Origin of the sequence: Endozoicomonas sp. ISHI1, assembly GCF_024606225.1 — a bacterium.
In the GTDB taxonomy this organism is placed as follows: domain Bacteria; phylum Pseudomonadota; class Gammaproteobacteria; order Pseudomonadales; family Endozoicomonadaceae; genus Endozoicomonas_A.
This window is the reverse complement of the sequence record NZ_JAGRPU010000010.1, coordinates 115344-158186: the sequence shown is the minus strand read 5'-3', so window position 1 is coordinate 158186 and position 42843 is coordinate 115344. Positions and strand designations below refer to the sequence as shown.

The following is a 42843-nucleotide window of genomic DNA, read 5'->3' as shown; positions in this document are numbered from 1 at the left end:
CAAAAGTTTTTGAAAGCTTCTTGTTGATCCCTGAGTGTTTGTTGCAGGATTACGCTGGAAACATCAGCCAGAAATGGAAACTCTTTCTTAAGCGAAACCAGCCGTTTTTCTGCCTCAGAGTGTGGAACGGATTGCCCTTCTTTATAGTAGGCATCAGTGCGAAAACGAAGCGTATTGTTATAGACAAACCGAGCACAGCCAAACGATTGTGCAAGAAGTATTTCCTGCTCAGGTGTCGGATAGAATCGGTATTTATAGGTTCGCTTAGTCATATTTACATTTTACAATAAAAGCTGTAAATATAGCAAGTGTCTTGCATAAGCAGTCTTTCAGACTGCGAGCTATCCATCCCCGCACCAGAAGTACGGGGCTTTCCGCTCAATTTGGTAAATCAGTCTGAACTTAGAACCTGAATTCCACACCAGCCTGCAAGTAGTGCCCCAGAGCATTTTCAGACCAAGTGCCTGCATAACCAACATTCATATTTAGCTGCCCGCTCAGCTGTGTCGCAATGCCCAGAGAGTAATAGGTAGCATTCTCATCATAACCTTTTAAACTGTGTTTCGAATTCATGTACTCAATATCATCGGGCTCGTAATCATTGTGCTGCCAACCCAGTGAGGCTTTCAGTTCGACAGGCTGATTCATTAGGAAACTGTCGTATGTCAGACTAACTCCCATTCTGGACACCCAGCCTTTGTTGGTGCTCTTTCCCACCATACCCGAAGCCCAGCTATATTTATCCCGGTCCTGACTGGCATAAAGAAACTGAACTTCCGGCGTTAACGTCAGACCCACTGTTACGCTGTCGAGACTGATATCGTAACCGCCGCGAAAATAGGCATCCCACTCCTCGCTTTTGAAGTCCGAGTTGTAGCGCGGCACTTTACTGTCAACAGTATTCCAGTTATAAGTCAGCAGACCTTCAGCGTGAAAGCCATCCTTGCTCCAGGCAACCGTTGGCCCCAGCCTCCAGGTGCCTGTATCCAACTCGCCATTATGATCCTTAAGATCAGCGTCCAGCTTTTGCCAGGCACCATAAACACCCAATAGCCAGTGTTCAGAGACCGGCCTGAGTAGCCCCAGCTGAATGCCGTAGCCTCCGGACTTGAAGCCAGCCATGTTGTCGATCTCATCCTGATCATAAAAATGACCATAAAGCCCCACCAGTCCGAACCAGTCACCACTGACAAAAGCGGCAGCCCTCTCTGACACTGATAGCATAAAAACTTCATTATTTTCATCCTGCTCCAGATAATCGACTCTTGCAGAAGCATTACCATTCTCGGCTTTTAACAGTGTTGCGGAGGTTTGCTCAAGCAGATTCCCCTCAACCCCACTTATGGCAGCGGCTGGTATCCGGCCCTTAAGAATACTTCGCGTCAGCCCGGTAAAATGACCATATGCACTAAAGGTCGATTCAATCATCATCTTGTTGGCGATTGAGGGGTGATCGAGAGCAAGAGGAATGGAAGAAGTTACAGGATCAGCGAGTGCGATATTGTCCAGTCTTTGTACCGGAATCAGCCTTCCTTCTTTAATCGGCTGATCCACATTTTTAGCTTTAAAGTAATATTGACCATCCTTCCCCAGTTGATAAACCTTGTCAGTATCTATGATGGCTTTTGCATCCATCGTTCTTGAATAGGTGATGGTGGCACTGTTGCCACTTTCGTCACTGGTTACCGAAGATTGAACTCCGGTTTGAGCCAGGACGGGAATAAGCCACCCTCCGGCAGCACCGCCGAGCGCAACCAGCCTGACGGTATGAGAAAGATTGGACCTGACGTTCACAATTACTCCCGATCTTAATGTGCCAAAGTGAATAAATTCTTCCAGATCAGAAAGTAGTCCATCGCGGCAGGTTATCCAGTTTTTCTATAAAACGAGCCACTATCATTCCATGGTCGTATTTGCATTCTGACTGAATGAACCTCGCTCCCAGACTCCAGAGACTGACGGTACGAGTCAAATCAACAGCAGCATACAAAGCAGCAGCTTAGTTATAGACAGGCTTCTATTTATCAGGGGAAGTTCAACTGCATTCTCCCCCCCCCTTGCTGCAAGTCTTATATTTTTCAATATTCTGCAAAATAATAAAAAAGTGCTACATTTCAGGGTCAATTTTCCGAAAAACTAAACTTTCAGCATATGAAAAATCACAGAGCAATTACAACCACTCGAGTTATTTTTATTATTTCCGTTTTGTATTCATATAATGTCAATGCATCACTCTATAATGCGATCAGTAGTCTGATTTCGCTTTTTGATGAGATACACTTAAAACAATTTCAGTTAAATGAACAAAGAGTATCTGTTTTTTCTAATTTAGAGTTTAACGACAGTGTCATATTGTTAAGGATATATCACGCATCATTGCTTGCCAGACGGCAGCAAGGTACAGCTTCTTCGAAAGAGGTCTATATAAAAAGAATGGAAAGCCAATTCTTACGCTGTCTGCATGGAGATTCTGATCGGCTTATGGTGCAAGGCTTAGCCACTCATCTGATGTCTGCTTCCGGAGGGATAATTTCCCTTTCATCTCATATGGGTAGAGATGTACATGGATTTCTACAATCTGAAGATTTTTGTAAAACAGACAATCTAAAAGACGAAGAAATCTACGCAAAGGCAAAAGAGCATTTATCAACAATCTACGAGTCATTGAAAAATGACAACGCTTTTTTAACAGCGTGTGCTAATTTTGGCTTAGAAAGTGACTACAAAACAACCATTGAATTAATAAGTACAGCATTACAGTAATGCATGTTGAGCAGAGTAAATATGCCAGATGCATGTGGAGTCCGAGACTATGACCGTAACTGAATGACTACAGATCATGACAAACGAAGTAGACTCTCTTGCCAATTTCTATTCGTTCCGGTTGCCAAGGAGTGATTATTTTCTCTTAATGGAGGGGCGCCTGTTTTGTTGAGGCTGCAATATTACCTCCCGGGCGGGTTTAGAAGATAAGCAGAAATCATGGAGTTTATAGAATAGATTAAGCAGGGAAATGAGAGCCACGACTGGTGTTTACTGTTAGCTTGTAAACATAATTTAGTTATCAGTTGACTCTCATGTCATTTTTTATAATCGAGCTAACGTTAATTACACTGCCCGAAAACAGCGCACCTCGTGTACTCAGCGAGCAAGTTGGGCAAGCTGGTCGTTTCAACTGGCGTTTCAGCTGACATTTCAGGTGGTATTTCATCAGCTGACATTTCAGGCGGTATTTCATCAGCTGGCATTTCAGATGGCGTTATTTCATCTACCGGATTGACTTCGTATAACCAGATTTTGCCCTCAACCCCGGCTACCGCCAACAATTCACCATCGGGACTAAAGCTAACGCTATTTATAGCCGTTTTTGGTTCTTTGATAGACTTCATTTCAGACCACCCCGATTCACCTTTCGATAAAATGCTGACAGTTTCAGAAACAGAATCATCAAAACCAATCCCACCTGCAACCAATAGAGATCCATCATTATTGAATGCCATACTGGTTATGCCAATAAGATCAGTTTGGACAAAATCTTTATTGATAAAGTTGTAGCCGAAGCAGGGAAAGTATTTTTCACACATCATTCTGGGGTCACTATTTTGAAAAAAGACTCCAGCACGCCGGGTTGAGAATGCCAACAGAGAACGGTCTGAACTTAAATCCAAACCTTTAGCATAGTAACCTTTTCTAAATCTGAAAGAGTACACAATGTCATGGAGATTAAATGAATCATTTGAATGTAGAACATAGGCACCAGATGGAGTCCTGACCAGCAATGTGTTATCGGACAGAAACCTCAAATTAACCGGCAGAATATTATAAATCGTACCCACGTGCTGAAAATCACGCTTTACATTGTACACCTTTACATCGTGGTTATCCTCAACCGCAAATAAAGTACCGTCAGGGCTGAATGCAAAAGTAGGATAGGTGTGGTTATTATCACGAAGTTCATGCTTAAGAATAAAATTGTTCTTCGCGTCATAGAACCTGACTCCCTTGTCGTTCGTTGATACCGCCAACAGTGAGCCATCAGGGCTAAACACGGCATTGACTTTGTCTACAGATTGACCCGACGGAATTCGAATTGATTTATAAGTTAATATATCCTTCTGTAGTATTTGTACATGAGGGATTGTCACATTACGATCGTCCTTGCATGTTACTCCAGCTGCCAACATGGAAGAATCATGATTCCATGAAGTTGAATGGACGTTACATCTGACGTCAGGACTCATAAATTGTCCTCTAAGCTCGGCAAGAGGCTTAGCATTTACTTCGAGTGTCAGCTCAAAGTCCACTTTTTTTTGCGACGCCTGTACAGATTCGTCAGCTTTAAGCCCGGTAAGAACAGCGCAGGACAGTCCAGCTAACACTGAACACTTCAGCATTTTTTTCCAGTAAGTTTTCATAAGAAAGTTTCTCCATTAAGTTTTTTGAAAAAATAGTCCATTCAATTGGTATTTTTATGATTCGACTTTGCAACTGTAGATAAGTTCCCTCTCTTTTCAAATATTCTTATTAAAAAATGGAGGGGCACCTCTTAATTCTGTCAACATAGCTAGCTACCAGGCTTCAGCCCTGGAGGGAGTCATCATCAGGGAGTCGTTCGCACCTATTGTTTGAAGCCACCAGTGAGTAATCGAATTCCGTACCAGCTTAAAACTTTTCCTATTGAAAGTAGCAGCACATTATTAACAATATGAGCGGTCAAAGGTGCAATCATCCCATTTTCACAATAGATATAGCCAAAATAAAAACCAGAAACAGTCGCAATAAAAGCTTGGGCAATTTGAGGATTCACATTCCTTAGATGCAATAAACCAAATACGATTGAGGATATAGTAATTGCATAAAATTGAGACTTGCCATTTATTTCATCACTATCATATTCAAGTTTTCCAAGTAAATATTTTACATGAGACTCTATAGCGGTGAGGCCAATAAAACGATAAATAAATTCTTCTTCTGCTGCTGCAATAATTGATTTCGAATAACGCTTAACTATGGCACTTCTATAGAATCTCAATGCTTCCTCTTTTGAAATTGAAAAGGCTGACTGCATAGTAGGTGAGTTTACATGGTATGGGCTAGCTATATATTTACTAAACAAAAGTAAAAATGGAGTGATAATCAGTACGCCAACAGCAGGTATATAAAACCCATAACAGAGCCCTACTTTAAAATCATTTTTAATTTCCTCCAAAAATGGAGACATATTATCAAGAAAAGTTGTTTTGATTGATACCTGTTCAATCGGACAGAAACCATGAGTCTCGCCCATAGAAGATCCGTTAATATTGGTTATGTTTGAAGCATTTAGATAATGACATACTTCTTCACCACTCAATATAACTCTATCATCTGAATAAAGCCTACTCACAAATAAATTTAGATATATCAAGGCTAAAAAGAAGATTAAGGATAACTTCATAATGCTACTTTTGGTGAGTAAAACTCAGTCAATGTAGCACAGCATAAACAAACTGAATGAGGTATCTACTCTACTGGAGCGGGGGAAGCTCAGAAGCGGCTATCCTGATAGCGTTCAGGGCTTCATTCGTACAGGAATTCTTTTGCTTCCCCAGTCACCGGGCTGCTCTTCAAAAACACCGGCTACCTTTTCACCACATTGATGGCAGCAACCCGATGCCAGGTTCCAGATCCCCAGCTGATACCAGTCTCGCTGAATCAATAATTGCCCGCAGTTATGGCACCAGGTACTCCCCCCATGACTGTCGTGTACATTTCCGGTATAGGCATAACGAATGCCTTTTCCGATAGCAATGTTTCTTGCCCTGGCAAGAGTACCAGCGGGCGTGTGTGTATGCTCCATCATTTTCCAGTCAGGGTGAAAGGCGGTGAAATGAATAGGCACATCAACGCCCAGTTGTTCAACGACCCACTCACACAGACTGTTAAGCTCGGGATCAGAATCATTCTCTCCGGGAATTAGCAGGGTGGTGATTTCAAACCATACCTCTGTTTCATGCTTGAGATATTTCAGAGTTTCCAATACGGGCTGTAAAGATCCACCACAAATTTTTTTATAAAAAGACTCAGTGAATGCTTTCAGGTCAATATTGGCCGCATCCATGCATTGAAAGAAGGTTTCTCTGGGGGCTTCGCAAATATAACCGGCACTGACGGCTACCGGGCAAATACCTTGCTCATGACAAGCCAGCGCAACATCTATGGCATATTCCATAAAAATCACCGGGTCATTGTAGGTAAAAGCCAGGCTTCTGCAGCCCTTTTCCAACGCAGCCAGAGCCAGCTGCTCAGGCATAGCCTGATCAGCCAGGGTGTCCATTTCCCTCGACTTGCTCATATCCCAGTTCTGGCAGAACTTGCAGGCAAGATTACAGCCTGCTGTGCCAAATGATAAAACCGGAGTACCCGGTAAAAAGTGGTTCAGTGGTTTCTTTTCTATCGGATCAATACAGAAACCGCTGGAGCGCCCATAACTGGTCAAAACAATCTGATCCTGATGCCGGGCTCTGACAAAACAAAGCCCTTGCTGACCTTCCCTCAGCTTGCAAGCTCTGGGACAAACATCACACTGAATTCGACCATCCTCAAGACAGTGCCAGTATTCGGTGGGAAAATTGCCAGGCGGAAAATCGTCAGATGGAGACTGACCGAGCCCATTTATCATGACAGTGCCTCACTCGGTTCGCTGACTATAATTATAGAGCCGCTCATCCGTGGGGAAAGCTCAATGAACATTCGACAACCTGCAGTGTCTGGTGTTTTCTATCCCGACGAACCGGAACTCCTGAAAACCGTTGTCACTAATCTGATGTCGGAAGCCACTGAGAGAGAACTGTCGCCTAAAGTCCTGATCGTACCCCACGCCGGTTACATCTACTCAGGAGCTATTGCTGCATCAGGCTATAAACAGCTGGAAACCTATCGCAGCAAAATCAAAAGAGTGGCATTGCTGGGTCCTTCTCACCAGGTTGCGTTTGAGGGGATAGCCCTTCCGAACTGCGAGGCATACTCGACTCCCATAGGCGATATTCCATTGGATACCGATGCCATCAAAAGCCTGAGTCAATTCAATCAGATACACACTCTGGATGCAGCTCATGCCAATGAGCACAGTCTGGAAGTGCAGTGCCCCTTTCTTCAAAGTACTCTGGACAGTTTCAAGCTGATTCCCCTGGTCGTGGGTGATGCTTCCCCCTATGCCGTTGCTGAAGTTATAGACTTTCTCTGGGGCGGCGATGAAACCCTGATCGTCATCAGCTCAGACCTCAGTCACTACCTCAGCTATGAAGAAGCCAACCAGCGTGACAGTCTGACGACCAGAGCCATAGAACAAATGAGCGGTTGTTTGACGGGAGGTCAGGCCTGCGGCAGCCATCCTCTCAATGGTATGCTGAAAATAGCCCAGCGCAGGGGCATGGAAGTCGTGACTCTCGATGTCCGAAACTCCGGTGATACGGCGGGTGATAAAAAACGGGTCGTGGGATACGGAGCCTACGTTATCCAGTAAAGATAACTTGAGTCGATACTACCCGCTGTACGCTTATTTATTGTTTAACAGGCTGACCACAACAAGAAAGGATCAAGCCGGATGGATCTGAATCTCACAGAACTGGACAAAAAAAATCTGTTACGTCTGGCCAGACAAACTATCGCCAGGATCTGTGTTGAGGGTGAAGCGCCCAAGCTTGATTTAACTCAGTTTCCAGCAAAATTACAGGCCCATCTCGCCTCATTTGTGACACTTCAGAAATTCGGAGAACTAAGAGGTTGTATTGGCTCACTGACTCCCCGGAAACCTTTGATAGTAGATATCGCACACAATGCTTTTGCCAGTGCTTTCAGAGATCAGCGTTTCTTTCCTGTGACCGAAAATGAGCTGGCAGACCTGCGTATTGAAATATCCATCCTGACCCCCATGACAGTTATGAGGATTGAGACTGAAGAAGATCTTCTGGAGCAGTTACGTCCGGGTATTGATGGCCTGTTGATTCAGGGGGATCACCACAAAGCCACTTTTCTGCCACAGGTATGGGAACAACTGACCGAACCTGACGAGTTTCTCCTTCACCTCAAACACAAAGCCGGACTTCAGTCTCATGAGTGGCCCGAAGATATGAGGTGTTTTTCTTATCAATGTCTGAAATTCAAAGAAGATTAAGAGGTAAGAGACTGAACATCAGCAGAGTCAAGCGAAAATGGCGTGAGGTTAATAGAAGCGCTCCCTACCCCTATCCGAAGAAATGTCAGCACTGCTCTTCGATGACCACCAGCGAATTGGCTTCCATTTCAATCCAGCCTCGGGTGAGCAAAACTTCCTTGGCAAAGGGGGATGCTGAGCTGGTATCCAAAAGTCGGTTCCAGTACTTCTCGGGGTCAATCTGGGGCAAAGTCACTTTTCTGGACTGCTCTTCATTATTTATCAGGATGTAGAGACTTTTCTCATCCTGATGAGTGACCACTGAAGCCATCTTGATACAGAGACAACCCCCACCCAATTCTCCAAGCTGGGCCTCCGTCAGCCTAATGCCATCCGGGGAATACCAGGTCGTGGCTTTGCGTCCACCGGCACCGCCCAGCAGGGTGTGGGTCTTTCGAAATGCTATCAGTTGCTGAACAAATAACTGCAAAACTGCATCATCAGCTTCAATGTCCTGCATCCAGCCCCAGTCCTGCCAGGATAGAGGTGAGTCCTGACAATAGGCATTGTTATTACCCTGCTGACTGTTACCGAACTCATCACCGGCCATCAACATGGGCGTCCCACGGGACAGCATCAGTGTTGCCAGCATGTTCTTTCGAGCCCTCTGCCTTCTGGCTCTGATATCACGATCTTCCGTTTCACCTTCTACGCCATAATTCCGCGAGAAGTTGTGCTGATCGCCATCCCGATTATCCTCACCATTGGCATGATTACGACGCTCTTCATAAGAGCAGAGGTCATTGAGGGTAAAGCCATCGTGGCTGCAAAGATAATTAATACTGGCTAACGGGCGACGTTTACCAAATACATCTTCAGAACCGGTTATTCGCCAGCCCATCTCTGCCAGCCGTCCCTCATCGCCACGCCAATAGGCTCGTGTACCATCCCTGAAACGATCATTCCATTCCTGCCATTCCTGTGGGAAACCGGACAATCGATAACCCTCAGGTCCAATATCCCAGGGTTCTGCAATTAACTTGGTGCGGGAAACAACCGGGTCTTGATGTACAGCTCCGAAAAAGGCACTGTCAAACCGGTACTCTCGATGCTGTCTGGCAAGCGCAGGAGCCAGGTCAAAGCGGAAACCATCAATCTGATATTCCTGTGCCCACAAGCGCAAGGCGTCCATGGTCAACTTCAGGGTCTGGGGACTGTCAAAATTCAGAGTATTACCACAGCCCGTATAGTTGACGGCAGATAGACGACCACTATGATCATCCATCAGGTAGTAATCACTCTCTGCCAGACCTCGCATACTCAAACTCGGGCCACCATGCCCTGATTCACAGGTATGGTTATAGACCACATCCATGATGACCTCAATTCCTGCCCTGTGCAGCTCACGAACCATGGTTTTCATTTCAGTGACCGGATCTTTGATCGCCAATGAAGGTTCCGGTGCCATCATACAGAGAGGGTTATATCCCCAGTAATTTCTGAGCCCCATCCCCTCAAGGCGTTCTTCATTGACCTGAGAGGTCACCGGAAGCAACTCAACGGCTGTGACTCCCAACCTGTTGAGGTAATCAATTACAGGGGGGTGGCATAGCCCAAGATAAGTACCTCTCAACGCTTCCGGCACATCCGGATGCTGCTGTGTAAATCCTTTAACATGCAGTTCATAAACGACACTGTCTGCCTTGGAAATAACGGGTTTTTTAACAGACTGCCAATCGAAAGTATGTTCTCTCACAACACTTCTTGGCATAAAGGCGGCGCTGTCCTGCTCACTCTTAAGCCACTGTTCAGCACTGTCCTCTGTTGAAAAGCGCTTTACCTTGTAAGCATTGTTTTCAGAAGGTGCATGCCATTGATAGTCAAATAACGCCTCAGACCACTGAACCGCTCCCCGCAGTTCGCGGGTATAGGGGTCCATCAATAGCTTATGACTGTTAAAACGTGGGGATATAGAAGGCGACCAGGCACCCTCGGCACGGAAGCCGTAAAGCTGACCGGCCTCAATACCTTTCACGAGAAGATGCCAGACTCCCTGATCAGAAGGCGACATTGCCAGTCTTTCTTCTTCATCACTCTGGTTGAACAGGCAAAGGTAGAGTTGACGAGCATCAGGAGCATAGACGGCAAAGTTGACCCCTGTAGCTTCACTGCCCGTTGTTGGCAGGAAATCATCATTCACCAGTGTCGCCCCCTGCAAACCGGGACATCCCGCAGAAACAGAAATACCAGTGATCACAATCGTTTTTGTTGCTCACATTTTTGTTCGTTAAAAATCATGGTTCAGCCAATGGGTATAGCGTCAGAATCCGGAGCCAAAAACAGGGTCGACAGAGGAGGAAGTGTGACCAATAGCGAGTGATCATAACCATGCGTGTGATAATGCTCGGTATAAAGCACCTTGCTGTTAACGACACCACTGCCACCATAACACTGCTCATCCGAATTCAGTATTTCTTTCCAGACGCCTTCAATAGGCACTCCAATCCTGTAATCTTTCCTTATTTCCGGTGTCATATTGGCCAGAACCATAACCGGAGCACCTGAAAAGCTCTTTCGAATAAATGCAAAGACACTCTGCCGCTGGTCATCAGCCACCACCCAGGCAAAACCATTATGGTCATAATCCGACTTATACAGCGCAGGGTAAGACTTGTACAGGTGATTTAACGTTTTAACAAGCTGCCTGAGCCCCTGGCTGTAATCATTTTTATTGAGCAACCCCCAATCCAACTGACCATCATGATCCCACTCCCTGATGCTGCCGATTTCAGATCCCATAAACAGCAACTTCTTACCGGGATGCCCGAACATAAAGCCCAGATAGGCACGCAAGTTTGCATACTTTCGCCACTCATCTCCGGGCATTTTTCCCAACAGACTGCCCTTGCCATGCACCACTTCATCATGAGAGAGCGCCAGAATAAAATGTTCGCTGTAGTGATAGGTCATACTCTGCATCATCTCCCAATGATGATGGCTTCGATGAACCGGGTCCCGGGCCATATAGCCCAGAGTGTCGTGCATCCATCCCATATTCCATTTGTAGCCAAAGCCCAGCCCTCCATCATAGGTGGGCATGGAAACCTTGGGCCAACTGGTCGATTCTTCGGCAATCGATACCTGGTCCGGGTAGTGCAGATAAAGTGTTTCGTTCAATTCCTTCAGGAATTTTACCGCTTCAATGTGCTCGTTTCCGCCCATGCAATTGGGCTCCCACTCCCCTTCACTCCTGGAATAGTCGAGATAGAGCATGGAAGCCACTGCATCTACCCGCACTCCATCCAGATGAAAACGGTCCAGCCAGTACATGGCATTGCTGATCAGAAAATCTTTTACCTCTGGCTTGCCATAGTCATAAATATGAGATTGCCAGTCAGGATGCCAGCCTCTTTTGGGATCAGCATATTCATAAAGGGCTGTGCCATCAAAATGACCCAGGCCATGGGGATCGGAAGGAAAATGGGCAGGAACCCAGTCAAGAATGACGCCAATACCGGACTGATGGCAGGCATCAATAAACGCTTTGAAGTCATCCGGAGTACCAAAGCGGCTGGTAGGTGCAAACAGCCCTACCGGTTGATAGCCCCACGATCCTGTGAATGGATGTTCCATAAGGGGCATCAGTTCAATATGAGTAAAACCCATCTCGACAACATAAGGAATCAACTGTTCAGCCAGGGTTTTGTAACTGAGGCTTCTACCCTGTTCTTGTCGCCAGGAGCCCAAGTGTACTTCATAGATGCTGACCGGCCTGTCCAGACAGGAGTGATGCTTCCAGTGACGATCTTCCCACTCATAAGTCAGGTGATCGTAAATAATAGAAGCATTGCCGGGAGGCTGCTCGGCGTAGTAGCCATAGGGATCGGCCTTGTGAGGCAGTAAATCCCCATGCTGGCTGCGAATTTCATATTTGTAGAGATCACCCGCCTTCACGTTCGGGACGAACAAACGCCAGATCCCATCTTCCGAGCTGGCCATAGGATGAACTCTGCCATCCCAGCCATTAAAACTGCCAACCAGACTGACGCTTCTCGCATTCGGCGCGTAGACCCTGAAGATCACCCCTTCTATGGAAATTTTCTCCTCAGGGTGCAACGAAACCAGATGCGCCCCCATATACCGATAGTTTCGATAAGGTTCACGGTGAACATGACTCAGGGTATATGACTGAAACTGGTAAGGATCCATTAATGTATACGACTGATGATCTTTATTGGTAATCGCCAGCTGATACAGAAAAACAGAACAGCATTCTGGCAACACCAACTCAAATACTCCCGGGGCGATTTGAACCATCTCACCCACCGCTTCACCGGAGGTAAAGGCGATAACACTGACAGCACTGGCATCAGGTCTCCAGACCCTCAGCAACAGGCCACCCCTTTCAGGACGTTCATGAAATCCCAGAACGTTAAACGGCGCGGCACAGCCGCTATCAAGCATGTGATTGATCATCGGTTCGACAGAATTAGGCATACAAGGAAGGCTTCTATTTACTCAGTTTGAGGAAGTATAGGAGCCCTCTCGAAAATCGACAGGCTACTGAAAGAAATCCTCTAAAGCAGAGAATTGCTATAAGAATTGACTCACTGCTTATAGCCTTTAAGCCATGTTCCAAATGGTTTTACTGTAATCCTGAATAGACCGATCTGATGAGAATTTACCCATTGAAGCCGAGTTGATGATCGCCTTTTTCCACCAGAGTTCCGGCTTTTTCCAGGTTTCAACAATGCGATCGTGGGCATCACTGTAAGCCTGATAATCCGCCAATGTCAGGAAGTAGTCTCCCCTGTCCAGCAGGGCTTCAACCAGAGGCCGGAAGGCATCCGGCTCTTCGGGAGACAGATCACCGGAATCCAGCCAGTCAATGACACTGCGCAGTTCGTCAGAACTGTTGTAGATATCCCTCGGGTTATAGCCTCGATGGCGAAGCTCTGACACCTCCTCAACCGTCAGGCCGAAAATAAAAATATTCTCGTCGCCTACTTCTTCGGCAATCTCGACATTGGCTCCATCAAGCGTCCCCACTGTCAGGGCACCATTGAGGGCAAACTTCATGTTACCCGTACCGGACGCCTCAAATCCGGCCGTAGAGATCTGCTCGGAAACATCTGCAGCAGGGATAATTTTTTCCGCCAGACTGACTCGATAATTTGGCAGGAAAACCACCTTCAGCTTATCTTTGATACGTCGATCATTATTCACTCGTTCAGCCACCCGGTTGATAGCATGAATAATCGTTTTGGCCACCTCGTAGCCAGGTGCTGCCTTGGCACCAAAGATAAAGACCCGCGGGGGTACGTTCAGATCCGGGTTGTCCAGAAGTCGACGATAAAGTGCCATGATGTGAAGCAGATTCATTTGCTGACGCTTGTATTCGTGGAGACGCTTGATCTGCACGTCAAAAATGGCATCAGGACTGACGTCAACCACACAAAGCTCCCTGATGACTGCCGCCAGGTGCTTTTTATTGTCATGCTTGATGACAGCAAAACGCTTCTGGAATGCCAGATCACCGGCATGCACCTTCAAAGCATCGAGCTTGTAAAGGTCTTTTCGCCAGTCACCCTCAATGGTTTCATCAATCAGAGCTGCCAATGCCGGATTGCAATAGTCAAGCCAGCGTCTTGGGGTAACACCGTTGGTCACATTGACGATTTTATCAGGCCACATTTGATGGAATTCAGGGAACAGTTTTTCCTGAACTAATCTTGAGTGCAGAGCTGCCACACCATTGACTTTATGGCTACCGACGACCGACAGAAACGCCATACGAACCATCTGATCATCCTCCGGACGATCAGGCTCCTCGATAATAGACAGGCGACGTTTCATAGCGTCATCACCAGGCCAGACCACCTCTACTTCAGAATGCAGGAAGTGGTAGTTGATCATGTGAATGATCTGCATGTGGCGCGGCAACACTCTGGTAATAAGACTCTGAGGCCACTTTTCCAGGGCTTCTGGCAACAGCGTATGATTAGTGTAGGTAAACACCTCGCGAGTGATTTCCAGCGCTCGGTTGAAGGCAAAATCTTCTTCATCCATAAGCATGCGCATGAACTCAGCCACAGCGATGGCAGGGTGGGTATCATTCAGCTGAATGGCTACCTTGTCGGCAATATGGTTCAGGTTTTCGCTATTCTCACGCTTGTAGCGATGGATCAGATCGGCCATGGAACAGGCGACAAAGAAGTATTGCTGAATCAGGCGCAACTCTTTACCCGCAGGATGATTATCGTTGGGATAGAGTACTTGGCTGATGTTTTCGGCACTGATTTCCTGTGAGCGGGAATCCTGATAACGGCCAGCATCAAAACTGTTAAGATCAAAACCATGAGCTGCACGACTTTCCCATAAACGAAGAGTGTTAACAGTCTCTGTGCCATAACCAGTGACAGGTATATCCCAGGGCATACCTAAAATTTCCTGAGTATTTTCCCAGACCGATTTACCCGCATGTTCTCCTACCGTGCCGTAGAGTTTGACGTGCTGCTTGCGCTTGGCTCTCTCAATGCCCCAGGGGAAACTCTCCTCACGCCAAACATCGGGGGTTTCTACCTGTTTGCCGCCGACAAAACTCTGACGAAAGAGACCAAATCGATAGTTGATGCCATACCCCATGGCCGGCATATTAAGCGTGGTCATGGAATCTAAAAAGCAGGCAGCCAGTCTTCCTAAACCGCCATTGCCCAGTGAAGGGTCAGACTCATACTCAAGAATATCAACCAGAGGCATTCCCAGGCTGGCCATGGCTTCTTCTGTCTGCCTGAAGATTCCCAGGTTATGGAGGTTGTTGCCGAGCAAACGGCCAATCAGAAATTCCAGCGACAGATAGTAAATACGTCGGGCTCTGCCTTCTCGCTCTTTCTTGCGCGTTGTGCGGATTCGCTGCAGATTCATCTCACGGACGACCAGACTCAAAGCCTCCCAATACTCTGCAGGCCCGGATTCATCAAACTCAACACCCAGTGATTGATGAAGGTGCCCGACCACCCGCCGGGCAATCTCTTCACTGTCCACAACGGGCATTACATCATTTTGCCCAGCCTTGTTTGCGCTCATGTTTTTCCACCTGCATTATTCACCATGAATAACTTTCAGCCCTTGAGAGGCGATCCATTATTTACGATTTACGCCGCTCGTGGTTCTCTGGCACCGGCAGCCGCAACAGGTGCCTGCCATTCGAAGGTTTAACCTGATAAGCACAACCAGTGTTGTATTCCGGGAGTCTGGCATTTCCACCCATGGTCGTTAACTTAACCAAACGTGATGGCATGGCCTGTGGGTAATTATAATTCTGATTTCCGCTCATTCCGGTTTAGTTGTAAATTATTCTTGGTCAGTCCCACGATAAAAAGTCATTGCGTGCTGTAAAACTTACACGACAAAAATCATTTAATAGAACACCAGTTGTTCGCAGTGGGCTTCTCACGGAAAAAATCAAACCGGTGCCAAACGCAGGCCGTGCAGATTTCAGAAAGTTTGCTTCAGATATGACTTTAGTGGAGAAAAAGGACGACTGAAATGAAAGCACTCTCTGGCCTGCTGCTGATCCTGCAAGCGGTTCAGCATGGTAGTTATGGGGTAAATTATTTTTATCCTCACTTCCTGCTGTGAGTGTCAACCAGATGTCTTTGTGCCCTTCCTGATTGTCTACTATCCTCAACGCTCGCACAACGAACTATAAAATCCAGTGGTTTTCCTTTCGGCAACCACTGATTTTAGGGACAGTTGCAAGTATATATCAGAAATGAGGTATTTCTGTGCGATTTGGCATTGATGTGGGTGGCACCAAAACAGAGATTGTGGTGCTTTCCAATAGCGGTGAAATGATTCATCGAGAGCGACAATCCACCCCGGACAATTATCCTGATTTTCTCGATAGCATTCAGGCCTTAATCCATGTCACTGAAGGACGCTATGGACAGACCAGCAATATCGGTCTCTGCCTGCCAGGCGCTGTCAGTCCTGATACTGGCCGTATGAAAAATGCCAACACCCTGTACCTGAACAATCAAACGGTTGCTGAAGATCTTGAGCAGCGACTGGGCAGAGCCGTCAGACTGGCCAACGATGCCGACGCCTTTGCCTTGTCAGAAGCGACCGATGGAGCGGCAGCAGGTGCCAGAAGCTGTTTCGGCGTCATTATCGGGACAGGCTGCGGTGGCGGACTGGTGTATAACGGCCAGCTTATTCAGGGGCCCAATGCCATTGCCGGGGAGTGGGGACACAATCCTCTGCCCTATTATCAGGAAAGCACCGATGGCCCGGACCAACACTGTTACTGTGGCCGCAAGAACTGTATCGAAACCTTTGCATCCGGCACAGGAATGGCCAAACGTTTCCGTGAAGCTCATGGCTTCAGCGCCCGGGAAATTCCTGATGCAAAATCGGTTATGGCAAGAGTTCAAAATGCCGACCCGAAGGCTATTGAGCATTTCAATCATTATGTTGATGCACTAGCCCGTGCACTGGCCGGTGTCATCAACGTTTTTGATCCGGAAGTCATTGTCCTCGGTGGAGGCATGTCGAATATCCAGTCACTGTATCCCGGACTTTCGAACGCTGTCGCACAGTACGTTTTCTCTGATCAGCTGAATACCCGGATCGCGCCCGCCAAACACGGTGATTCATCCGGTGTCAGGGGAGCGGCCTGGCTTTAAATGGTTAACATCTTCAGACAGTGAGGCCTTAGTGGAACTTTTTACCAACCAGTGACTCCAAGAAAGTAAGGTTCTAACCACACGGAAGTGGAAATAATAAGCTCTTAAAGGAGTATCAACATGAATGTTGCCATCGGAGCGGGGACATCTCCAAGCCTCTGCTCTCCACCAAAATCAGACACTTCGACGGCAACAGCCTCCGGGCGATGGGTAGTCTGCGAATCGACCAGCAGGCTGCTGCCCCGGCATTCCGGGGAATATGAACGACAGGCGCTACTTCGGGCAGCCGAGAGTGGGAACCTGGCGATTCGGCGAATTCAATTGACTAAAGAAAAAAATTACTTTTCTGGTGAGGGCGCACCAAGACCTTTTACCCTCGTCATGCAGGGGTTTCCCACTGAAGGCTTGCCAGAACGCTTTGGTGAAGTGACAGTGGGCATTATCAATCCACGTTGCCTCTATACCTACAAACGTGATGCCAACACCCGGAATGTTCTGCGTGGTGTAAACCCTGATGAACTGGAGGTAAAACTACTGCCTGATCGCGGATCTCTCCGGAGAAAATGCATGGAGAAGGCTGAGCGAGCCTTCTGGTCGGTTTATCCTCCCTTCACCTCAGGACATCTGGGTAAAGACGGGCTGTTCAGTCTACCGAAACGTAAATTCTGGGCTGACGCGTGCACCCTGCCATTCCCGGAGCTGGTGACCCTCAACTATGGCGTAGCAGATATCAAATGTTTTTATGTTGAGCATGACCCTTCAAACAAAATTGCCAATATCTTGCTGGCAAAGCGTTATTGTGAACTGGAATTGGATCTTAAACCATTGCCTCTGGTTGTTTATTGCAAGCGCACAGGATCTGTAGAGGTCTGTTTTGATGATGAGCTTGACAGTAATGATCTGGCCTCGAATGAGGATGCTCTGGATGATTTTGTGCTGTCGCATGACCTATCAAATGACACTTTCAGGGCCATGTTGAATCTGCTGCCAATGCTCACACAAGCAGAGGTGTTGAGGTCGAAATTATTAACCGTCTCACCCGATGTTAAACGCAAACGGCAACAGGCCATCGATCTGGTGAGTAATCCCGACTCGTACAGCTACGAGAAGCTTCTGGAATTAAAACAAAATGGCTTACCTGTTCAACAGCATTTTTTCCATGAAGAATTTGAAGACTCCTTACTCGGAATGTTGCTGGCTTCCGAAATGCTCAGAAACGAAAATCCAAAGCACGAGCAAACCCGGAAACAGGATGAGGAAGCCTGCCGCTTATGTGAGCTGCTTCTACAGAGCGGGGCAAGGCTGGAGAGGCCTTATTTACCCTTCGCCATGATGGATAATCCCTTGAATCCGGTCATGCCGCCGAGCATGATGAATTATCTGGTGGCTGCTTTTGCCCCATTTGATTTTCTGACTCTGGAACATCTCAGGAGAATACCTTTAACCGGCTGCCCGGGAAACGTCGTTGAATTTGACCGAATCTGCCGGGAATACACTCCACAGCAGCGGCAGAGTTTTCTGGAGGAGCTGATACATAATGATGTGTGTGGTCTTAATCCTCCAACTCTCGAAACCCTCCAGCCCCTGTTACTGGCCCTGTTCCATTACGAGATTTCTATGGACCAACGTTTTCTGAATCGTCTTAAAGTCTATCTGGAGTCGCAATACCACGATGGTAAGAAGATTATTGGTGACTTATCTCTGAATGATTATATCCAATGGCTTGACAACCTGTTTAAGCAACGAAAAGAGCATCCTTTCTACCAGAATTGGCCCGAACATGTCCGAAAAGCCCATGTGCAAATCGCTGAGCTGAAACAATCTCTTGATCTGCCGGACGATGCCAGCTCGTTAACGACACCATCAGCGGCCGAGACACCAGCGGCATTACAATTTATGGTGGACGCCTTCAGCAAACCACCCGTCATGCCAGAAAATGCCGGCGATAATGAAAAAACCATCCTGAAGGTCTTGCAGCATTATTACCGCCGTCCGGGACCGGAAAGGGTAATCCAAAGCCTGGGCAAAGAAACCTTGCCAACCGTGTGGAAACCACTGCACAGCTGCAGTCATGTCCTGCGAGCCAGGAATAATGGTCACTGGTATATGGAATTGCTGGAGAAATTTCAGCAGTGTTCCCTGAGCCCGAGAGAAAAACAACTCCTGTCCCTGGCAATTATCTACCATGACGCAGCTGCCGAAGATGTTGTCAAATCAGTGGAAGAATCAAGGTCAGCTGATTATTTCAAACGGGATCTGACCGGGCACTACCCTGAACCGCTGCTCAACGATATAGCACTGGCAATGGTCAGCAAGGAAAACGATGTCAATCGTAAAGACGAGCAGAGTCTGCCTGAGCCTGTGCGCTGGTACCTGCGCATATTACGCTTTGCGGATCGCATGGACATTATTCGTGTTTTTGGGGTTGGGGCTGATTTTCCCAAGGTAATGAAGACTCAACCCCGGAGTTTTGACGCTACACGTCTTGACCTGCCGCCGCAGTTGCCCTGTGATTTTAACTCCGACTCTGACAACAAGAGTGAATTCCAACGACATCTGGAAGCCGCCATGCACGGTGCGGCTGATCTGGCGCAGGTAACCGGACGGCCTCAGGATCAGCGCAAAAAAAACTACACCGAGATCCACGGTCTGTGCGGCAATGGCGCAAAGATTTCTGAAAACTTTGAATGGACTACTGAGCCAGTGCAGAGGATGAATCAGTTTATTGACGACAATGTCCGGCGCAAAATGGCTCAGGAGGCCGACATTATTGTCTGTTCAGACCGCAGCCACGGGGCCTGCAAGGCTGATCAAAGCGAGGGAATCACTTATGGTATTCACAACAGCTGGCATGATCTGAGGCAGGTACAAATTCCGGCCAAAATGACACTGTTGGAAAAAATGCAGTACGAACATGACCCGTCGCTGATGAGCCCGACAACACAGCAGGCATTGGCGAAAGAGGTGCAGCGGCTGAAAAATGAGGGTATTCGGATGAATCTGGGCACCTTGACGCAAAATACGCTGGCCTCGGAGGAAGCCCAACAAGTGCTGAAAGAGCGGGGTATTGCCGTGGTCAGCCATAAGCGACCCTACTTTACTAACGATGGGCACCCAAGAGAATGGGAAATGCTGGTGCCAGAAAAGACAGCGAAGCGAGACGCGTTGCCCAATTAAGAATCCATAGCCGCCAACAGAGCAGGAATGTCGATTTGATCAAATTGGCCGTTGGCCAGCAGCTCCCTTTGCTGGCTAAGCTATTGGGTGAAATCGGTTTTGTACTGGTTGTTAATAAGATGCCTCCTTCAGTCTCCGGGTAGCCAGTCGTCATCGGTGACTTGCTCGAACGACCATGGGCATTGTTCGGGGAAGCTGTTTTTGTTCAGGCGTTTTTCTTTAATACGGATATGTTTGTTAAGTTCCAGGGTCGCCCTGGGTTTGGCGCTGTAATAGGCTTCTGACAGTATCTCATCAGTCATGGGGTCAAGGCTTGGATTCCTTTTCAAGTGCTCCTTAATTTCGCCTCTTGGGTTATTGATGCTGGGTATCCATGTATAGATCACCTTATCTTCTACCCAAGGGTCTTTCAGCACCCGTTTCTGGTAGTCGTATTTAAGTAGATGTATGAGCAATATCCGCAAATGAGACCGTAATTCATTGGAAGTATCTCCCATTTCGGAATCCATGGCCTCCAACAGGTTGTCGATGTCAAGCTTGTCAAACTGCCTGTTTTCCAGCAGCTCCCGTTGCTGGCCAAGCCACCGGGTGTAATCAGTTTTGTATAGGTTATCCATAAAATACCTCCATTGAGCTACCACTGTAGGCAATTAACACAAGGGAATCAAAATGGACTACCACAGCACAAACGCCTTTGCGGGGAAGCTTGGCCCGAGGTTTTGGCCTTCTCAATTCGGCCATTGATGCCAGAGATAACGGGCAATACCGCAAAGAAATGATGGGAATGCAGAATGATTTAAATGGAACTTTTCGCCAGCCAGTTACTCCAAAAGCTTAAAATCCACCCATAAGGAGGTAGGTAAATAATAAACTTTAGAGGAGTATTACCATGATTGTCGCCCAAGGAATGGAGACCTCTGCGAGCCTGAGCCCTCCACCAAAGTCTGACACCCAGCCGATAACAGCCTCCGGCCAATGGACAACCAGCCAACCGACCCGCAAGGTGTCACCCTGTCATCCGAGGGAGCCTGACCGGCAAGAGCTACTTCGGGCCGCTGAGAGTGGGCGCTTGGCGTTTCGGCGAATTTATTTGACTGAAGAACAACATTACTTTTTGGGCAAGGGGGCACCAAGACCTTTCACCCTTGCCCTGCCGGGAGAAATGCTACCCACTGAGCCCGTGGAAGAAAGCTGCGGTGAATCGATGATAGGCGTCGTTAATCCCCAGTGCCTCTATGTCTACAAACGTGATGCCCACACACGGCATCTGGCGTGGGGCGCAGATCCGGATAAACTGCCAGCAAAACTACTGCCTGATCTGCACTCATTGCACGATGGACTTCTTGGACGTGCCAATACGGTTATCTGGGGCGTTTATCCTCGTTTCACCTCAGGACATCTGCAAGCGGACGGAACGTTCAGTTTACCAAAATTGAAACTCGACAATGATTCCAGGCCGTCTGGTTACCCTGAAGTGGTGCTCACTCAATACAGCAAAGAAGACATCAAATGCTTTTGCGTATACAACGATGCACAGATAAATATTTCCGATCTACTGTGGGACAAGCTAAAGTGTGAAAGTGCATTAAATCTTCCCCCCCTGCCTCTGGTTATTTATTGCCACCGCACAGGTTCGGTACAGGTCTATTTTGATGATGAACTGAAGAATCCATACCTGACCATGAATGAGCGTTCCCTGAATGATTTTGCGTACTCAAAGGGCATAACTCCAGATCATTTCAGAGCCATTTTGAATCTGCTGCCAATGTCTTTGCGGGCAGAGGCACTGAGTTCGGAATTAACCGTCTCACCAGATGTCAGGCAAAAATTGCAACAGGCCATCGATCTGGTCAGTGATCCCGATTCGTACAACTACAAGAAGCTTCTGGAACTAAAACAAAGTGGCTTACCCATTCACCAGCGTTTTTTTCATGAAAATGGTGTTCGATCTTTACTCAGAATGTTGCTGACTTCCGAAATGCTCAGGAACGGAAAACCAAGGCACGAGCAAACCCGGAAACAGGAGGAGGAAGCCTGCCGCTTATGTGAGCTGCTTCTACACAGCGGGGCAAGGCTGGAGAGGTCTTATTCACCCTTTGCCATGATGGATAATCCTCTGAATCCGGTAATGCCACCGAGCATGATGAATTATCTGGTGGCTGCTTTTGCCCCGTTTGATTTTCTGACTCTGGAACATCTCAGGAGAATACCTTTAGCCGGCTGCCCGGGAAACGTTGTTGAATTTGACCGAATCTGCCGGGAATACACTCCACAGCAGCGGCTGAGTTTTCTGGAGAGGCTAACAAATGATTATGTACGTGGTCTTAATCCTCCAACTCTCGAAACCCTCCAGTCCCTGTTACTGGCCCTGTTCCATTACGATACCTCTATGGAGCAACGTTTTCTGAATCATCTTAAAGTCTATCTGGAGTGGGAGTACCGCGATGGCAAGAAGATTATTGGTGACTTATCTCTGAATGATTATATCCAATGGCTTGACAACCTGTTTAAACAACGAAAAGAGTATCCTTTCTACCAGAATTGGCCAGAATATGTCCGAAAGGCCCATGTGCAAATCGCTGAGCTGAGACAATCTCTTGGTCTGCCAGACGATGCCAGCAGGTTAACGACACCATTGGCAGCCGGGACACCAGCAGCATTACAATTTTTGGTGGACGCCTTCAGCAAAGCACCCGTCATGCCAGAAAATGTCGGCGATAATGAAAAAACCATCCTGACGGTATTGCAGCATTATTACCGCCGTCCGGGACCGGAGCGGGTGATCCAGAGCCTTGGCAGACAGACCGTGCCAACCGTGTGGAAACCGCTGCACAGCTGCAGTCATGTCCTGCGGTCCAGGAATAATGGTCACTGGTACATGAAATTACTGGAGGAATTTGAGCAGTGTTACCTGAGCCCGAAAGAAAAAGAACTCCTGACGCTGGCGATTATCTACCATGACGCAGCGGCCGAAGACGTCGACAAATCAGCGGAAGAAACGAGATCAGCTTATTACTTCAAACGGGACCTGGCCGGGCACTACCCTGAAGCACTGCTGGATGATGTAGCACTGGCGATGGTCAGCAAGGAAAATGATGTCAATGGTGGCGATGAGCAAAAAGTGTCAGATTCCGTACGCTGGTATCTGCACATATTACGCTTTGCTGATCGCATGGACATGATCCGTGCTTTTGGGGTTGGGGCTGACTTTCCCGGATTAAGGCTGACTCAACCTGTGGGTTTTGACGCTAAACGTCTTGACTTACCAGCGCATCTGACCAGAGAGTTTACCTCCGAGCCTGGCAACAAGGGTGAATTCCAACGGCATCTTGAAGCCGCCATGCACGGTGCGGCTGATCTGGCGCGGGTAACCGGGCCACTTCAAGACTGGCGCAAAAAAAACTACACCCAAGTCTACGGTCTGACTGGCAATGGCTCAAAGATCTCTGAAAACTTTGAATGGACCACTGAGCCTCTGCAGAGAATGAACCGGTTTATTGATGACAATGTCCGGCGCAAAATGGCTCAAGAGGCCGGAATGGTTGTCTGTTCAGACCCCAGCCACAAAGCCTGCAAGGCTGATCAGAAAAAAGGGATCACCCGCGGTATTCATAACAGCGGGTATGATCTGGGGCAAGTGGTGATTCCGGCCAGCATGACGCTGTTGGAAAAAATGCAGTACGAACATGACCCATCGCTGCTCAGCCTGACAACACAACAGGCATTGGCGAAAGAGGTGCAGCGGCTGAATAGCGAAGGTATTCGGATGAATCCGGGCACCTTGCGGCAAACAACGCTGGCTTCGGAAGCAGCTCAAAAAGTGCTGAAACAACGGGGAATTGACGTGTTCAGCAGGAAGCGACACTACTTTTCCGACAATGGCTTCCCGGGAGAGCGGGTAATGCGGGTGCCGAAGAAAATAGCGAAGCCTGATGCCCGGGAGGATGCTCCGGCGGGGTGGGCATGTAGAATCCTTTGATCTTGTTATGAAAATGCAGCTACGGACAGTGGGAACGTAATGGAACTTTATGACCAGTTAATGACTCTAAGTCCATTAGAACTCATCCGCAAAGCAGTGGGTAAATAATTAGTTTTAAAGAGGTATTGCCATGAATGTTACCCAAGGAGCGGGAACCTATGCGAGCTCTTGCACTCCTCCACCAAAGTTTGAAAACCAGCCGGTTATAGCCTCTGGTCCGTGGACAGTCTACAAATCGACCCTTAAGCTGCTCCCCCTTCATCCCAGGGAGTCTGAGCGACAGGCGCTACTGCTGGCCGCTGAGAGTGGGCGCCTGGCGTTACGGCGAATTAAATTGGCTAAAGAAAAAGATTACTTTTCGGGTAATGGGGCACCAAGACCCTTCAGTCTCGCCCTGCCGGGGGGGATGATGCCCAACCAGCGTATGCCAGAATCTTATGGCAAATGGATGGTAGGCATTATTGATCCACAATGCCTCTACGTTTATAAACGTAATGCTGGGACAAGATTTCTGGTGTTGGAGTCTGACTTAACTCCGGAAACACTGCCAATAAAACTACTGCCTCATCTGCAATCATTGCTCGGTAAACGTCTTGAGCGTGACGATCAGATCATCTGGAGAGTTTATCCCACCCTTTTCACCTCAGGACATCTGCAAGCGGATGGAACGTTCAGTTTACCAAAATTGAAATCCGGCGATGGTACCCGCACAGCTGATTATCCGGAACTGTTGCTCAGCAAATATGGCAGAGAAGACATCAAATGCTTTTGCGTTTACGACGATGCACAGATAAATATTTCCGACATCCTGCGGGACAAGCGCCAGTGTGAAAAGGTATTAAACCTTAAACCCTTGCCTCTGGTTGTTTATTGCCACCGCACAGGCTCTGTTCAGGTCTGTTTTGATGATGAGCTGGACAGTCATCGCCTGGCCGGGAATGAGCATTCTCTGGAAGGTTGTGCGTTTACACAGGGCATAGCCCCGGACCATTTCAGAGCCCTGTTAAATCTGCTGCCAATGTCTTTGCGGGCAGACACACTGAGTCAGGAATTAAACGTCTCACCGGAAGTTATGCGCAAATTACAACAGGCCATCGAGTTGGTAAGTGACCCCTATTGTTACAATTACGAGAAGCTTCTGGAATTAAAACAAAGTGGCTTGCCCATTCACCAGCGTTTTTTCTATGGAGGAGAGGTTGATTCTTTGCTTGGCCTGTTAGTGTTTTCCGAAATGTACAGAAACATGGAGCCAGAGCATGAGCAAACTCAGAAACAGGCGCAAGAAGCTTGTCGCTTACTTCATCTGCTTTTGCAAAGCGGGACAAAGCTGGAGAGAGCTATTCTCTTAATTGAGAGGATGAACGGCACCTCGGAACAGGTAATGCCAGCGGGTGCAATGAACTATATGGTGGCAGCCTTTGCTCCCTTTGATTTTATGACTCTGGAACATCTCCAGAAAATACCTTTAATCGGTTGCCCGGGAAACGTCGTTGAATTTAACCGAATCTGTCAGCGGCTCAATGAAGAGCAAATACAGCAACATTTGAGAAGAGTATTAGATGTGAGTTTTGAACCTCCCCCCCTCGCCACAGTCAAATCCCACTTGCTGGCCCTGTTTCATTTCAATGCTTGCCTGGACGAAAAGACTCTGGATTGGCTTAAATTATTCTTGGGCAAATATTGCATTCGCGGTGTGCAAATTATTGATGATTTAACCATGGATGATTATATCGAATGGGTTGAAAAACTGTGGATTAATCGGAAAACAGATCCTTTCTACCAGAATTGGCCAAAGCATGTCGAACAGTCTCATCGGGAAATTGAGGACCTGAAAAAATCTCTCGGTCTCAACGATTCCGGTGCCTCGGCCACACCACTGGTAACCGGGGTACCAGCGGCATTACAGTTTGTAGTGGACGCGTTCAAGAGGTCGCCGATCCTGCCTGACAATGCTGGCGATAATGAAAAAACCATCCTGACGGTATTGCAGCATTATTACCGCCGTCCGGGGCCGGAAAGAGTGATCCAGAGCCTTGGCAGAGAAACCATGCCAACCGTATGGAAACCGCAGCACAGCTGCAGTCATGTCCTGCGGGCCAGAAATAATGGGCTCTGGTATATGGAATTGCTGGAGAAATTTCAGCAATGCTCCTTGAGACCGGACGAAAAAGAACTTCTGTCTCTGGCCATTATTTACCATGACGCGGCTGCCGAAGATGTCGACAAATCAATGGAAGAATCAAGGTCAGCTGATTATTTCAAACGGGATCTGGCCGGGCACTACCCTGAACAGCTGCTGAAGGATATAGCACTGGCAATGGTCAGCAAGGAAAACGATGTCAAGGGTATAGGTGAGCAGAACCTGTCTGAGGCTGTGCGCTGGTACCTGCGCATATTACGCTTTGCAGATCGAATGGACATTATCCGTGGTTGTGGGGTTGGGGCTGATTTTCCCGGATTAACGGTGACTCGACCTCGGGGTTTTGACGCTACCCGTCTTGACTTACCACCACAGCTGACTGAAGACTTTGTCTCCGAGCCTGACAAAAAGAGTGAATTCCAACAGCATCTGGAAGCTGCCATGCACGGTGCGGCTGATCTGGCGCAGTTAACCGGGCGGCCCGGGGATCAGCGTAAGAAAAACTACACCCAAGTCTACGGTCTCAGAGCCAATGGCTCAAAGATCTCCGAAAACTTCGAATGGACAACCGAGCCAGTGCAGAGAATGAACCAGTTTATTGACGACAATGTCCGGCGCAAAATGGCTCAGGAGGCTAGCATTATTGTCTGTTCAGACCCCGGCCACCAAGCCTGCAAGGCTGATCAGAACAAAGGGATCACTTATGGTATTCATAACAGCTGGTATGATCTGAGGCAGGTGACGATTCCGGTCGGCATGACGCTGTTGGAAAAGATGCAGTACGAACATGACCCGTCGCTGCTGAGCCCGACAACACAACAGGCACTGGAGCAAGAGGTGCAGCGGCTGAAGAACGAAGGTATACAGATGAATCCGGGCACCTTGACGCAAAAAACGCTGGCTTCGGAGGAAGCCCAAAAAGTGCTGAAACAACGGAGTATTGGCGTGTTCAGAGAGAAGCGTCCCTACTTAACCAACGATGGCCTCCCGAGAGAATGGGAAATGCTGGTGCCAAAGAAGATTGCGAAGACTGACGCTCAGGGTGCAGCAGCGGCAGATGGAACTTTTTAACTGCCAGTTACTCTAAAGACATCAGAATGTCCTCATACATAAAACGTTTTCCAGGAATGTTTCTATGAATGCTGCCCACGGAATGAGAGTCAATGCGAGCCCGTGCCCACAACCCCATTTTGATACCCGGGCGGCAACAGCCTCTGGCCAATGGTCAAGCAGCCAACCAACCCGCAAGCTGCTACCCCGTCATCCCAGGGAGTCTGAGCGACAAGAGCTACTGTGGGCCGCTGAGAGTGGACGCCTGGCGATTCGGCGAATTGAATTGAGTAAAGAAAAAAATTACTTTTCGGGCAAGGGTGCACCAAGACCCTTTACCCTTGCCCTGCCGGGAAAGATGATGCCAACCGAACACGTGCCACAACGTTATGGTAAATGGATGGTAGGCATTATTGATCCACAATGCCTGTATGTTTATAAACGTAACGCAAGGACCAGAGATCTGCTGGAGGAGCCTGACTCAACTCCGGAAAAACTGACAGTAAAATTACTACCTCATCTGCAATCATTGCTCGGTAGGCGTCTTGAGCGTGGCGATCAGGTGATCTGGAGAGTTTATCCTCTGCGTTTTACCTCGGGGCATCTGCAACCGGATGGGACGTTCAGTTTACCAAAATTGAAATTTGGCAGTAGCACACGACTGGATTACCCGGAACTGGTGCTCACCGGATACAGCGAAAAAGACATCAAATGCTTTTGTGTTTACAACGATGCACAGATAAATATTGCCGATATCCTGCAGGACAAGCGTGAGTGTGAACAGGTATTGGAGCTTGAACCCTTGCCCCTGGTCGTTTATTGCCATCAGACAGGTTCTGTACAGGTCTACTTTGATGATGAGCTGGACAGTAAACACTTAGCCAGGAATGAGCATTCCCTGAATAATTTTGCGTTTTTAGAGGGCATAGCCCCAAAACATTTCAGAGCCGTGTTAAATCTGCTGCCAATGTCTTTGCGGGCAGAGACATTGAGTTCGGAATCAACCGACTCGGCCAATGTCAGACACAAATTGCGACAGGCCATCACGCTAGTGAGTGATCCCGATCATTACAGTTACGAAAAGCTGCTGGAATTAAAACAAAGCGGCTTGCCAATTCACCAGCGTTTTTTTCATGAAGGAACTGCTCGAACGTTGCTTGATATGTTACTGACTTCCGAAGAGTTAAGAAAAAAACAACCTGAGCATGGGCAAACTCAGGAACATGAGGAAGAAGCTTACCGCATACTTAAGCTGCTTCTGCACAGCGGAGCGAGGCTGGATTTCAGGTCTGCCATGATTTTTAACAGTATGCTAGATGGTTCAGAATTGAAAGTGTCAGCGGAGGTAATGAATTATATGGTGGCTGCCTTTGCGCCCTTTGATTTTCTGAACACGAACCATCTCAGGAAATTTCCTTTAACCAGTTGTCCGGGAAACGTCGTTGAATTTGACCGGGTCTGTCAGGATCTCCGTCGCGATAAAGGACAAATACAAAAATACATGGAAGCGGCATTATTGGATGTGCTTTTTCACGATCAAAACCTCGACATGATCAAGTCCCGCTTACTGGCCCTTTTTCATTACGGTACTCACATGGACAAAGAGGTTCTGCATCGTCTCAAAGTAGATCTGAACCGTTATTACCGTGACGGTAAGAAGGTGATTAATAATTTCTCCGTGGCTGATTACATCCAATGGGTTGAAAAACTGTGGACGCAACGGGAAACGAATCCTTTCTACCAGAATTGGCCAGAGCATGTCCGACAGGCTCAGGAGGACATCAGGGATTTGAAAAAGTCTCTCGGTCCGCTGGACGATTCTGGCGCATCGACAACACCCTTGGCAGCCAGGAAACCGGTATTACAGCTAGTGGTGGACGCCTTCAGCAAAGCGCCGGTCATGCCTGATAATGTCGGCGACAATGAAAAAACCATCCTGAAAGTATTGCAGCATTATTATCGCCGTCCGGGACCAGAACGGGTGATCCGTAGCCTTGGCAGACAGACCATGCCAACCGTGTGGAAACCGCTCCACAGCTGCAGCCATGTCCTGCGGGCCAGGAATAATGGGCACTGGTATATGGAATTGCTGGAGAAATTTCAGCTGTGTTATCTGAGCCCGGAAGAAAAACAACTCATGGCGCTGGCGATCATCTATCATGATGCTGCCGCCGAAGATGTCGACAAATCAGCGGAAGAAACAAGATCAGCATACTACTTCAAACGGGACCTGGCCGGGCACTATCCTGAACCACTACTGGATGACATAGCACTGGCAATGGACAGCAAGGAAAACGATGTCAATGGTAAAGATGAGCAGAGCCTGCCCGAGCCTCTGCGCTGGTATCTGCGCATATTACGCTTTGCGGATCGAATGGACATTATCCGTGGTTGTGGGGTTGGCGACGATTTTCCCGGATTTACGCTGACTCGGCCTCCGGGTTTTGACGCTGGACGTCTTGACTTACCTCCGCGGCTGACTGAAGAGTTTACCGCCGAGCCTGGCAGCAAGAATGAATTCCAACGGCATCTGGAAGCCGCCATGCACGGTGCGGCTGATCTGGCGCAGATAACCGGGCGGCCTAAGGATCAGCGCAAAAAAAACTACACCAAAGTCTACGGTCTGGACGCTAATGGCTCAAAGATCTCTGAAAACTTTGAATGGACCACTGAGCCAGTGCAGAGAATGAACCAGTTTATTGACGACAATGTCCGGCGGAAAATGGCTCAGGAGGCTAGCATTATTGTCTGTTCAGACCCCAGCCACCAAACCTGCAAGACTGATCAGAATAAAGGTATCACTTTTGGTATTCATAACAGCTGGCATGATCTGAGGCAGGTCGAGATTCCGGCCGAAATGACGCTGCTGGAAAAGATGCAGTACGAACATGACCCGTCGCTGCTGAGCCCGACAACACAACAGTCAATGGAGCAAGAGGTGCAGAGGCTGAAGAGCAACGGTATTCAGATGAATCTGGGCACCTTGACGCAAGAAACGCTGACTTCGGAGAAAGCCCGACAAGTGCTGAAACAGCGCGGGATTAACGTGGTCAGCAGGAAGCGATCCTACGTTACCAACGATGGCCTCCCTGGAGAATGGGAAATGCTGGTACCAAAGAAGATAGCGAAGCCAGATGCTCAGAATGCGCCAGCAGGGGAGGGCCAATAAAATCCTTTGACCTTGCTTTGCAAATCCAGCAAAAGACAGTGGGATCATACTGGAACTTTTTACCAGCAAGTTACTCTAATGACGGCAGAATCCACTCTTTGAGAGAAATGGATAAATCATAAGTGTTAATGGAGTATTGCCATGAATGTTGCACACGGAACGGGAACCTCTGTCGGCCCTTGCCCTCACTCTCAACCAAAGTTTGATCAACCAAAGCCTGACACCCGGTCGGTAAAAGCCTCTGGCCAATGGACCACCAGCCAACCGACCCGCAAGCTGCTACCCTGTCATCCCAGGGAGTCTGAGCGACAAGCGCTACTGCGGGCTGCTGAGAGCGGACGTCTGGCGTTTAGGCGAATTAAATTGCCTGAAGAAAAAGATTACTTTTCGGGTAAGGGAGCACCAAGACCTTTCACCCTCGCCCTGCCGGGGGAGATGATGCCCACCGAGCCTTTGTTAAAAGGGCTTGGTAAATGGATGGTAGGCATTGTCAATCCCCAATGCCTGTACGTCTACAAACGTGATGCATGGACCAGGATGCTGCAAGAGCCTGACGTAACTCCGGATAAACTGAGAGTAAAATTACTGTCTGATCTGCAATCACTGCACGATAAAGGTCGTGAGCATGCCGATCAGGTCATCTGGAAAGTTTATCCTGATCATTTCACCTCGGGACATCTGCAAGTCGATGGAACCTTTAGTTCACCAAAATTGAAACGCCACAATGGAAACCGCTTAGTTTGTTTTGATTACCCGGAACTGCTGCTCAACCGTTATAGCAAAGAAGACATCACATGCTTATGTATTTACAACGATGCACAGAGAAATATTGCCGATATCTTGCAGGACAAGCGTCAGTGTGAAAAGGAATTGCAGCTCAAACCATTGCCTCTGGTCGTTTATTGCCACCGCACGGGTTCTGTGCAGGTCTATTTTGATGATGAGCTGGATAGTAAACGCCTGGCCAGAAATGAGCGTTCTCTGGATGATTATGCGTTTTCACAGGGCATAGCCCCGGACCATTTCAGAGCCCTGCTAAATCTGCTGCCAATGTCTTTGCGGGCAGAGGCACTGGGCTCAAAATTAAACGTCTCACCGAATGTTATGAGCACATTGCAACAGGCCATCGAGCTGGTGAGTGATCCCTGTTGTTACAGTTACGAGAAACTTTTGAAATTAAAACAAAGTGGCTTGCCCATTCACCAGCGTTTTTTTCACAAAGGAAACGTTCAATCATTGCTTGAAATGTTGATGACTTCCGAAATGATCAGAATCGATCAGCCAGAGCACGATCAAACTCGACATCAGGAGAAAGAAGCTTGTCGCTTACTTCAGCTGCTTCTGCAGAGCGGGGCAAGTCTGGGAGGGGGGATTCATATAATCGACGCCATGGATGATTACATGGTTCGGGCAATACCAGCAGGCATAATCAATCATATTGTAGCTGCCTTCGCACCACTTGAGTGCCTGACCCTGAAACATCTCGCGAAAATACCTTTTACCGGTTGCCCGGGAAGCGTTGTAGAATTTCACCGAATTTGTCAGGGTCACAGTCCAGAACAACTAGAGCAATGTATAAAAGAGGTACTATTTAGTGTGCGCTTTTATCATCCTTCCCTCGACATGATCAAGTCCCGCTTACTGGCCATCTTTCGTTACAGTTCTAACCTGGACAGTGAGTTTCTGCATAGGTCTGAAGATAGTCTGGACTGGTTTTACCCCAGAGGTAAGAAGGTTATTGAGGATTTTTCTGCGGTTGATTATATCCAATGGGTTGAAAAACTCTGGCAGCAACGGGAAACGCATCCCCTCTACCAGAATTGGCCAGAACTTGTCCAGCAAGCTCAACGTGAAATCAAGGACCTGAGACAATCTCTGGGTCTGGGCAATTCTCACGACCAGGCAACACCATCGGCAGCCGAAACACCAGAGGCATTACAGTTTGTGGAGGATGCCTTCAGCAAACCGCCGGTCTTGCCTGAAAATGTCGGCGATAATGAAAAAACCATCCTGAAAGTACTGCAGCATTATTACCGCCGTCCGGGACCGGAGCGGGTGATCCAGAGCCTTGGCAGACCAAACATGCCAACAATCTGGAAACCACTGCACAGCTGCAGTCATGTCCTGCGGGCCAGAAATAATGGGCTCTGGTATATGGAATTGCTGGAGAAATTTCAGCAGTGTTCCCTGAGCCCGGAAGAAAAAGAACTTCTGGCTCTGGCAATTATCTACCATGACTCAGCTGCCGAAGATGTCGACAAATCGGCGGAAGAAACAAGATCCGCACATTACTTCAAACGGGACCTGGCCGGACACTACCCTGAACCGCTGCTGGATGATGTAGCACTGGCGATGGTCAGCAAGGAAAATGATGTCAATGGTGGCGATAAGCAGCAACTGTCTGCTTCTGTGCGCTGGTATCTGCGCATATTACGCTTTGCGGATCGCATGGACGTTATCCGTGGTTGTGGGGTTGGGCCTGATTTTCCCGGATTAACCGTGACCCAACCTCAGGGTTTTGACGCTACACGTCTCGACTTACCAACGCGGCTGACTGGTGAGTTCACCTCGGAGTCTGGCAACAAGAGTGAATTCCAACGTCATCTGGAAGCCGCCATGCACGGCGCGGCTGATCTGGCGCAGGTAACCGGGCGGCCTCAGGATCAGCGCAAAAAAAACTACACCGAAGTCTACGGTCTGAGTGGCAATGGCGAAAAGATCTCTGAAAACTTTGAATGGACAACCGAGCCAGTGCAGAGAATGAACCAGTTTATTGACGACAATGTCCGACGAAAAATGGCTCAGGAGGCCGACATTATTGTCTGTTCAGATCCCGGCCACCAAGCCTGCAAGGCTGATCAGAACAAAGGGATCACTTATGGTATTCACAACAGCTGGTATGATCTGGGGCAGGTGGAGCTTCCGGCCGTAATGACGCTGTTGGAAAAAATGCAGTACGAACATGACCCGTCGCTTCTGAGCCCGGCAACACAACAGGCATTGGAGAAAGAGGTGCAGCGGCTGAAAAGCGAAGGTATACGGATGAACCTGGGCACCTTGACGCAGGCAACGCTGGCTTCGGAGGAAGCCCAGACAGTGCTGAAACAGCGTGGGATTGCCGTGGTCAGCGAGAAGCGTTCCTTCGTTACCAACGATGGCGACCCGAAGGAATGGAAAATGCTGGTGCCGAAGAAGATAGCGAAGCTTGATGATCAGAATGCACCAGCAGAAGAGAGCCGATAACAATCCATTGATCTCGCTATGAAAATACAGTTACGGAAAGTGGGACCATACAGGAACTTTTGTACCAGCCAGCCACTCTAAAGATTGTCGAATCCAACCACACGGAAGTGGGTAAATAATACGTTTTAAAGGAGTATTGCCATGAATGTTGCCCAGGGAACTGGGAACTCTGTAAACCTGAGCCCTTACTCTCAACCAAAGTTTGATCAACCAAGGCCTGACAGCAAGGCGGTAAAGTCCTCTAGCCAATGGTCAACCAGCCAACCGACCCGCAAGCTACTACCCAGTCATCCCAGGGAGTCTGAGCGACAGGAGCTACTGCAGGCCGCTGAAAGCGGGCGTCTGGCGTTTCGGCGAATTGAATTGACTGAAGAGAGAAATTACTTTTCGGGTAAGGGTGCGCCAAGACCCTTCACCCTCGCCCTGCCGGGGGCGATGATGCCCACTGAGCCCGTGACAGAACTCTGCGGTAAGTGGATGGTAGGCACTGTTAATCCCCAATGCCTGTACGTCTACAAACGTGATGCCCACAGCTGGCGTATGAAAAGAGGTGCAGATGCGGATAAACTGCAGGCAAAACTTCTGCCTGACCTGCAATCATTGCACGATGGACTTCTTGGACGTTCCAATATCGTTATCTGGGGAGTTTATCCTCGTTTCACCTCAGGACATCTGAGAGCGGACGGATCGTTCAGTCTACCAAAACTTAAACTCTTCGATCTTCCCCTGGAACGTTACCCGGAACTGGTGCTCACCCGCTATAGCAAGGAAGACATCCAATGCTTTTGCGTTTACAACGATGCACAGGCAAATATTGCCGATATCCTGGAGTCCAAACGCCAGTGTGAAAAGGAATTAAAGCTTAAACCTCTGCCTCTGGTCGTTTATTGTCATCACACAGGTTCTGTACAGGTCTGTTTTGATGATGAGCTGGACAGTATCCACCTGGCCGGCAATGAGCACTCTCTGGATGATTTCACGTCCTCACAGAGCATTGACCCGAACAATTTCAGAGCCATGTTGAATCTGCTGCCAATCACTTTGCGGGCAGAGACACTGAGTTCGGAATTAACCGACCCACCGGATGTGATGCACAAATTGCAACAGGCTATCAAGCTGGTGAGTGATCCCGATTGTTATAGCTCCGATAGGCTTATGGAATTAAAACGAAGTGGATTGCCCATTGACCAGCGTTTTTTTCATAATCTGATGGTTAAGTCTTTGCCTGATATTCTCCTCAATACTGAAATAGTTAGACACAATATGGGGTTCCCGGAACCGGCAACCCCGACTCAGCAGCAAAAGTGGGAGGAAGAAGCTTACCGATTATTTCAGCTCCTTTTGCAGAGCGGGGCAAGGCCCACTAAATGGGGCATGAGACATATCAAATGTATGAAAGATTGTTATGACTCTGAAGTGCCAGCGGGCATATTCAATTGTATGGTGGCTGCCTATGCTCCCTTTGAGAGCCTTACCCTGCAACATCTCAAGCGGTTACCTTTAACTGGTTGTTCGGGAAACGTCGTTGAATTTGACCGAATCTGCAGGGGCATCAGTCCACAGCAACGGCAGACGCGTTTGACAGAGGCATCACTTTATGTAACGAGTCTGCTGCATCCAACCCTTGAACATATCCAGTCTCACTTATTGGCCCTGTTTCATTACGGGGCTTCCCCGAACAAAGACCTTCTGGATAGACTTAAAGCCAATCTGGAATGGCATTACCCTCGCAGTAATAAAGTTATTCGTGATTTTTCCCCGGCTGAATATATCGAATGGTTTGAAAAACTGTGGGAGCAACGGGAAACGTATACTTTCTACCAGAATTGGCCAAAACATGTCCAAATGGCCCATCTGGAAATTGATGATCTGAAAAAAACTCTCGGTCTGGAGAATTCCCGCGACCAGACGACACCATCGGCAGCCGAGACACCAACGGCATTTCAGTTTATGGTGGACGCGTTCAGCAAACCGCCGGTCATGCCTGATCATGTCGGCGACAACGAAAAAACCATCCTGAAGGTCTTGCAGCATTATTACCGCCGTCCGGGACCGGAGCGGGTGATCCAGTGCCTTGGCAAAAAAACCTTGCCAACCGTCTGGAAACCACTGCACAGCTGCAGTCATGTCCTGCGGGCCAGAAATAATGGTCACTGGTATATGGAATTGCTGGAGAAATTTCAGCAATGCTGCTTAAGCCCGGACGAAAAAGAACTCTTATCTCTGGCGATCATCTACCATGATGCGGCTGCCGAAGATGTCGACAAATCAGCGGAAGAAACAAGGTCAGCTGATTACTTCATACGAGACCTGGCCGGGCACTACCCAGAACAGCTTCTGGATGACATGGCATTGGCGATGGTCAGCAAGGAAAATGATGTCAATGGTGGCGATAGACGACAACTGTCTGAGCCTGTGCGCTGGTACCTGCGCATATTACGCTTTGCGGATCGAATGGACATTATCCGTGGTTGCGGGGTTGGGGCCGATTTTCCCACAGCAATGAAGACTCGACCCCGTGGTTTTGACGCTACACGTCTTGACCTGCCGCCGCAGCTGCCCTGTGATTTTAGCTCCGGGTCTGGCAACAAGAGTGAATTCCAACGTCATCTGGAAGCCGCCATGCACGGCGCGGCTGATCTGGCGCAGGTAACCGGGCGGCCTCAGGATCAGCGCAAAAAAAACTACACCGAAGTCTACGGTCTGAGTGGCAATGGCGAAAAGATCTCTGAAAACTTTGAATGGACAACCGAGCCAGTGCAGAGAATGAACCAGTTTATTGACGACAATGTCCGACGAAAAATGGCTCAGGAGGCCGACATTATTGTCTGTTCAGATCCCGGCCACCAAGCCTGCAAGGCTGATCAGAACAAAGGGATCACTTATGGTATTCACAACAGCTGGTATGATCTGGGGCAGGTGGAGCTTCCGGCCGTAATGACGCTGTTGGAAAAAATGCAGTACGAACATGACCCGTCGCTTCTGAGCCCGGCAACACAACAGGCATTGGAGAAAGAAGTGCAGCGGCTGAAAAGCGAAGGTATACGGATGAACCTGGGCACCTTGACGCAGGCAACGCTGGCTTCGGAGGAAGCCCAGACAGTGCTGAAACAGCGTGGGATTGCCGTGGTCAGCGAGAAGCGTCCCTACTTAACCGACGATAGCTCCCGGAGAGAATGGAAAATGCTGGTACCGAAGAAGATAAAGAAGCCTGATGCCCAGAGCACGCCAGCAGTGGAGGAGAGGAAAAACCCTTTGATCTCGCCATGAAAATGGATTTACGGACAATGGGTATTGGAACTTTTTTACCAGCCGGATACTCCAAGAACTTTAAAATCCCTCCTTACGGAATAGGGTAAATAATAAGTTTAATGGAGTATTACCATGAATGTTGTCCATGGAGCGGGGATCTCTGCAAGCCCGTGCCCTCACCCTCAATCAAACTCTGACACCCGGTCGGTAACAGCTTCTGGTCGATGGGCAGTGGGCGAACCGACCAACAAACTGCTACCCCGTCATCCCAGGGAGTATGAGCGACAGGAGCTACTGCGGGCTGCTGAGAGTGGACGTCTGGCATTTCGCCGAATTGGATTGAGTAAAGAAGCAAACTACTTCTCAGGCAAGGGAACACCAAGACCTTTCACCCTCGCCCTGCCGGGGAGGTTGATGCCTACCGAGCGCGTGCCAGATACTTATGGTGAATGGATGATAGGTACCGTTGATCCACAGTGCCTGTACATCTACAAACATAGTGCGTCGACCCGGGATCTGTTGCAGCCTGGCGTAACTCCGGATCATCTGGCAACAAAACTACTGCCTCATCTGCAATCATTGTTCGATAATCGTTTTGATCGTGGCAGTCGAATCCTCTGGAGAGTTTACCCTACCCGTTTCACCTCGGGACATCTGCAGGCAGATGGGACATTCAGTTTACCAAAATTGAAATTCAGCGATCATTCCTCCTTCCCTGAATACCCGGAACTGGTGCTTAACAAATACAGCAGAGAAGACATCAAATGCTTTTGTGTATACAACGATGGACAGAGAAATATTACCGACATCCTGCTGAATAAGCGTCAGTGTGAATATAAATTGCAGCTTAAACCCTTGCCACTGGTCGTTTATTGCAACCGCACAGGTTCTGTACAAGTCTATTTTGATGATGAGCTGGACAATAAACACCTGGCCAGGAATGAGCATTCTCTGGATGATTTTACGTTTTCACAGGACATAGCCCCAGACCATTTCAGGGACATGTTAAATCTACTGCCAATGTCTTTGCGAGCAGAGGCACTGAACTCGGAATTAACCGTCTCACCCGATGTTATGCACAAATTGAAAGAGGCCATTGAGCTGGTGAGTGATCCCCGTTGTTACCATTACCAGAGGCTTCTGGAATTAAAACAAAGTGGCCTGCCAATTCACCAGCGTTTTTTTCATAAAGGAACTGTTCAATCTTTGCTTGACAAGCTGCTGATTTCCGAACAACTCAGAAGCGGTAAGTGTGAGCAAAACCGGGAACAGGAGAAGGAAGCCTGTCGCATACTTCATCTGCTTCTGCAGAGCGGGGCAGGGGTGGGGATTTCTGTTGACCAAATTTACAAAATGGACAATACCAACCACCCGTCAATGCCAGCGGGAGTTTTCAATTATATGGTGGCTGCCTTTGGTCCCTTTGATTTTCTGACCCTCAAACATCTCAAAAGGATACCTTTGACCGGTTGCCCGGGAAGCATCGTTGAATTTGACCGAATCTGCCGGGACAACACTCAACCGCAACGGCAAAAATGCCTGAAAAGGGCATTACGTTATGTGGTAAGTCTACCGAATCCAACGCTCGAATATATTCAGTCCAACCTACTGGCCCTTTTTCATTATAAGGCTTCTTTGGATCAAGACATGCTGAATAGTCTTAAATTCGGCCTGAAGAGGAATTGCCGTAACGGTGAGACGCACATTGATGGTTGCTTCGTAGATGATTATATCCAATGGGTTGAAAAATTATGGAAGCAACGGGAAACGCATCCCTACTACCAGAATTGGCCAAAACTTGTCCAGCAGTCCAAGGGGGAAATCAATGACCTGAGACAATCTCTGGGTCTGGACGATTCTCGCGACCAGGCAACGCCCCTGACAGCCGAGCCATCCATGGCATTACAGTTTGTGGTGGACGCCTTCAGCAAACCGCCGGTCTTGCCTGAAAATGTCGGCGATAACGAAAAAACCATCCTGAAGGTACTGCAGCATTATTACCGCCGTCCGGGACCGGAGCGGGTGATCCAGTGCCTTGGCAAAAAAACCTTACCAACCGTCTGGAAACCGCTGCACAGCTGCAGCCATGTCCTGCGGGCCAGAAATAATGGTCACTGGTATATGGAATTGCTGGAGAAATTTCAGCAGTGTTCCCTGAGCCCGGAAGAAAAAGAACTTCTGGCTCTAGCCATTATCTACCACGTCTCAGCTGCCGAAGATGTCGACAAATCGACGGAAGAAACAAGATCCGCTCATTACTTCAAACGGGACCTGGCCGGGCACTACCCTGAACAGCTTCTGGATGACATGGCACTGGCGATGGTCAGCAAGGAAAATGATGTCAATGGTGGCGATAAGCAGAAACTGTCTGCTCCTGTGCGCTGGTATCTGCGCATATTACGCTTTGCGGATCGCATGGACATTATCCGTGGTTGTGGGGTTGGGGCTGATTTTCCCGGATTAACGTTGACTCAACCTATGGGTTTTGACGCAACACGTCTTGACTTACCATTGCAACTAACCAAAGAGTTTACCCCTGAGCCTGACAACAAGACTGAATTCCAACAGCATCTGGAAGCTGCCATGCACGGCGCGGCTGATCTGGCGCGGTTAACCGGCCAACTTCAGGATCAGCGCAAAAAAGACTACACCCAATTCTACGGTCTGGACGACAATGGCTCAAAGATCTCTGAAAACTTTGAATGGACCACTGAGCCAGTGCAGCGAATGAACCAGTTTATTGACGACAATGTCCGGCGCAAAATGGCTCAGCAGGCCGGAATGGTTGTCTGTTCAGACCCCAGCCACAGAGCCTGCAAAGCTGATCAGAAAAAAGGAATCACCCGTGGTATTCATAACAGCTGGTACGATCTCCGGCAGGTGGAGATACCGGTTGGCATGACACTGTTGGAAAAGATGCAGTACGAACATGACCCATCACTTCTGAGCCCGGCAACACGAGAGGCATTGGAGAAAGAAGTGCAGCGGCTGAAAAACGATGGCATTCAGATGAATACGGGCACCCTGACGCAGGCAACGCTGGCTTCGGAGGAAGCCCAAACAGTGCTGAAACAAAGGGGGATTACTGTGATCAGCGAGAAGCGTCCCTTCGTTACCAACGGTGGTGACCCGAAAGAATGGAAAATGCTGGTGCCGAAGAAGATAGAGAAGCTTGATGATCAGAATGCACCAGCAGAAGAGAGCCGATAAAAATCCATTGATCTCGCTATGAAAATACAGTTACGGAAAGTGGGACCATACAGGAACTTTTGTACCAGCCAGCCACTCTAAAGATTGTCGAATCCAACCACACGGAAGTGGGTAAATAATACGTTTTACAGGAGTATTGCCATGAATGTTGTCCATGGAGCGGGGATCTCTGCAAGCCCGTGCCCTCACCCTCAATCAAACTCTGACACCCGGTCGGTAACAGCTTCTGGTCGATGGGCAGTGGGCGAACCGACCAACAAACTGCTACCCCGTCATCCCAGGGAGTATGAGCGACAGGAGCTACTGCGGGCTGCTGAAAGCGGGCGTCTGGCGTTTCGGCGAATTGAATTGACTGAAGAGAGAAATTACTTTTCGGGTATGGGAGCGCCAAGACCCTTCACTCTCGCCCTGCCGGGAGGAATGGCGCCCACCGGGCGCGTGCCAGAAGCTTATGGTAAATGGATGGTTGGCATTTTTGATCCACAATGCCTGTATGTCTATAAACGTAATGCAGGGACTTGTTCGCTGGCGATGATGCAGCCTGAGCTAACTCCGGAAAACAGGTTAGTAAAACTTCTGCCTGATCTGCAATCAGTGCTTGATAGATATTTTGAGCGCGGCAATCAACTCATCTGGAAAGTTTATCCTGCTCGTTTCACCTCGGGACATCTGAATGCGGATGGGACGTTCTGTTTACCAGAATTGAAACCCGGCTATCATTCCACCGATGATGATTTCCCGGAGCTGGTGCTCACCCATTACCAAAAGCAGGACATCAAATGCTTTTGCGTTTACAACGATGCACAGATCAATATTTCCGATATCCTGCAGGACAAGCGTCAGTGTGAAAAGGTATTGAAGCTTAAACCCTTACCTCTGGTTGTTTATTGCAACCGCACAGGTTCTGTAGAGGTTTATTATGATGATGAGCTGGACAGTCAATACCTGACCATGAATGAGCGTTCGCTGAATGATTTTGCGCTCTCACAGGGCGTAGCCCCAGACCATTTCAGAGCCATGTTGAATCTGCTGCCAATGTCTGTGCGAGCAGAGGCACTGAGTTCGGAACGAACCACCACAGCAGATCCAGATGTCAGGCACAAATTGCAACAAGCCATTGATCTGGTCAATGAACCCGGCTCTTACGACTGCGAGAGGCTTCTGGACTTAAAACAAAGAGGCTTGCCAATTCACCAGCGTTTTTTTCATGAACGAGGTCTTGACTCTCTGCTTGAGATCTTGCTGTGCTCCGCAATGACCAGAAACGATGAGCCAGAACACGAGCAAACTCGGGAACAGGAGGAGGAAACCTGCCGCTTATGTTGGCTGCTTCTGAAGAGCGGAGCACAGCTGCCGAGGAATTTTTCACCCCTTGTCATGATGAATGACACCTTAAATCCGGTAATGCCACCGGGCATAATGAATTATTTGGTGGCTGCCTTTGCTCCACTTGATGTTCTAACCCTGAAACATCTCAGGAGAATACCTTTAACCGGTTGCCCGGGAAGCGTCGTAGAATTTGACCGAATCTGCCGGGAATGCACTCCACAGAAACTGCAGAGCTGTCTGGAAGAGTTATTACGTTATCCGTGTAGTTTTAATTTTCCGAGTCTTGACATCATCCAGTCTAAATTACTGGCTCTTTATCATTACGGGGCTTCTCTGGACAAAAACGTTCTGAACCGTTTCGAAGCCGATGTGAAGTATCAATACCCCAACGGCAAGAAGGTTATTAATAACTTTTCTCTGAATGATTATATTCGATGGCTTAATGAACTCTATGAGCAAAGGGAAACGCATCCTTTCTACCAGAATTGGCCAAAGTATGTCCGGCAAGCTCATCAGGACATCGCAGATCTGAGACGATCTCTCGGTCTGGACGATTCTCAAAACCTGGAGACACCATCGTCAGCTGAGGCACCAGCAGCTTTACAATTTATGGTGGACACCTTCAGCAAACCACCAGCCATGCCAGAAAATGTCGGCGATAATGAAAAAACCATCCTGAAGGTACTGCAGCATTATTACCGCCGTCCGGGACCGGAGCGGGTGATCCAGTGCCTTGGCAAAAAAACCTTACCAACCGTCTGGAAACCGCTGCACAGCTGCAGCCATGTCCTGCGGGCCAGAAATAATGGTCACTGGTATATGGAATTGCTGGAGAAATTTGAGCAGCATTACCTGAGCCCGAAAGAAAAAGAACTCCTGGCGCTGGCGATTATCTATCATGACGCAGCTGCCGAAGATGTCGACAAATCAGCGGAAGAAACAAGGTCAGCCCATTACTTCAAACGGGACTTGAAGGGGCGTTACCCTGAACCGCTTCTGGATGATGTGGCACTGGCGATGGTCAGCAAGGAAAACGATGTCAATGGTGAAGATGAGCAGAGTCTGCCTGAACCTGTGCGCGGGTATCTGCGCATACTACGCTTTGCGGATCGACTGGACATTATCCGTGTTTTTGGGGTTGGGGCTGATTTTCCAGGATTAACGGTGGCTCGACCTCTGGGTTTTGACGCTTCACGTCTTGACTTACCATTGCATCTGACCAGAGAGTTTACCTCCGGGTCTGACAACAAGACTGAATTCCAACGGCATCTGGAAGCTGCCATGCACGGCGCGGCTGATCTGGCGCGGTTAACCGGCCAACTTCAGGATCAGCGCAAAAAAAACTACACCGAAGTCTACGGTCTGAGTGGCAATGGCGAAAAGATCTCTGAAAACTTTGAATGGACAACCGAGCCAGTGCAAAGAATGAACCAGTTTATTGATGACAATGTCCGGCGCAAAATGGCTCAGCAG

At 48.4% G+C, this 42843-nt stretch carries 22 protein-coding genes (1 of these 22 cut by a window edge); 12 read left to right on the top strand and 10 right to left on the bottom strand.

All coding sequences use genetic code 11. The features are described 5' to 3' along the window. Positions 1 to 272 (bottom strand): helix-turn-helix domain-containing protein (locus KBW69_RS08895; protein WP_257280648.1); only part of this gene is annotated, 272 nt, incomplete at its 3' end. A gap of 130 nt (positions 273 to 402) precedes the next feature. Beyond that, on the bottom strand, positions 403 to 1794 hold the full coding sequence (locus tag KBW69_RS23700) for an autotransporter outer membrane beta-barrel domain-containing protein (protein WP_257280647.1): 1392 nt from the start codon (positions 1792 to 1794) through the stop codon (positions 403 to 405). A gap of 357 nt (positions 1795 to 2151) precedes the next feature. On the opposite strand from KBW69_RS23700, the gene KBW69_RS08885 reads away from it, so the two are divergent. Next, a complete protein-coding gene (locus KBW69_RS08885; RefSeq protein WP_257274197.1) occupies positions 2152 to 2763 on the top strand; it encodes a hypothetical protein in 612 nt (203 codons plus the stop codon). Between the two features lie 341 nt (positions 2764 to 3104). On the opposite strand, the gene KBW69_RS08880 is transcribed toward KBW69_RS08885, so the two are convergent. From KBW69_RS08880 to amrS, 3 genes are all read right to left on the bottom strand, one after another. Further along, positions 3105 to 4415, bottom strand: a complete 1311-nt coding sequence (locus KBW69_RS08880) for a WD40 repeat domain-containing protein (RefSeq protein ID WP_257274196.1) — start codon at positions 4413 to 4415, stop codon at positions 3105 to 3107. A gap of 203 nt (positions 4416 to 4618) precedes the next feature. Then, positions 4619 to 5437, bottom strand: a complete 819-nt coding sequence (locus KBW69_RS08875) for a CPBP family intramembrane glutamic endopeptidase (protein WP_257274195.1) — start codon at positions 5435 to 5437, stop codon at positions 4619 to 4621. Positions 5438 to 5551: 114 nt separating this feature from the next. Continuing rightward, a complete protein-coding gene (gene amrS / locus KBW69_RS08870; protein ID WP_257280646.1) occupies positions 5552 to 6661 on the bottom strand; it encodes an AmmeMemoRadiSam system radical SAM enzyme in 1110 nt (369 codons plus the stop codon). A 63-nt stretch (positions 6662 to 6724) separates the two neighbouring features. Here amrS and amrB point away from each other — a divergent pair, with 63 nt between their 5' ends. Beyond that, positions 6725 to 7504 carry an AmmeMemoRadiSam system protein B gene (amrB, locus tag KBW69_RS08865; RefSeq protein WP_257280645.1) on the top strand — a complete coding sequence of 260 codons (780 nt, stop codon included), beginning with the start codon at positions 6725 to 6727 and terminating at the stop codon, positions 7502 to 7504. An 81-nt stretch (positions 7505 to 7585) separates the two neighbouring features. Next, a complete protein-coding gene (amrA, locus tag KBW69_RS08860) occupies positions 7586 to 8155 on the top strand; it encodes an AmmeMemoRadiSam system protein A (RefSeq protein WP_257280644.1) in 570 nt (189 codons plus the stop codon). 85 nt (positions 8156 to 8240) lie between these two features. Here the strand turns inward: amrA and glgX are convergent, their stop codons facing one another. The 4 genes from glgX to KBW69_RS08840 form a co-directional block, all read right to left on the bottom strand. Then, complete coding sequence (gene glgX / locus KBW69_RS08855; protein WP_257280643.1) at positions 8241 to 10391, bottom strand: glycogen debranching protein GlgX; 2151 nt, start codon at positions 10389 to 10391, stop codon at positions 8241 to 8243. Positions 10392 to 10435: 44 nt separating this feature from the next. Further along, positions 10436 to 12631, bottom strand: a complete 2196-nt coding sequence (gene glgB, locus KBW69_RS08850) for a 1,4-alpha-glucan branching protein GlgB (RefSeq protein ID WP_257280642.1) — start codon at positions 12629 to 12631, stop codon at positions 10436 to 10438. A gap of 126 nt (positions 12632 to 12757) precedes the next feature. Then, positions 12758 to 15220 carry a glycogen/starch/alpha-glucan phosphorylase gene (locus tag KBW69_RS08845; RefSeq protein WP_257280641.1) on the bottom strand — a complete coding sequence of 821 codons (2463 nt, stop codon included), beginning with the start codon at positions 15218 to 15220 and terminating at the stop codon, positions 12758 to 12760. A gap of 61 nt (positions 15221 to 15281) precedes the next feature. Beyond that, the gene (locus tag KBW69_RS08840) at positions 15282 to 15434 is read right to left on the bottom strand and encodes a hypothetical protein (RefSeq protein WP_257280640.1); all 153 of its coding nucleotides are present in this window, start codon (positions 15432 to 15434) and stop codon (positions 15282 to 15284) included. Between the two features lie 487 nt (positions 15435 to 15921). On the opposite strand from KBW69_RS08840, the gene KBW69_RS08835 reads away from it, so the two are divergent. Together KBW69_RS08835 and KBW69_RS08830 are read left to right on the top strand one after the other, a co-directional pair. Further along, entirely contained in the window at positions 15922 to 16821 is a 900-nt protein-coding gene (locus KBW69_RS08835) for an ROK family protein (RefSeq protein ID WP_257280639.1), read from the top strand. Positions 16822 to 16941: 120 nt separating this feature from the next. Then, a complete protein-coding gene (locus KBW69_RS08830; RefSeq protein WP_257280638.1) occupies positions 16942 to 19998 on the top strand; it encodes a hypothetical protein in 3057 nt (1018 codons plus the stop codon). Between the two features lie 128 nt (positions 19999 to 20126). Here KBW69_RS08830 and KBW69_RS08825 read toward each other — a convergent pair whose 3' ends face one another. Further along, on the bottom strand, positions 20127 to 20615 hold the full coding sequence (locus KBW69_RS08825) for a DUF29 domain-containing protein (protein WP_257280637.1): 489 nt from the start codon (positions 20613 to 20615) through the stop codon (positions 20127 to 20129). A gap of 272 nt (positions 20616 to 20887) precedes the next feature. Between KBW69_RS08825 and KBW69_RS08820 the strand changes: the two genes are divergently transcribed. The 7 genes from KBW69_RS08820 to KBW69_RS08790 form a co-directional block, all read left to right on the top strand. Next, complete coding sequence (locus KBW69_RS08820; protein WP_257280636.1) at positions 20888 to 23977, top strand: hypothetical protein; 3090 nt, start codon at positions 20888 to 20890, stop codon at positions 23975 to 23977. A gap of 130 nt (positions 23978 to 24107) precedes the next feature. Then, the gene (locus KBW69_RS08815; RefSeq protein ID WP_257280635.1) at positions 24108 to 27188 is read left to right on the top strand and encodes a hypothetical protein; all 3081 of its coding nucleotides are present in this window, start codon (positions 24108 to 24110) and stop codon (positions 27186 to 27188) included. Between the two features lie 64 nt (positions 27189 to 27252). Further along, positions 27253 to 30336, top strand: coding sequence for a hypothetical protein (locus KBW69_RS08810; RefSeq protein ID WP_257280633.1), 3084 nt, complete (start codon positions 27253 to 27255; stop codon positions 30334 to 30336). A 141-nt stretch (positions 30337 to 30477) separates the two neighbouring features. Continuing rightward, the gene (locus KBW69_RS08805) at positions 30478 to 33579 is read left to right on the top strand and encodes a hypothetical protein (RefSeq protein WP_257280632.1); all 3102 of its coding nucleotides are present in this window, start codon (positions 30478 to 30480) and stop codon (positions 33577 to 33579) included. A gap of 141 nt (positions 33580 to 33720) precedes the next feature. After that, complete coding sequence (locus tag KBW69_RS08800; protein WP_257280631.1) at positions 33721 to 36849, top strand: hypothetical protein; 3129 nt, start codon at positions 33721 to 33723, stop codon at positions 36847 to 36849. Positions 36850 to 36963: 114 nt separating this feature from the next. Further along, positions 36964 to 40041, top strand: a complete 3078-nt coding sequence (locus KBW69_RS08795) for a hypothetical protein (RefSeq protein WP_257280629.1) — start codon at positions 36964 to 36966, stop codon at positions 40039 to 40041. Between the two features lie 141 nt (positions 40042 to 40182). After that, a protein-coding gene (locus KBW69_RS08790; protein WP_257280627.1) for a hypothetical protein crosses the window boundary here: on the top strand, positions 40183 to 42843 show its 5' portion. Its footprint extends 435 nt past the window's final position; the window shows 2661 of its 3096 coding nt (coding positions 1-2661); it begins with the start codon at positions 40183 to 40185; the stop codon falls past the right edge of the window.

What these genes read in the sequence shown, in the direction of transcription:
- KBW69_RS08885 (WP_257274197.1), top strand. Translation starts at nt 2,152, where the DNA reads ATGAAAAATCACAGAGCAATTACAACCACTCGAGTTATTTTTATTATT.
- KBW69_RS08880 (WP_257274196.1), bottom strand. Translation starts at nt 4,415, where the DNA reads ATGAAAACTTACTGGAAAAAAATGCTGAAGTGTTCAGTGTTAGCTGGA.
- KBW69_RS08875 (WP_257274195.1), bottom strand. Translation starts at nt 5,437, where the DNA reads ATGAAGTTATCCTTAATCTTCTTTTTAGCCTTGATATATCTAAATTTA.
- amrS (WP_257280646.1), bottom strand. Translation starts at nt 6,661, where the DNA reads ATGATAAATGGGCTCGGTCAGTCTCCATCTGACGATTTTCCGCCTGGC.
- amrB (WP_257280645.1), top strand. Translation starts at nt 6,725, where the DNA reads ATGAACATTCGACAACCTGCAGTGTCTGGTGTTTTCTATCCCGACGAA.
- amrA (WP_257280644.1), top strand. Translation starts at nt 7,586, where the DNA reads ATGGATCTGAATCTCACAGAACTGGACAAAAAAAATCTGTTACGTCTG.
- glgB (WP_257280642.1), bottom strand. Translation starts at nt 12,631, where the DNA reads ATGCCTAATTCTGTCGAACCGATGATCAATCACATGCTTGATAGCGGC.
- KBW69_RS08845 (WP_257280641.1), bottom strand. Translation starts at nt 15,220, where the DNA reads ATGAGCGCAAACAAGGCTGGGCAAAATGATGTAATGCCCGTTGTGGAC.
- KBW69_RS08840 (WP_257280640.1), bottom strand. Translation starts at nt 15,434, where the DNA reads ATGCCATCACGTTTGGTTAAGTTAACGACCATGGGTGGAAATGCCAGA.
- KBW69_RS08830 (WP_257280638.1), top strand. Translation starts at nt 16,942, where the DNA reads ATGAATGTTGCCATCGGAGCGGGGACATCTCCAAGCCTCTGCTCTCCA.
- KBW69_RS08825 (WP_257280637.1), bottom strand. Translation starts at nt 20,615, where the DNA reads ATGGATAACCTATACAAAACTGATTACACCCGGTGGCTTGGCCAGCAA.
- KBW69_RS08820 (WP_257280636.1), top strand. Translation starts at nt 20,888, where the DNA reads ATGATTGTCGCCCAAGGAATGGAGACCTCTGCGAGCCTGAGCCCTCCA.
- KBW69_RS08815 (WP_257280635.1), top strand. Translation starts at nt 24,108, where the DNA reads ATGAATGTTACCCAAGGAGCGGGAACCTATGCGAGCTCTTGCACTCCT.
- KBW69_RS08810 (WP_257280633.1), top strand. Translation starts at nt 27,253, where the DNA reads ATGAATGCTGCCCACGGAATGAGAGTCAATGCGAGCCCGTGCCCACAA.
- KBW69_RS08805 (WP_257280632.1), top strand. Translation starts at nt 30,478, where the DNA reads ATGAATGTTGCACACGGAACGGGAACCTCTGTCGGCCCTTGCCCTCAC.
- KBW69_RS08800 (WP_257280631.1), top strand. Translation starts at nt 33,721, where the DNA reads ATGAATGTTGCCCAGGGAACTGGGAACTCTGTAAACCTGAGCCCTTAC.
- KBW69_RS08795 (WP_257280629.1), top strand. Translation starts at nt 36,964, where the DNA reads ATGAATGTTGTCCATGGAGCGGGGATCTCTGCAAGCCCGTGCCCTCAC.